Origin of the sequence: Microcoleus sp. AR_TQ3_B6, from assembly GCF_036702785.1 — a bacterium.
Classification (GTDB): Bacteria; Cyanobacteriota; Cyanobacteriia; order Cyanobacteriales; family Microcoleaceae; genus Microcoleus.
Window position 1 is genome coordinate 1 of sequence record NZ_JAUBVJ010000026.1, and the last position, 57671, is coordinate 57671.

Here is a 57671-nt window from a genome sequence, read left to right on the forward strand (position 1 = left end):
GGAATCATTATTTTTGGGATAGGCAAGCGTGTAACAATTCTGCTGCCTATCTTTTTTTACCACACATTGCCTCAATCCTTACTAGTTCTGGGTTTGGGGCTGGTTGTTACCCCCCCAGGAAATTATCAGCTACCTTTCTGCCAGTTTTATAACTGAAGTTCCCCCCGTAGAAGGGATGTTCAAATCTAGCAAACCCCTACGCTGCAAGTAAAATTCAGCTTTTTGCCCCCTTTCTTGTACCCATGTATCTTAAGATTGTCTTAAAATTGAATTCTCAGTAGGTGTGGCATAATAGTAGCCATGTATATCGAACGTGTTCCCAACAGAAACTCTCCGCCAGCCGTACTGCTTCGCGAGTCCTACCGCGAAGGTTCAAAAGTACGTAAACGTACCCTGGCAAACTTATCAAAACTACCAGACCATGCCGTAAATGGTCTGCAAGCCTTGTTGAAAGGTGGCGTGACGCTCGCTAGTTTACCTGACTCTTTTAAAATCACTCGTTCTCGCCCACACGGTCATGTAGCGGCAGTATTGGGCAGCCTCAAAAATACTGGCTTGCACAATCTCATTAGCTCCGAAAATAGTCGCAACCTTTGGTTGGTATTGGCGATGATAATTGCTAGAATAATTGACCCGCGATCGAAATTAGCCACCCCCAGAGGTTTCAACGAGGAAACTTGTTTCTCCAGTATTGGAAAAATTGTGGGAATCGATGGTGCCGATGAAGATGAGCTGTATCTGGCAATGGATTGGTTGTTAGCCAGACAAGAGTCGATCGAGAATAATTTTGCCCAAGCATTTAGCATCATCAACCTTGGTACTCTATGATGTATCGAGCAGTTATTTTGAAGGTAAAACTTGCCCCCTCGCCAGCTACGGTTACAATCGGGATGGCAAGAGAGGTAAATTGCAAATAGTATTTGGATTAATCTGCGATGCAGAAGGTTGCCCGATCGCGATTGAAGTATTTGAGGGCAATACGGCAGACCCGACAACCCTCACCAATCAGATTGCGAAACTCAAAGAAAGATTTGGCATTGCCAAAATAATTTGGCTGGGCGCGAGGGGTCTCATCTCTTCAACCACAATTCAAAAACACTTTCACAACAACGAAGAGCGCAGTTTTGATTGGATTAGTGCCCTGCGTGCGACCCAAATCTGCAGCCTGGTCGAGCAAGAGTCGATTCAACCTTCTTGATTCGACGAACATAACATTGCTGAAATCTCGTCAGATGACTATCCGGGAGAACGGTTAATTGCCTGCCGCAATCCGATGCTAGCAGCCGAGCGAGCCAAAACGAGAGAAGAATTGTTGCAAGCAACAGAAAAACAACTATCCAAAATCGTTGCTGCGACAACGAGACAGAAGAAGCGTTTAACAGGGGCATCAAATATTGCCCTGAAAGTGGGCAATGTGGTGAATCGTTACAAAGTTGCCAAGCATTTCACGCTGGATATTCAAGAGAACAGCTTCAGTTATGAAAGAAACACGCTCCTCATTAACAGCTTCGCTGCCCTGGATGGGTTATATGTGATTCGGACTTCAGTTGAATCGGCCGTTTTATCGCCAACAGAAACGGTGAGAGCTTATAAAAGTTTACCTCAGGTAGAGCAGGCTTTTCGGAGTTTTAAGACGGTGGATTTAAAGGTGCGACCGATTTACCACCGCAACAGCGCTCGAGTTAAGGCTCACGTATTTTTATGTATGCTAGCCTATTATGTAGAATACCAGATGCGTTCTCGATTAGCGCCGATGCTGTTCGATGAAGAAGATTGGGAATCGGCTCACCAAAAACAAACATCTGTGGTTAAAGCAACCAAAAGCGATCGGACAAAAGCGAAGGCTAGAACCAAGCGGACTGCTGATAATTTACCAGTGCACAGCTTCCAAACATTGTTAGCTGATTTAGGTACGATCGCCCATAATGAAATTGTGGGAAGCATTGAGGGTGCTAGTTGGGTTTTTGACAATATTACTCAACCGACAATCGTGCAACAAAAAGCTTGGGATTTGCTGGGTGTTTCCCTAATTTGTACCCAGTAAAATCGGAGTCAAAATCTTTCAAAAGCTTGCTACTCCATCTATACGCCTTTTGTCAATGGGGGAACTTCAGTTATAAACTTTATTAAGGATATTTACAGCTACAGATAGTCCCGTTTTAGTTTGAGTTTTTTCTACGAGAGCTTTGACTAATTCTAAGGTTGTAAAAATTACTCCTTGACAGGCCCTGGTAATATGAGGAAAAAGTCGATGTTCTATGGGATTATATTTAGATATATAAGGAGGGTAATGAGCAATTCCGATCTCAATTCCTATTTCATTAACTAATTTATGCAAATCTTATTTGAAAATATAATGATTAGCATTATTACTAGCTCCACCATCAAATTTAGCCAAGATAGAATTAGCGTTAGGGTAGCTAGCCTTTCCATAATTATTCCACCAGTGTTTTAAAGACTCACAGGCGAATTCACTGGTATCTTTACTGGTTCCTAATGTTATATATCCTCGGTTTGGTTGAGAATCATAAATCCCATGTGGGAGCACTTTCCCGTGACCTAAACTCCAAAAATCACGATCGAAAGTAGTGACAGGTTCTTTTGTATAGAGAGTTCCCGGACGATACAAATTACCTAAAACTTATTTTTTTTGGTATCAAAACTAATAATAGGATTGTTGGCTTCTTTATACTCTGTATCAAGTCTTGCAATATTTTTAAATTGAGCGTCCCTATTTTTGTTGCTTCCTATTGTTTGCTTTTTTTGGGCTTTCAGTTTCACATATCCATGCTTTTTTAAAAATTTTGCAACGGATGGGAGACTAATGGTAAAACCTGCTGCTCGTAGTCCAGAAGCTATTTCTTTATGCGTCAAATTAGTCCATGTGATTAACTCATTCATTGGGTCTCCAGCCCTGTGGTTTTTTAAAACTTCTAAAAAGGCTGCGTCAATGCCAATTTGAGTAGACAGAATACTTTTTCTTCCCCCGACTTTCTTTCTTATCCTGGAATTATTTAGTGTCTCTGAGTCCATTTTTTCTAAATCTTCCAATCCCTTGATGATGGTATTTCGGCGGCAGCCCAAAAGTTGCGTTACATAGCTAATTCCACCCCATCCTAATTTTTGAGCTTCTATAGCTGCATACCTTCTTTTATCCTTTTCTGATAAGTATTTATAAAATTTTTTCATTTCTGACTGAATTGAATTAGGATAAAACATGGATTTAAACGCCACTTAGAGTAGTTGAGGAGAAAAATCAGTTGTGAGCCGATCTCTGCAGGAACTAAAATTGCAATAAGCGCACTTTTTTCAGGATAACCGATAACTCATCAACTTATTTATTTTTCATTCCTTACTTGCTTCATAACATGAAATCTATCCGCAACAACTTCTGGCGGCATTAAAGCTTCTGAGACATTTTTATAGGGCTTCCACATATCTATACGACTTCTTCTATTTGTTCTAAAACCTCTTCTCCCCAGGCTTCTAGGTATTTTTTGAACTCCACTTGAGTTCGGTTAGCGAGCATTCCTACTATAATTTTTTTATCGATATCTACCTGGAGTTTAGACTAAGCACAAATTTACAAGGGCGTTAGCTGAGCATAAATTATGGTGAATTTAGAGAGAGATGCCCAGGTTAACTGATGGATTTTGGTGATTTTTGAAACCGACATTTACCCTTTTTGACCACAGGATAGCGACATCTTGGAGTGCGAGGTTTTCCTGTTTGCCATCCGTCTGAATTTCCTCGCCGTTTGGGAGCAACAGCCGGAGTTCCAATCTTGATTAAAAGTGGAAGCATTGATTGTACAACCCTTCCAGGCGTCAATTGAGGCAGAGACTTTTGCCAGGGCAAATGATTTTCCCTGACTAGCTCTTTAGCTAACCATAATTGCCAGGTTAGTAAAGGCATCAAATCACTCCATCGTTCGCATTGTTCTGGTGTGCTGAGCTTCGGCACAGTCCAATGTAAGGTTTGTTTAGCTAACCGATACCAATGTTCTAGGGCGAAGCGACGCAGATACAGTTGCCAAGTTTCATTAAGAGATGGCATTTGGATACCAACCCACACTAACCACAAAGGTTGACTATTTAACCGACCCGTTACAGTTTCTAAACGTTCGACTAAAATCAGAGTCATTGGATGTTTGGGACTACCTCGAAAATGCAAGTCATCCCATTTTCACGGGCCGGATTTTTCCGAGTTTCGGCTCCACAGATTCGAGGGTTTGCTCTGCTTCCCACCAACTTTGGGAATCATTGAGCCTAAACTGTTGACCGTGAATTTTGGGTCGTCCTCTACCACTATAGGCTGGGCGTGCTGACCATAAGCAACGATTGGAGCGAATACGCATTAGTTGATCGGCAGCGATCGCAGCGGGGGCTTTAACCAGAGAGGCACACCCATACTCGCTGTCAAATAAAGCGATCGGTCTATTCTGAAGATATTGGCACACTCGCTGCTCATTGTTGAGCACCAAAATCGATCGGGTTGTCCCAACTGGTAATACGTTCGTGTGTTAACGGCAGCGCCCAACTCCCGCTAATCGTTGGTATCAGTGCGATCGTACTATATCCCTGACCAATGCCGATAGGTATACCGTGGGGTAAGGCTGTGGGTTGATGTTCATAGGTACGTTCTTTGAGGGTACGTGCATGGGGTCTTAACCATGCCGTATGATCGATCGCTAATACTGGACGTTCTACATCTGACATATGCTGGATGTATAGTTGCATCCATTGTTCTCGGTCTGGTCTACAGTCTTGTAGTGCTTCATAGACACTCGACCACTGACGCCGAAATAAGGGATTGAGAGCTAAATCTCCTAAACACGAGATGTGGCGAGTTGTCATCACCGCATCTGCTAGTTCAAAGGTGGCATCTTTAGCTTGACCTAGACATTGATAAGCAAGTTGACGAAATTTCTGTAATTGTTCACACTTCATTGCAGGCAGATTTGAGAGTTTTTAGCTGAATTCTCAATTTTCTGCCCTAATGCTGTCTGTCGTTACAATCGCAGACAGTTTTTTTTGAGAGAGCACTGGCAACCTCCAAGAGAACGTCAACGGTACCTGACACCGATCTTATGGTTGAGCCTCCTAGCTGATCGCCAGCGACCGTTGCCCTTCTTGTATAGACGTTCGCCACTCTCGCAGTGATCGCACTTTTTGATGTACCTAGTCTAAACTCCAATATCTACTAAAACTACACAATAGTTTTTCTGTCATTTAACGAGAGCAATTTCATCAATTCCTAGTCTTTTTAATCCAGATGGTTTTTGTCCGCTTAATTCCTTGACCCATTCTTTTAACATGGTTTCTATTTCTTCTTCGCTGACTCCATTCCTTTGAGCCACATTTTTCAGATCGCTTTTTAATAATTGTGACAGATTTTTTTTTTACCTCTCTGTATAAGTTCTAGTTTTTTAACAAATTCTAAGTCTTCACTAAACTTTTTTGGACAAGCTTCACACCTCATTTGACGGCGATTTTCTTGTAAATATACTTTTTGCTCTCCACACGGCAAATTCCTCACTACATAATAATGATTTTGATGGAGTTTATCAGTTTTCTTCCCACAGTCGAAACCAATGGTTTTTTTGTTGTTATTATCTAAGTAAATCGTGATTCCTATATTTTCAATAATCTGATAACTTTTGACGGTTACTCCCTCAATATTAAGGAGTTTGGTCATTAGATGAAGTTGAGGATTGGAAACCATAAGTATAATTTTTTATTTTAATTGATGTAAAACTTAACTTTATTTAATCACAAAAATCCCTGTAAGTCAATATATACTTGCTTTCCCAGGACCTAATTTTTATAGTTTATAGTTAATTTTTAGAAAAGTTATTAACTTTTTTACATACTAGGTTCGGGAGAGGCGCAAAAAATTAAGCTAATGCAAGTGAAAACTGTGTGTCCGACCCTCAAAATAATGCCTGAATTAAAAGAAGATTTTCGACAAATTTTTGAAAAAACAACAAATTGGTTAAAGGCATTATTTAGGGCTTGCTGAATAATGAGCTAAAGGTTTACACAGCAAGCTCGATAGGATAGCGCGATCGAACCGCAAGTGCAAGAGAAACAGCTAAAATAGTACAGAACCCTTGCACCACCGTTGACTCTCGTGTATCGAAAAGTTGACCCCTGCGACACCGCACCAGAAAGTTTTGAATTCCCTCACGGGGGAAAATTAGCCTCAGACAACCGTTGGGTGATGATGGCTCAACTAATACCGTGGTCGGAGTTTGAAGCAGAATACGCTCAAAACTTTGCCCTGTCTCTGGCGCCACCAGCTAAATCATTTTGGATGGCATTAGGGGCATTAATTATCAAAGAAAAACTAGGAACCAGCTCCGCGTGAAACCGTAGAGCAAATCAAGGAAAACCCCTACCTGCAATACTCTAGAGGCCTCTCATCTTACAGCAATGAAATCCCGTTTGACGCATCGCTTTGGGTTCACTTTAGAAAAAGAATAAGTGTTAATCTTGTCAACAAAGTGAACCAACAAATGGTGAAGAAAATCAGAGAACCCACCACAGCTCAATCTGAATCAAAAAAAAAAGAACCAGAAGAACCAGGTGAGAGGTGCAATCAAGGCAAATTATTATTAGATGCAACCTGTGCTAACGCAGATATCACCTATCCAACTGAAATAGGAATTCTCGATCGCACAAGAATGCAAACAGAAAAAATTGTAGATATCCTCTAGGAGTCAATCAAAGACCAATGCCCGAAAAAACCCCGAACCTACCGCAAAAAAGCTCGGAAAGATTACCTAGCCATTGCCAAGCAGCGCCGACCGACGCAGAGCCAAAAAAGAACAGCAATTAAAAAACAACTGCAATACCTCAAAAGAAACCTAGCTCATATTGAGAAATTAATTGAGTTAGGAGCTACTTTGCAGAACTTGAGCAAGCAGCAATATAAGCTGCTACTCGTTTGTCATGAAGTTTACCGCCAACAATCCTGGATTTACCAACACAAAAAAAATAGAATTGACGATATAATTGTAAGTTTAACCCAACCCCCATGTTCGTCTAATAGTTAGAGGAAAAGCAGGAAAAACCACAGAGTTTGGAGCCAAAATTTCAGCGACCAGTTGTGACGGATATGTATTTTTAGAGCGAATTAGTTGGGATAACTTCAATGAATCAGGAGACTTAATAGCCCAAGTAGAAGCATTTAAAGAATTCACAGGACATTACCCAGAATCAGTTCACGTTGACCAAATTTACCGCACTCTATCGAATAGAGCATGGTGTAAAGAAAGAGGAATTAGGATGAGCGGTTTGCCCTTGGGAAGACGACCAGCCCATGTGAGTAAAGCAACAAAAAAGCAAGCTCAAGAAAATGACAAAGCCCGTCAAGCTATTGAAGGAAAATTTGGTCAAGCAAAAAGAAGATTTAATCTCGATAGAGTGATGGCTAAACTCGATAATACATCCAAAACAACGATTGCAATTGCTTTTTTATTCATGAACCTTATGCAGGGTTATTGCGGTTACTGTAACTTTTTTTGGTATCAATTATTATTAATAATAACTGGAAAAAAGGCAAAAATTACTAAAAATTTTGTTCTGGCCTTACAACCAAAACAAAAACTTAAGTTGAGCGTTGGCGAGCAAGAGCGCGATCGAACTTTTTTGAGTTTTTTGAACTTATTCAGCAAGCCCTATTTAAACTTGGACAATGGCCCAAAAAAGCCCAAAAATATTTTCCCAATAGCGGGAAGACTATTATCCGGTGGCTGGATGAAATAATTGCTTACTTTGATAATAGGACGACAAGTGGTGTTGTTGAGGGTATCAACAACAAGCTCAAGTTAATAAAACCTTCTGCCTATGGCTTTAGAAATTTCGAGAATTACAAAAATAGATGCTTGCTTACTTGGCTTTTTAATTGTTACTTTAGCATAGTAAGTAAGAAAGAACCCTCTTTCATTAGTAATTGGAATTTCAATTCTCCTATCTGATAGACCCCAAACGTAGCCTGTCAGGTCACCATGAAGTAGATGACCTTCATCTAAAAACAATACTATTATTTCCCCAGATTCTATGCCCCCCTTGTTTTTAGATTAAATATCGTTAATTTATTCCCGCTTTTTTTTTACAGTTCGTCATCGGATTTGGGATGGATTTTTTGAGTCTTTTTCCAACTAATATTGGGCCGAGCAAAAAGTTCATGCAGGGCTCTGTTTTGATTTATAGCTCACACCAAACTCTTGTTATACATAAGTCACTAAGTAAGTCGGCGCGAAAAAACCTAACTCTGTTAAAATAAGTAAACACAGAGAATACATCTACTAAGGTAATTCAATATATAAGCGCTATATCAAGGGTATTTCTTACTCAAAAGCCAGACAAAACCCTATTAGAACTGAGAGATACAAATGTCCCACAAAAAGTAAAAGAGCGAGCAGAAGTAATTAGATTAAATGCACATGGCTGGTACGTTGAAAAAATAGCGGCTCATTTTAATTGGACTTCACAAACAGTGAGAGAGGTTTTACATAAATGGCAAAAGCTAGGTATGGAAGGGCTTTGGGAATTAGCATGTCGAGGGGGAAAACCTTCGTTGAAAGAAGAAGACATAGAGTTTTTAACAGAATGTCTCAAAAATGAACTACGTACATACAACAGTGTTCAATTAGCTCAGAAATTAGAAAAAGAGCGTTCTATTAAATTAAGTCCCGACCGATTAAGACGAATACTAAAAAAAAGGGTTTATATGGAAACGAGCCAGAAAAAGTCATAAAGGAAAACAAGAAATTGCAGTACGCCAAATCAAACAAGCAGACCTAGATATGTTGGAATGGGCGGCGGCTGCGGGAGAAATCGACTTAAAATATTTGGATGAATCAGGGTTTTGTGCGTGGAGCGAACCTAGTTACACTTATTACAAACTTTCCTTAGCAAAAACGGCTCGAACAAACCAAGAGGCGTGGTCGTAGATTAAGTATTGTAGGGCTTTTTCAACATGAAATCAGCTTTGTTTACGGTTTGGTAATTGGGGGTGTTGATCGAAAAGCTTATATCAAAATCATGGAGTCAGAAGCCCAAGAAGCATCTCAGAGCAAGCGAATTAGAGTAATAGTACAGGATAATGGTCTCATACATCGATGTCATGAAGTCCAACAATTATGGTCGAAGTGGGAAAGCGAGGGTTTATATATCTTATTTTTACCGAAATATTGCTCAGAAATGAATCCCATAGAATTGGAGTGGCAACATCTCAAAAAAGATGAGCTAGCAGGACAAATGTTTGAGGATGAATTAGAGCTGGCTTATGCCGTAATTAATGGGGTAGAAGCTAGAGGAAAAAAAGGAAACTACGCTACAAAACGCTTTAAATTTAGCTCTGAGCTGGTTGCTTAATGTTTTGTTACATACTTGTGAATTTCCCCACGAACTTACTTAACTCCTCTAAGTTCCAATATTGTTTATTCTTTAACCAGTCGACTAATACATCCTTTTGTCGCTCTGTGAAATACCCTTGCGAGCCTTTATATCCTAGTTTTATTCCTTCGATTCCTTGGGTTTTAAAAATATTTTTCCAATAACCAACAAAGAAGTCACTTACACCTAACATTTTGCTAATTTCAGCGTACAGCTTACCTTCAAGCGCCATCCTGACAGCTATTGCTCGTTTTAGTTTTCTTGCATCAATATCGCTTTAAATGAAAGATTCTAATTGGGGTATTTCTTTTTCCATGTCTTTTTGTGGCAGTTGTAAGTTATTCATTTTTTTTGTCATAATCAAGTATTGCATATAATTGTATCATAATCAAGATTATGATTTAGGATTGCTATAGTTCCAAACATTGCTCGAATTCGTCGGGACGAATTCGAGCAAAAACACGACGAAAAGTATCAGGGCTAGGAATACCATTAGGTAGAGGCAGAAATGTTGACAACAATCGTATTTACTCAAACCATAGAGTGCCATATCCTCCCAGCCATTACCGCCAGCAATAACTGCTAAAACGGAGATTGTGAGGATATCAGAAAGTTGATGTAACAGAGTTCTGGTAGAACGATTATCTTGAATTAACGAAAAACAATCATGAAGGCCTTGAGCCAGACTGGTAACATCTGAATCTGAGGAATCAATAGTGGGCTCAGGAGAAGCAATATCTGTGGACATAAGCGAACACCCAAATATACTCAGATCTTGTTTGGCACAAATTATTCTAATATAGCGCTCCTCGCATTAGATGTGAACACCCATCTGGTAAAATATAAAAGACATAACTAACAAAATATTCTCAGAATGGATAGCTAGGTACTCGAACCCAAAAAGCAAGAACTAGAAGATTTTATTCAAGGAAATCCAGATGCGAGAGAAGTCAAACGAGCGTTAGCGGTTAAATGGAGTTTGTCAGGAATACCCTATCGTCAAATTAGAAAACTGTTAAGGGTCTCTTTAGGATTTATTAGTAAGTGGAATAAAATCTTTTCAACCAGGGGAGTAAACGGGCTAAAGATAGCTTACAAAGGGAAGCCTAGCTATTTAAGTCAATCAGACAAAGAAGAAATTATTCTCTGGTTAAGTCACAAGGAGATGTGGGAATTGGCAGAATTAGCTATCCATATAGAGTCAAAATACGACGTAATTTATCAGTCCCTACAAAGTTACTATTCTTTATTTGAATCAGCTCGAGTGACTTGGAAAAAGTCTCAAAAGAAGAATCCCAAAGGAGACCCCAAATTGGTAGAAGATAAAAAAAAAATTAACGAGTATTTAGAAACATGGCAGTCAGATATAAAACAAGGTAAGTTATGTGTGTTCATGTTAGATGAATGTCATTTATTGTGGGGAGATTTATGTGGATATTTTTGGGGGAAAAGCGCTGGGAGAGTAGAAGTATAAATGACTAATCAAAAACAGAGACAAACCTCTTATGGAGCATTAGATTATGGAAATAAAAAATTTTTAGTACAACCCTATGAAAAAGGAGATTCAGCAAATACAATTAGCTTTTTAAAATATTTGAAAAAACAACGCCCCAACTCAAGACTGACAATTATTTGGGAGGGAGCCACCTATCATAAGTCACAAGAATTAAGAAAATATTTAGAATTAGTAAATGACGGAAAATCTCCCGAATAATGGTAAATAAATTGTATCTTGTTTGCCCCGAATGCCCCCGAACAAAATCCAGTAGGAGATATTTGGTTACAAGGAAAGAATCTAAGAGATAAAATTTGCCTATCGCTGTAAATCTTTTACCATAGTAAAGAGGTTATTTATGTTTTTTTTGAATAGTCAAATATTTGGATTTCCCAAACTTTATATGTATGGTTAGTGTTCATAAATCAATTAGGATTGCTATATGAGCAGGTAATTCTGACAATTTGCGGATTAGTCAGGTTGCGAGTGGGAGCCTTAATACTGCCACAATTAAAACCAGAAGACAGTGGGGTCTAAATTGCAGTGCTACCCTATCTAGATTGGGGTTCTAAATTAACTGAAACTAGCTCAAAGCCTGATTAACCCGTGTTAGAAGCCAGAGATTTTTTATAAGAGTTATAATTCGCAAAGCCTTTGCCAGATAAGCTTTGCGAGTTTTGGGAGATGTCTAATACACTCCCAACCCAGAACATCGATCGGCACTTTTACAAATCCTCCTGTCTCGCCCAACCGACGATGCTTACTACCAAGTCACTTACCGAGTGACAGACTACTACCCGCGCTCGGTGGTTGCGAGCTTTAGGTTCAGAAGTCGAAATTCTGCTACCTTGGGACTTGCGACAGAAAATGGCCGTAGAAATCCAAAAAACTCGGAACTTGTACCGATAGTTTTTTGCTCGATAATTATCAAAGCTATTGTGGAAAACTTGCCTATTTCTGTGGAAAACCCCCCTTTTCCTGTGGAAAACTGCCACTAAATTAAGTGCCCTCGCTTTAATTCCCTTGATACCCACATTCCGCACCCCCAACTGGCACATACGCGGATTGAGTGGGCAAAAGTGAATCATCCGAGATAATAGTGAGTAGAAACACCCAAAAATCTGTGCAATAATCGCATCACCCAGTTAGGAATCCCTAAAAATTAACGTGAGGGCATGAATTAAATCTTCTTCACCCATAAAACGTCAAAAATTCGACCATTGACAACTATTAATTCCCAGCATATATCGCCCGCATTATGACAATAATACATCTCTGCTGCCTCTACAATTACTTAAATGTAAGTCTGTTTTGCCAATCAATAATCGGCTTTATTTCACAACAATAAATAATAAGACCTACAGGTTACAGGAAATAAATTTAATATAGCCAACCGTTCGGATGTCAAATTATAAACTTGTTGAAATCCTTGAATGCAAACGGCATGAATCGACTGAAAACTTTGGAGTATCCAGCGTAGAGTAGGTCGATTGGTTCCTTTGCCCAACTAATTTTTTACAGTTTTATTAGTGAGTTGCAAGTTTTGCCGGAGTAACCTTTGACCTAAAGTATAAACCAACAAACAGAAACCCATTACCAAAGTTAAAGCCTCGATTCTTTCCGGCGACTTGAGGAACACACTATCCGTAAAAAATAGAGGGTCTTTCAAAAACCTAAACCCTCTCTCTGCTGCCTGCTGTTCCTTATATTTCACAATCATTTCATCAGGATTTAATTGTGATGCCTCCCGCACATTAGTAGCTAAGATAAATCTGCCACTAGCTTTGGTTATGCGGGCTACCGCACTAGCATCTAATTCTAGTTGTGCTTGAACTTTAAAGATCAAACTAGAGCTAGAGCTATCCTGAGAACTGATAAAATTAGCATCGGATTTTCTGTCGATTGTAGGGTGTTAATTGGGGTTAAATTATGATATTTTAGTTGTTTGGATAAGCGATGATCTGCTGCTCCCGCATCGGTATCACAAGCCTATTCAATATTTGATAACTCTCGCAACTTTTTTTGGTCTTCAATTCCAGCTTTTTTGAGATTTTTTTCTAATTTACGTCGGTCAGAATCACGACGCAAACAGCTCTCTACTACTAACCATCTTTGTGTGACTCCACCATAATTACTTTTGTGTTCTGACCAACTATATCCCGTCACTGAACTTTCATGAAATTCTGATTCATTTAGCTGAGATACCAATTGTTGCACTTGTTTCAGGCTGGGTGGTACACGAGTCAACCATCTTAAATTGGTTAACATGGATAAGTTGGGAGCGGTATATAATGCACTATCCGCTACCATTAAACTGTCGAGATTTAACTGTTGTTTAAATTCCTGAAAAATTGAGGCTAAGACAGAATTATCTGATTCATTTCCCGAAGCTACTCGTAAAAATAGTGGCACATCTCCATCTCCACTACAAATTAGGTCTAAAATGAATTGTTTTCAGTCGGGACGGTGGTCGCGAGAATAGCCGTAGGTGGGCTGAATTGGTATTGGGGATGTTTGATGTTCTAGGGATGAATTATCCAACTGATTGCTATCCATCTCTTTGCAAAAAAAAAATACTGATGGCGACTCTTGCTCGTATTTACCATGTAGATGAAATGAACTTGAGTCTAAGTGAGATGTGTCGGTATTTATCTCGAATTTTTGAGCGGCTGACAGGGCAATGGTTGTGAATATTTCGGTAATTACGGCCATTTATAATTTATCTAATACTCGGCCTAAACGGTCATCATTCAGATGTGATGCTTGAATTCCTGACCCCAGTAAATGTTCTATTGCTTTCCTTTCAAAAAATTTAGAGAATAAGTAGAGTGGGGCAGACACCATCCCTAATCCATTGATAATCATGGCTTTAACTACCAGGCCGGGACTGACTATCTCGCCCGGTTGTTCGCCTACTAATTCATTAATTTTTTGGACGATTCCTATTTCATCAATTAGATCGGCTACCAAGCCCAGATGATCCTTGTTTTCTACTTTCATCTCAGATACTTTCTGCATGGGTTGCTGAATCCTGATTTGAGCGTTTATAGCGATCGCAAGTTTACACTATTTTTGCTGATGATTGGTTACGGGAGATCGTACGCAATTAACGCTTTTTCATCAGGCGAGCGGGTTACGGATACGTAATAAACTTGGTTTTTTACCGATCGCAATTTTAACTGGTATCAGATTTAACTCACGCCCTCACGTCTCTTGTCAGGAATTATTAACTAGGTGATGCCAGCGCGACCGAAATTGTTGAGTATTTTTACTCATTATTGTCTCGGACGATTCACTTTTACCCCCTCAATCCGCGTATGTGCCAGTTGGGGGTGCGGAATGTGGGTTGATAGCATTTAAAAAATTGGAGGAATTGCGATCGCAAAAACCGCCTTCCTCCTTCATCCCTCAACCTGCTGTTTGCTGGAAATACAGTCTAAATCTTTCTTCCTTCACATCGCTCCTCTTCCAGCTTCAGTCTATCCGTTACATCCTTTAAATCCGTTAGACTCATCCGTTACCTAACTTCACGCTTAACTTCTTCCTTCTCTTGAGAATCGTAGCTAATTTGGTCGGAATGGTAAGCGGGCGGCTCAACGTGAATTAAGATGCGTACAGGGCTGAAACGTTCTTCCAAACGGGCTTCTACTTCTTCTGTAATCCGGTGAGCTGTTTCTACATCGACAGCATCGACAATCATGTGCATATCAATAAATACTTGACGCCCTACCACACCGCGGGAGGCGATCGAGTGACAGTTGACAACCCCCGGTACATCGATCGCGATCGCGTGAATAACTTCCGGTGCGATCGCCATTTCATCCACCAACCAAGGCAGATTTTCTGTTAAAACCTTCCAACCGCTTCTAAATACCAAAACAGCCACAGGAAAAGACAAAAACACATCCAGGAATTGCAGTTGAGGTATATTCCAAACCTGCCCTTGCCAAACACCAATCAACCCGCCGATCACCATAATTGTCACCCAAACATCGCTCATCGTGTGCTGAGCGTCAGCCACTAAAATCGCGCTACCGAGACGTTTGCCAACTCTGCGCTCGTAAAAAGTTACAAAAATATTAATTCCCAGTACAATCAGCAAAATCCACAGTTCATTTGGGGATATTTTGACAACTTTACCCCCGTTAATCAGCCTTTCGACAGCACCGCTGAGAATTTCAAAACAGGCAATTCCCAGAAAAGCAGCAATTCCCAGAGCTCCGAGAGCATCAAATTTTTGGTGTCCGTAGGGATGATCGCGATCGGGCTGCGGATTGGCATAATGATTAGTTACCAATCCTAAAATATTATTAGCGCTGTCCGTGACGCTGTGCAAAGCATCTGCCAGCAAACTGAGGGAACCAGTCAGCCATCCCACGGCTGCTTTAATTGCCATCACCAGCAAATTTAGCAATAAGGTAATTATTAAAACCTTGCGCACTTCGGAACGGTTATCAGCCACCATAAACTATCCTCGATCTGCCGTCAATTTTTCTGGTTTCTAGTTTAAAGCTTATCAAGTCAGAAAAGGTTAAAACTCTTGCGGAATCTAGCTTGCAGCTAGATTTATATTCATTAATTTAGGCGAGCTTCTTGAGATTAATTTTAATTAATAGCATTCTCGCAGTCCAAGTGAGCAGGAATGTACTTCTTTTGGGTTACTATATCTTTTATCATTAACAATTGTATGTTAAATTTCATTGCCCATGTCTCTTTCTCCGCTGACACTGAATTTAGTCGAAGGTTCTGTCTCCTTTAGCTTTTCCCCGCAAGCCGCACGGGATTTGCAAAGCGCGATCGCCGCTTTGATGGAAAGCTTGAAAGCTGTAGCCGCCAAAACTGCTGGCGGCAAAGCTTCTCCCCAGAAACCGATGGAATATCGGTATGCAGGAGATGTATTTTTAGAAGTTTTCTGCAACCCGAATATCTGGCCAACTCCTTTTGCTGCGAAAGTGCTGATTACGGTTAGGGACGATCGCGTGCGCGTGACCACCGAAGCCGAACTCAGCCGCCTGCGCGACGATCTCGCTCAGTATATCGAACAAGTCGGTTGAAAGTCTCAACCTGAAACGCTCTTGTTTTAGATTCCCGATTTCTTGAAGAAGAACAGGCTTTCCGGCTTCACAAAGAGTTAATTTTATTGTGGGGAGTAGGGGTTGGGCTTCACACCGGCCCCTGAAAGGCTTATTGAAAGGGGATAACTATCGGCCGGCGAAGCCGACCATTCCCACATTGAACCTGCATAATTCTTAGCATTAAATCCCACATTTGTCAACACACAAGTCAACCATGCAGAGCGAATTCCCCCGGAGCAATAACTCACAATTTGAGTTGACTGCGAAACTCCTTTTTGCTGCAAAATAGCGACTATTTCCCCGCGATCCAGCAGTTTTCCCTGTTTGTCCATTAACTGTTTGTAATAGAGGTGAACCGCACCGGGAATGTGACCGCCGCGCTTTTCTCCGTAAGGCGTTTTACCTGCATATTCTCGCGGCTCTCTGGCGTCAATAACTGCTAAATTAGCATCTCCTAAAATTGCTTTCAATTGATCCCGCTGGATTTCCCAATTCGAGCGGCGAGATATTACAAAATCTCCTGTTGGCGGTGGATTGTTTGCAGCTTTTACTCGATTAATTCCAGCTTTGATTAAAGCCCGATATCCTCCATCGACAAAAACTGCTTTTTCGTGTCCCAAAGTCCGCAACATCCAAACAATTCGCCCGTCTTCGCCCCACCCTTTCACCGAATCGGCAACGACTATGACAGGTTTGTCTTGACAAATGCCCATTGCTTGCAGTTTTTGAGTTAAAACTGTGTTATTTTCGATAATTTTTCCCTTTTGGGGAAAGTCGGAACGCGAAAATTCCTGCCAAGTTACGGGAATAGCTGGTGGGAGATGGCAAAACCACTTTAAAACAGGTTGACGAGCATCTAGCACAGTAGCGCCCCCTGACAGTAATTGCTTAGCTAAATCGGCGCTTACTATCCAATTATCTGCAAAATTATACACTAAATTAGACCTAATTTATTGAGCAATTTTGCCTGTACCCGCAGCGCAGTATAAATCCCGACCGTCATACATTGGATTAGGTGGTTTAATCTTGCCAGGAGCAGCATTTAGACACAAGATTGTTTGGGCTTTGTTTCCTGCTAAAAAGACTCCACCAACCAAACTTTGGAGATTAGCTTGATTCGCTACTGCATAATTAAATACAACTTTGTTTTCCGTATTAATTGAATATTGGTAGTTGGCTGTGTCAGGTTCAATACCGAGACCTAGATTAGAAACAGAACTTGTAAAACCCTTATTCTGTATATAGTAGGCTTGTTGAGCTTTATTCATGGCTGCCACATATTGTTTGGCTGCTGATTCCTGAGCTTTCAAGGTTGGCGGCCATTGAGCCTGAGCCACTGTAGCGAAAAGAACTGGCAGAGTTAGAGTTGTTATAACAACTTTCCTCTGCCGATTGCGACAGCTATAAATCCCGCTTGTACCATTGCTTAAAAGTTGAGTTTCGGTAGGGACACGGCAGTGCCGTGTCCCTAAAGATGTCACGCTTTTTAAAAGCGGTATTATTTGGCGATATAACTGGTGTAAAGAGCGGTCGATCGACATACAATCAAACTAATTGTTTGGCATGAAACTGTTTCAACGCCCCAGGAGCAACCGTGCCGTGTTCTGTAATAATTCCTGAGATTAATTCCGCCGGAGTTACGTCAAAAGCGGGATTGTAAAATTCGACTCCCACAGGACAAATTCGCGTAGTTCCAACTTGATACATTTCAACTGGATCGCGTTCTTCAATGGGGATTTTGCTGCCGTCGGAAAGTTCAAAATCAATTGTTGACAGAGGCGCGGCGACAAAAAACGGAACGTTGTGAGCTTTGGCAACAATTGCTAAACTGTAAGTGCCAATTTTATTGGCGGCGTCGCCGTTAGCAGCGATTCTGTCTGCACCGACAACTACTGCGTGAATCATGCCGAGTTTCATGCAGTGAGCGGCCATATTGTCCGCTATTAATGTGACGGGAATTCCTTCTTGCACGCATTCCCAAGTGGTGAGTTTTGCACCTTGGAGACGGGGCCGAGTTTCGTCTGCAAAAACTCTTCCGAGTCTTCCTTCTCGCCAAGCAGAACGAAATACACCTAAGGCAGTACCGTAGCCTGCTGTTGCCAACGCACCTGCATTGCAGTGAGTTAGTAAGTTTAGTTTTTCGGGTGTAGCTGGCAGAACTTCTAAACCTTTGTCGCCGATATCTTTACAAGTTTGCAAGTCTTCTGCTTGAATGGTTTTAGCCATTTCTAACAAAGTTTTTTGCACTTGTTCGACAGAACCGCTAGTTCTCTCGGCTGTTTTGAGCATTCGCGATATTGCCCAAAACAAATTAACCGCCGTGGGACGGGTGGAACGCAATAACTCGCCAACTTGTTCTAATTTAGCGAGAAATTCGGTTCGATCGCCCGTTTCGATTTCTCGCGCCCCCAAATACATCCCGTAGGCTGCTGCTACCCCGATCGCCGGAGCACCTCGGACTATCATTGTTTTAATCGCCTCAGCCATATCTTCGCAGCGGCTAATTTCGACTACACCGTATTCTTTCGGCAGTCGGTTTTGGTCAATTAGCAGAACTCGGTCTTCTTGCCAAGTGACGGGGAAAACGGAGGAGTTTTGAGCGGTCATCGATTTCAATTATGTGAGGGACCAGTTTCTATGATGCCACGAAGGCGACTATTCCTCTAGGTTATGAGCGATACGCTGAATTTGCGAAAATCCCAGTCCTGCGGTTTGAGATTTGAGATTTGAGATTGGAGATTGAATATTTGCTGGATACCTACCACTCTCTGGGTTTGGAACTGGCGCAGAGTTGGATTCTTTTTCACAAAACTGTACTTAGTAAAAAACAAAATATTAAGTTGTGTAAATTATTTTGAGATTTTTTGAAAGATTTCCAGAGTCGGGAACAACTTAGCTCTACCTGGGGTCTGGTTTTTTTAAGTTGAGAATAAAAAAGTGCGAGCGAGCAATTTTCCAGCTCCCAGAAATTTACAATAATCACAAAAATAGATAAGTGTAAAGCTTTGTCTGTACAACTTTAACTGAGTTGAAGGCAGGTTTTGTGCTGGTCGTATTTGTGGCTGGAAGTTGGGGCGCTCATCGCACGGTAACAACATTTTTGAAACCTACCTAGGTGCATGGGGAAAGGTAATTATGAAAAACCAACAAATAGTCTTCGTAGATTCAGCAGTTGAAGATTGGCAGAGTCTGGCGGTCGGTGTTAAAGCGGGGATGGAGGTAATTTTAGTCGATCGCGCGCGGGACGGCATCGAACAAATTGCCGAAGCACTGCAGAGCCGCAAAGGTATAGAAAGCGTTCACATTATTTCTCACGGGGAACCGGGAAGTTTGCAGCTAGGGCAAAGTAGCCTGAATTCCGACAATTTAGAAACATATCGCGACTGTTTGAAACGGTGGTTTTCGTCATCTGTCAACTCACTTCAAAATCGATTTGAAATTCTGCTTTACGGTTGCAACGTAGCGGCAGGTAAAACAGGAGAAGCTTTTGTACAAAAGCTGAGCAAGTTAACAAAAGCTAATATTGCTGCTTCTTTCAATATTACGGGCAGCTCTCAAAAAGGCGGAAACTGGGTACTTGAATACGCTACTGGAGCGATTAAAACAGGATTGGCGATCGAGCCGGAGGTAATGGCAAGTTACGCGCATACCTTGGCGACGTTTACTGTTACTAATATCAACGATGCTGGGCCGGGTTCGCTGCGAGATGCGATTAATCAAGCCAATACCGTTGCTGGGGCGGATATTATTAACTTTGCCATTCCTGGTGCAGGCGTTCAGACGATCACGCCCCAGACTTCTTTGCCAGTAATTACCCAGGCCGTAACCATCGACGGTACTTCTCAGGGCATTGCAGCCACCCCACTGATCCAACTCGATGGAACCAATGCGGGGGCTACAAGCACCGCCATATTCATCACTGGCAGTGGTAGCACCATTCGGGGACTGGCAATCAATCGCTTTCGGGGTTCTGGAATCTTCATTGCAGGTAACGCCGCCACTGGTAACGCAGTGCTGGGCAACTACATCGGCACCGATGTCAACGGTACCGCAGACTTGGGCAACGGTGGCAACGGCGTAGTAGTTGACAATGCAGCGGGCAACAGGATCGGCGGGACTGCTGCGGGCGATCGGAATATCATTTCTGGCAACGATGCTTTCGGCGTGTTAATCAATGCCGCAGGTTCCACAGGCAACACTGTGCTCGGCAACATCATCGGCACCAACGCAGCTGGTACTGCTGCGTTACCAAATGCCTTGACGGGCGTGCAAATATCGGGTGGTTCTAACAATATCGTTGGCGGAACCACAGTAGCCGATCGCAACTTGATTTCTGGCAATGGCAGCGCTGGCGTGTTTATCGATGGTGCCACAGCCACAGGCAACACTGTGGTAGGCAACTTCATCGGCACCGACATCAACGGTACCGCAGACTTGGGCAACGTCGGCAACGGCGCGGCTATTCTGAATGCACCCAACAACACCATCGGCGGAAATACCGCAGGCGCGCGCAACATCATTTCCGGCAATAATGCTTTCGGTGTACTAATTCAAAACATCCCTGCTACCAGCAACGCTGCCACAGGCAACAAAGTATTAGGCAACTACATCGGCACCGATGTCAACGGCACCGCAGACTTGGGCAACACCTTGACTGGCGTGCTCGTACAGGATGCAGCAGGCAACACGATCGGCGGGACGGCAGCGGGCGATCGCAACATCATTTCCGGCAATGACGGTTTCGGCGTGCAAATTCTCAACGCCAATGCCACTCTCAACTCGGTACTCGGCAACTACATCGGGACGAACGCCGCAGGCACTGCTGCCTTGCCAAACACTATTGGTGTAGTTGTAGACAAGGCACCCAGCAATACGATCGGCGGTAGTGTCGCAGGCGCTGGCAATATCATTTCCGGCAACAGCAATCCCAGCGCGGGTTTAGGCGTGCAGATTACAGGCGCCTCTGCAACAGGCAACACTTTGCGCGGCAATTTCATCGGCGTCGCAGCCAACGGTACTAGCCCCTTAGGCAATAGCTCGATCGGAGTACAGATTACCGCTGCAGCAAGTAATAATGCGATCGGCGGTACAGCAGCAGGTGAAGGAAATATCATCGCCAACAACGGCAATATCGGCGTAGCTGTTGCATCCGGTACCGGCAACCGCATCCAAAACAACTCGATCTTCGCCAACCTTGGCTTAGGCATCGACCTCGGTGAAAACGGCCCCACCGCCAACGATATGGGCGACGCTGACATCGGTGCAAACAACCTCCAAAACACCCCCGTACTCACCATCGCTACCGCCAGTGGCGGCAGCGTCACCGTGGCGGGAACTTACAACAGCATTGCCAGTACCACATTCACCCTCCAAATTTTCGCCAACAATCCCCCCGGCACCCAAGGCCAAACCTTAATTGCTTCTATCCCGGTAACTACTGACGCCGCCGGCAACGCTACTTTCAATCAAACTTTCCCAGCAGCAGTCACTGCAGGCCAATTAATCACCGCGACAGCAACCGACCCCGCCGGCAACACTTCTGAATTTTCCGCACAGCCTGTTCCTGTTGTCGTACCGCAGAGTACCATCACGGGCATCAAATTCAACGACACTGACGGCAACGGCACTCAAGCAGCCGGAGAACTTGGTGTGGCCGGAGTGACTGTTTTCCTCGACACTAACAATGACGGCATCCTCGGTGCCGGCGAAACTTCCGTAACTACCGGGGCCAACGGCAGCTTTACTTTCCCCAACTTGCCCTCGGGTACTTACAACGTCCGGGAAGTTGTACCGGCCAACACCCAGCCAACTACTCCCAACCCGGTTGCAGTGACGCTGGCAGCAGGTCAAACTACTCCTGCTACAGTTAATTTTGGCAACCGAGCAATACCCGCTGTACTAGGCAGCATTACTGGTATAACATTCAACGACGCTGACGGCAACGGCACTCAAGCAGCCGGAGAATTTGGCGTGTCCGGAGTGACTGTTTTCCTCGACACTAACAACGACGGCATCCTCGGTGCCGGCGAAACTTCCGTAAATACCGGGGCCAACGGCAGCTTTACTTTCCCCAACTTGCCCTCGGGTACTTACAACGTCCGGGAAGTCGTACCGGCCAACACCCAGCCAACCACTCCCAATCCGGTTCCAGTGACTCTGACAGCAGGTCAAACTACTCCTGCTACAGTTAATTTTGGCAATCGCTTCCTGCCGGGCACCATAAGTGGCACTAAATTCAACGACACCAACGGTAACGGCACTCAAGATACCGGAGAAATTGGCATCCCTGGCGTCACGATTTTCCTTGACACTAACAACAACGGCACTCCAGACACCGGAGAAACCCAAGCTACTACCGGCACCGATGGCAGGTACAGCTTCCCCAACCTGCAAACAGGCACTTACAACGTCCGGGAAGTGGTGCCGACAGGTTTTACGGCAACCACCCCTAACCCCCGATCGGTTCCGTTAGATCCAGGTCAAACTTCCACTGCCAATTTCGGCAACCAACAAGTCCCGCCGACTCCGACTCCGACTCCGACTCCGACTCCGCCTACGACTCCGATTCCCGTCGAGCCAGGCACCATCAGCGGTCTTAAATTCAACGACGGCAACGGCAACGGTACTCAGGATGCGAATGAAATCGGTCTTTCGGGATGGCAAATTTTCCTCGACGCTAACGGGAACAACTCTTTAGATGCGGACGAAACTACTGTTACCACTGACGATTCTGGCAATTACAGTTTCAACAACCTCAATCCCGGCACCTACAACGTGCGGGAAGTGCAGCAGACTGGCTGGACGCAAACTACTACTAATCCCGCGCCGATTAATGTCGGTACTGGCGAAAGTGGTAGTGGAATTAATTTCGGCAATTTCCAAAATATTAGCATCTCCGGCCGCAAGTTTAATGACCTCAATAATAATGGGGTTTTGGAGGCTCAAGAACCTCTTTTGCCCAACTGGAAAATCTTCCTTGACGCTAACAGCAATAACTCTTTAGATGCTGGAGAACTTAACACTTCAACTGATAGTTTGGGCAGCTACAGTTTTGCTAATTTAGGGCCGGGAACTTATCAAGTTCGGGAAGTAAATCAACCTGGTTGGACGCAAACTACTGCAAACCCTGCTGATATTATTGCTGTAAGTGGCACTAATGTTAGCAATATTAACTTTGGCAATTCCTTCGCCCAAGTGCAACCGCCACCGCAAGAAGGACAAGATGCTGACTGTATTTGTGAACAAATAGTTTTGCCCAGCATTGGCAGTGTTCGCGGCCCGAGCTCTGTCACTAATACTCGCAACGGTACTAACGGCAACGACACTATTCTCGGCACTAATAACGGTGAGCAAATAAATGGTTTTGACGGCTCCGATGTGTTGGCCGGATTGCGGGGCAATGATAATATTTACGGGGGACTTAACAGTGCTTTACCGGTTGGCCCAGATATAGACCGCGACTTGCTGTTTGGCAATGAGGGTAATGATTACCTCAACGGGGTTGCTGGAAATGATGTAATCTTTGCGGGCAAGAACGAAGATGTTGTTTACGGCGGGAAAGATGACGACATTATTGTCGGCAACCAACAGAGCGATACTTTAATTGGCGACCAGGGTAACGATACTATCTACGGGGGAAATATTAGGCTCTTCGACCAGGATTTAACTGGGAACGATTTGCTGTTTGGTTTGGCGGGCGATGACTTACTCATCGGGGAGGAAAATCAAGATACGATCGCAGGCGGTGACGGTGATGATACAGTGCGGGCCGGCAAGGACGATGACTTAGTTTTCGGCGAATTGGGCAGCAACTTGCTATTTGGCGATGAAGGGAGTGATACTATCTGTGGCGGCGAGGGGTCCGATACTGTGTACGGGGATATTGGTAGCCCCCTCCCCATTGGTTCTACTGGCGGAAAAGACCAAATATGCGGCGGTTTGGGCAACGATTTGTTGTTTGGCAATGAAGGTCCCGATACCCTTAACGGCGAGACTGGGAACGATACTCTTTACGGCGGCAAGGATGAGGATAGTTTGCTCGGCGGTGCTGGGGATGATTGGCTGTTTGGAGATGGGGGGAATGATACTCTAATTGGAGGTACCGGGAACGATCGATTTATGTTGGGTATTGACCTCGGCAGCGAGACTATTTTAGACTTTCAAGACGGTCTCGATTCGATCGGCTTAATGGGTGGTCTGAATTTCTCGCAACTGAGCATTGTGGCGGAGAATAATTCTACTCTGATCCGAGTTACAGGTTCCGGTCAACTTTTGGCAACTCTCAGCAATGTGCCTGCAAGCGTGATTGCTGCAACAGATTTTGCTCTCCTGTAGTGCGAGCGAACTAATTAATTAGGTTAAAATGTTGTAGGGACGATTGATTAATTGTCCCTACAATTTTAGCATGGTATTTATATCAAGTCTGAGCGAGCGCCATACCTGGGAGTCGGGAGGGTTTACGAATATTTGCACGGGGAATTCGAGTTTTGGGTAAACTCGTCCTTAAATGATTTGGATGCTTTGGGAACTATCGGCCTATATTGCGCTTCATGCGATCGAGTTCTTCGTCTGCTTCCCAGCGTTGAAACTTTTCTTCTAAAGGGTCTGCCGCATTAAAACTGTTATAAGTTGAACTCTGATTCCAACCCTTTGTATCCCAATTCTGCTCTGTTTTAGTGGTAGTGCGAGTTGCAGCTTCTGCTGCTTTTGCTCGGACTTCTTTGCGGCGCAATTGAATTTGGCGGTACAGTTCTTTTGCTTTTTCAATCCGTTCTTTGCAGCCCTGCATTTGCCCCCAGCGCTGATTTCCCTGACGCAGCAGAGCTGCTTGCCGCTCTTGGGCTGCTTGAGCTAAATCGAGCCTTTGAGCTGCTTTGGCTTTGTTGATCCGATCGTTCCACCGCTGAATTTCTTGGGCAGCAGAGAGAATTTCTGCTTGGAGTTTTTTCTCTTGTTTCTGGATATCGAGAATCAGCCGCAGAGTGTCTTCTTCTTGTTCCTTCAGTTGTTCTTCTATTGCCTGCAATTCCAGATGGGGATTGCTGCGCAAAAACTCTTCTAATCTGGTTTCTAGAAAGCGGCTGAAATCATCAAATAAGCCCATTTTTTATAAGTCCTCAGTCATTAGTCATTGGTCATTGGTCATTGGTCATTAGTCATTGGTCATTAGTCATTGGTCATTAGTTGTCGATTATTATAACTGTCTTCAAAGCTCGTGAGGTACAGCCTTGTAATTGCCAATCACCAATTACCCACTACGTAACTAATGACTAATGACTGATAACTAATGACTAATGACTGATGACTGATGACTGAATTAGAACTTTTGTCCTACAAAAACCGATCGCACATCTCCTCCCTTGCGGATAACTGCTTCTTGATTTTTGATTTCTGCCAGGGTCCAACCGCTAGCGCCAATGCTTTCGCCGACATAAATTCTGCGGGCTACCCCGTCTACTTCAAACAAAGCGGCCGATCGGTCGCCCAACTCCAAAATCCCCACCAGCGTGTGGGCGGAAGTCGGGGCGCTGCTGGCGGCCGGTGCGGATTGCTCGGGCGCGGGCGCGGATTGCTGGGCGGAGGGGGCTGGTGCTGGTTCGGTTTCGCGAGCCAAAATCTTCGGCTGGGGAGAGTCCGAGGGGTTCGGGGAAGCGGCGAGGGGAGTTCGAGTGCCGGCGGCGGCGATCGCACGACCGGAGGCTGGGGCTGTCGGCGAGGGCGAAACTGCCGCGGTTTGAGGAGCAGCCCCAGCAGCCGGAGCACCAGCTACCGGAGCAGCCGGAGCCACAGTCACCTGAGCGGGGGGAGGGAGGACTACGACTTGGGGTGCAGGTGCTCCCGGCTGCGCGCCGGCTTGTTCTAGGGCATCAGCGATGCGGTTGACTGCTGTCGAAAGACCTGCGGTTGCCGGCGGCGCGCCGGAAATTGAAATGCTCGGCAACGTCCCAGGGGGGGCAACTCCGGGAACTCCTGCAAGTTGCGGGTTGGGCTGGGGTGGTTTTTTTTGTTCGATCGCTTCTAGCGAGCGCTGCACGTATTCGACAAACTGGGTGTCTGGTGCTGTGGGGGCGCTTGCTGCGGGTGTCTCTGGTGCGGGGGCGGCGGGCAAGCGCAGCAGTCCGGACCTGCTTGCGAGCCACAAACCCATGACTAGCAGCAGGGACCCACAGGCTGCTCCCAGCAGGATTCGGTCGAATGATTGTTTGGACTGCTGTTTTTTGGTTGTTTCTAGGGCGACTTGGCGGGCGATCGCTTCTACGTCTTTTTCGCCTCGCTGTGGCTCGGGTGCCAGGGGTGACAAAACTATTTTAGGTACCGAGATCGACTTGAGCGCCACGAATTCTGGCGCCACGGGTTCGGCTGGCTGTGGGCCACTGCCCTCGAATGCTCGATCGACTCCTTCAAACAGTTCGTCCATCAACCGATCGGCGTAAGACTCTACGGCGACTGCTTCGGCTGGCACTGTTTCCACCGTCGCCTTCACGGCGATCGGATCTGACGCTGATTCCAAAGACATCTGTTTGGCGATTACTTTTTGAGGCATAGTTTTCTGTTTGCTCCCGCTCCTCGACAACCCTGAGCTTCTCAACTTCAGACTTCTACAGGATACTTGTGATGTTGACCAATTCTTGGCTCAGAACAGGTCAATTGTATCTCACCTATCACCATATTTTTAGTCCTCGGCCAACTTACTGTGCCCGATCGACTTTTGTTTTACCTGTTTTGGGTCTTTTCGCCCCTGTTTTCGGCTGCCAGTCTTATTTGCTTACCTTGACTTTTACTGCACATTCTACTGCTTTTGTCAACCCCACCGTCCGGGGCTTTGCAGTTTTGGACACACAGCTTTACTTTCGGTCAATCGATTTTAGATTTTAGATTTGAGATTTTAGATTTTAGAATTGAAGAAAGCGACCCCACGAATGAATCCGGGGGCTTGTACCCTAGCTGCTTTCGGTCAATCGATTTTAGATTTTAGATTTTAGATTTTAGAATTGAATAAAGCGATCCCACTGATAACTCGGGGCGCAAGTGATGAGGATTCAGAGCTTTTTTCTCGCTCCATAAATGAATCCGGGGGCTTGTACCCTGGTTGCTTTCGGTCAGTGTGCTTGAGAGTAATAACAGGTTGCAGATTTTCTCATAACTCATGGCTGCAACCAGGGTAACAACCGCTGTAATTCCCCACAAGCTGCCTGAAGCGATCGCGGCGCATCTTCTGGTAAGCTCTGAGAATAACAGCGATCGGCTAAATCCTCAACAGCGGTTTTGCAAGCAGCTTCATTTTTCTCAAATTTTGCATAAGCATCCTCTTCATTCACAGTTTCTCCCTGCAAGTAGTGTATCCAAGTCTCAATATTGCGCTTGGGAACGAAAATCGCGATCGCTTCATTCGAGCCCCTCTTTTCCTGAGCATCTTCATCAAGGACCCTAGCTAACTCATTAAGTCTTGCTTCCAGCGTACCCGTATCTGCATCAATTAACACAACTAATCCAATCGACACCTGGTTTCTCTTCTGGCGATAAGCTTTCACTTCCTCCGGATAGTGAGTGCGTACATACTGTTCTCCTGCTTGGCTACCTTCCGGACAAATATTAGCTCGAAATCGACCTGTAAAACCTCGCTTTTTTAGGAAAGAACGCGCAAAAACCTCCTGCTGTCTGTCCTCGCAGAGAATGACAATCTGAACTCTACGCTGGCTCATTCAACCATCCCCGTGCAATCAGTTCAGAAACTGGCAATCCAGAATTGTCAGCTACTTTATCGCTAATTCGTTTGACTCGAACAGCAGCATTGCTTTGACGCTCAAACCAATAGCCAATCGGTGAAGCTAAAAGATAGTTAATTAACTCAGGATGGTGAGAAATTAGTAATGCTTGAAGTTTTCCCTCGCTACAAAGGTCATAAAGCTCAATCAGCCAGGGTTGAATTTCTGGTAATGCTAAAAAGTTTTGCGGTTCATCAATCCACAAGGTATAGTCTTCAGATTTTGTACCGTAAATCAGCGCGTATAAAGCAACTAATGTTTTTTGTCCGTCCGACAATTCTCTGAGACGATATTCAATAGGCTGGCTGTTATCTGTTTCTCCGGAAAACCGCAGCTTTAACACCGAATTATCTTCGCTTACTCGCTCAAACTTAAAACTTTTGAATCCCTCCAAAACATCTTTTAAAATATTTCCAATCTCAGCAACTTTACCTTGGTCTCCAGATAAGTAGCGATACCAAGAAACAAAATTTTCCATCTTAGGAGTCAAACGCATTTGTTCTTTGCTGCTTTCATCAACCATCAAGCTGGGAACAACTTGCACGATGATAAATCGCGCCATCCGTTCTTTAAACCAAGTTAACTTCGTGTTGTCGTTTTTTGGAATTAATGAAGGTAGCACAGATTGCGACCAGTCAAACGGGTATTTCGGGCCCTCTGAATTATCATCTCGATAGAGTTGAACTTCGCCCCAGTCAAATTTTAGTAAATGCTGATTATCAAAGAGCAGAATCTCCTTCCTAATACAACATTTATCTCCATAGTAATGGATTTGTAATTCATATGTGTAGGAGCCACCATTACCGAGAATTTCTAGCTCGAACTTCTGAATTTGTAAGTTTTGCCAGCGGGTGAAGTCCGCTGGTTTGAAAATTCCTTCTACCTTACTGTCGCCGCTGACAAATGCTTGAATTTTCTGCAAGACTTCAAAAACTGTTGATTTACCCGAGCCGTTAGAGCCCAGAAATAGATTAATTGCATCAAAATCTAGTTCAAAGTTTACCAGACAGCGAAAATTGTCAATATATATTCGTTTCAGCATGGGATTTTTTCACTGATAATTCCTCTATAGCAATTCTAAATCATTTGTGAATTTCTTACTCCCTCCCCAAGGCATCGGGGAGGGTTGGGGTGGGGTAAAAAATTTACGACTCCTGCAAGGATTCCTCTAGCTCCTGTCATTATTAACAGGAGCTAAACACAACACTCGGACAACCCAAATTAACCGACTCGTTCGGCCAATTCCAACCAGCGCTCAGTCGCCCGATCGATCTCCTGCGTCAACTGACCCAAACGCTCCGATAACTTCTTCATCTCTGCAAACCCGCTCGGAGCATTGTTGTACAAAATCTTCTCAATCTCTTCTTTCTCAGCTTCCATCTGCGGAATTTTAGTCTCTAACTGCTCGTATTCCCGCTTCTCATTGAAGGAAACTTTGGTAGATTTTGAGTTAGCAGCTTGAGGTTTTGAAGTGTTAGATTCAGGGGTGCGTGTAACTTTTTCTTTTTCTTTTTGCCCTTTGATTTCCTTGGCTTCTTCGGCTTTCTTGTAGTCTAAATACACGGAATAATTGCCGGGATACAAGCGCAAATTGCCGCCCGGTTCCAAGGCGAAAACCATGTCGATCGTGCGATCGAGAAAATAGCGATCGTGGGACACCACAATCACGCAGCCGTTAAAATCTTCGAGATAATCCTCCAAAACCGCCAAAGTCTGCACGTCCAGGTCGTTTGTCGGTTCGTCCAAAATCAGCACGTTCGGCGCGCTCATCAGCACTTTCAACAGAAATAACCGGCGCTTTTCCCCGCCCGAAAGTTTGCTAATCGGTGAATACTGTTGGTTGGGTGGAAACAGAAACTTTTCCAACATTTGAGAAGCGGTAATGATTTCCCCGTCCGCCGTTTGCACCAATTCCGCTACACTTTTCAAGTATTCAATAACTCGCTGGTCTTCGTTCGGCGTCAAATCCTCTGAATGCTGGTCAAAATAACCGATATGAATGGTTGTCCCAATTTCGACAGTACCCGAATCCGGCTGAATGCGTCCGGTGATGATATCCATCAGCGTCGATTTTCCCGCACCGTTGCTACCAATAATTCCTATCCGGTCTTCGGGTGTGAAATTGTAGGTAAAATCTTTAATTAAAGTGCGATCGCCGTAAGCTTTACAGATATTCAGTAACTCAATCACCTTCTTACCAATCCGGCGGCCGGCTGTGGCAATTTCGACTTTGCCGTTGGCTGTTTTGAACTCCTGGGCTCGCATATCTTTAATGCGATCGATCCGAGCTTTTTGCTTGGTACTCCGCGCTTTCGGCCCGCGTTTGAGCCATTCCAATTCGCGCCGCAATACACCCGCGTGTTTGCGAACACTGCTGGCGGCGGATTCTTCAGCTAGGGCTTTTTTCTCCAAGTAATAAGCGTAATTGCCAGCATAATTGTAAAGGTCGCCGCGATCGATCTCCAGGATGCGATTGGTAACGCGATCGAGAAAATAGCGATCGTGGGTAATCAGCAGCAAAGCACCGCGATAGCCGTTCAAATAGTTCTGCAACCACTCCACAGACAGCGCATCCAAGTGGTTTGTCGGTTCATCCATCAGCAGCACATCGGGCTCGGACAACAAAGCGGTTGCTAAGGCAATTCGCTTGCGGTAGCCGCCGGACAAATCGCCAATTTTCGCATGAAAATCCTCAATCCCCAGCTTGGTCAAAATCAATTTCGCCTTGGTTTCCAAATCCCACGCGCCTACCTCGTCTATGCGCGCAGACACGGCAGACAGACGCGCCATCAACTTGTCTGTATCGCCTTTGCCGTGGGACAGTTGATCGGAAATTTCCTCGTATTCGCGTACTAAAGCCATTTGTTCGCCACTGTCGGCAAATACTTGCTCTAAGACAGTGTGATTTTCGTCTAAATCCGGCTGTTGGGGGAGATAAACAATTTTAGAGCCTGGATTGACCCAGCGATCGCCAGAGTCGATCGACTCCATACCCGCAATCATTTTCAGCAGGGTTGATTTCCCGGAACCGTTGGTGCCGATGAGTCCGACTTTATCGCCTTCATCGAGGCTGAAGCTGGCATCTGTCAAGAGTTCCTTGATGCCGAAGTCTTTTTTGATCGATCGTAGAGTAAAAATAGTCATCTGTATAGAAAGTCATTTACCTGACTTAGTTTAACGCAAGTGCGATCGAGTCCGGTTGCATGGATAGGGTCTGTCGTTCCGATGAAACTTCTTCAAGACAAGGGCGAACTCGATTTTTCGGACTATCTAAATCTTGATAAATGTTAAGAATATGAGAGCCTGATGGCGAGTAAGAGGGAGTGGAGTTAGACCTAGAGAATTTGTCTGGGGTAGTTGACACTTAGACATATTATCCTACCGCATTTGTGGTATAATACACTTAATCTAATTTGGGATTTGTTTTGGGATATAAATCCCTATTTACCAAAAATCTAATTGCAGCTATGACAGTCAGCAGAAAACCACAATTTAGGATTACTGAGAAGTTTCATAAAAGAGACAGTATTTGTAATATCTGTCAGCAGGAAAAAGTTTTGTCAATCGATCATGTACCACCTCAAGCTTGTCCCCCAGCTAAAAGTAGGATGACTTCTAAACTTTTGTATCAAATGATTGGTGATAAGTCTTTTCGTCCTCGACAAGATCAAAATGGCGTGACGTTTAAAACGATATGCTCTGATTGCAACAATTTGCTAGGGTCAAGATACGATCCGGCTTTAGTAGATATTTCCCAAAGAATTGATAGTTTTGTTGAAAGCAATTTAAGTTTTCCAGATTCCTTTGAGATCGAGTGCCAACCCAATGCAGTGATGCGTTCGGTGCTGGGACATCTTCTTGCAGCTAAAACTGAGACGGATGAAGTACGTATAGATGAGCTAATTCGACCTTGCGTAATAGATCCTTCGATGCCAATTCATGATGACATTCATATTCTCTACTGGCTTCACCCTTACGAAAACACGGTGATTTTGAGAGATTTTGGTATGCCAGCGGTAAGAGGTAGATTGGGGGCTGCTGGGTTCTTTAATCTGCTCAAGTTTTATCCGCTTGCCTTTCTAGTTACACATCAACTTCCTAGCTATGAGGGCTTGTCTAGTCTGCACCAATTTAATAAGCTTGCACCAAGTGAAAAGACAAATGTTCAAATCAACCTGCGTTCTATTAAACAGTCCAGGTTCCCTGAAGAATGTTCAGGCAATAACTTCCTTGCGATTGGAAGAACTGAAAGAGATTCTGTCTATTCAGTTCCCAAGGCAAAAAAAGTTAAGCGAATCCGCATTTAAATTGCATGGTAAAATAAATTTTCACTCTTGTGGGGTGGGCAGGAGATCCCGCCCGCAACATACAATTTAAATGCACAACAGCTTAAGGTTCGGTAAACAGGAACAACGTTATTTGTAAAAATCAAGAATTATGAATGGAAGATCCAAACATCTCAAAAGATGTAAAGTAAGGAGGCTGAATGAAAACCGCGATCGCCCTGCCAATTGACCAAATCACCAAATTCTGCCAACAGTGGCAAATCATCGAACTCTCCCTCTTTGGTTCGATCCTTCGTGACGACTTTCATGCAGACAGCGACATCGATATCCTAGTTGCTTTTGCCCCCACAGCCAACTGGGGTCTACTCGATCACGCCCAAATGCAGGAAGAACTCGAAGCACTGCTAAGTAGACCAGTCGATCTAATCAGTAAACGAGCCATCGAGCGCAGTTCCAACTGGATTCGCCGTCAAGAAATTCTCTCTACCGCTCAAACTATCTATGTCAAATAGCCGCGATCGCGCTTCCTTGCTAGACATTGCCAGGGCTGCTCAAAAAGTCCTGCAATATAAAGGTAACATCGACAAAATAGCGTTTCTGGTCGATGATAAAACGCAGTCTGCGATCGTGTTTCAACTTCTGATTATCGGTGAAGCGGTGAAACGCCTTTCTCCAGAACTGCGATCGCAACATTCGGACATTCCTTGGTCACTCATTGCCAGAATGCGCGACAACTTGATTCATCGATATGATGACATCGACCTTGATGAAGTCTGGAAAACCTCAAATGAAGATATTCCAACACTGCTGATTGCCTTGGAACCTCTACTGCTAGAAGAATAAACGCTATACTGCGTACTTTACAAAAGCCAGGTTGTTCAATTCGCTCTATAAGCTTTCGGTGTTATGCCCGTAAATAAATAGCCGAAACTCTGTGCTGCGAATCGTTGCGGCTGTTGAATCTCATCAATACGGCAATGTCCGCAATCGAATCTGTCTGGGCTCGATTGCGCCTAAATAGCAATCACTCTTGTGTTAGCGTCTGAATCAGATTCAGGTTTTGCGATCGCCCGAATCTCCACATCACTACCAAGCGCGTTTAAGAACCGGAACAGGCGATCGATTGAAAACTCAGATAGTTTCCCACGCAGCAAATCAGTGATTTTAGGACGATCGATTCCCAGGCGTTTTGCTGCTTCGATCTATCGATATCCTAGTTGCTTTTGCCCCCACAGCCAACTGTGGTCTACTCGATCGCGCCCAAATCCAGGAAGAACTCGAAGGACTGCTAAGTAGACGAGTCGATATAATCAGTAAACGGGCGAACGATCGCAGTTCCAACCCGATTCGCCCTCCTGAAATTCTCTCTACCGCTCAAACTATCGGTATTCAAATAACCGCGATCGCCTTCCAATGTACTAGAATTCAAATACCAACCTGTGTTGGAGTATTTTTGTATGTCCTTGCAAGAGCTTAAAGAAAAAGCCAGCCAACTATCAGTCAGCGATCGCCTTGCCCTGCTAGGTGCGATCGTTCAATCCCTGCAAAGTACACCAGAAATCGAAAATTGGCAATATTTAATTGCACGTCCTCATGCTTGGCGCAAACAACTTTACATTAAGGGACGTAAATTATTGGCATCGACTATTTGGCGAGACATGACTGCTAATCAGATGTCACCCGAACAAGCTGCCGAAAATTGGGATTTACCTATGTCTGCTATCTATGAGGCGATTCATTACTGTCAAAATCATCAAGAAATTTTAAAATTAGAAGCAGACGAGGAACGCTATCGATTGGAAATAAAAGGAGTCCAAGTTGAGCCTGCGAATGCTGCTTGACGAATATCGACTTTTAACCACTGATCTAACCTATGCTAGAAACCGACGGCAAATTGAGAATCGCTCGCTGCAATACGCACAACGCAGAATTGATGCAGCTAGAACCGGCATCACAGTAATTCCTGTGGTTGTTCACATTGTTCATAACCTTAGCATTCCTGAACAAAACATTTCAGAAGCACAAATTCGCAGTCAGATTGATGTTTTAAATCGCGACTTTCCCAAGCAAAACCCAGATATTGTCTCACTCCCGGCTGCTTTTGAGTCATTGGCAGCAGATGCCGGAATCGAGTTTTTCCTAGCAACCACCGATCCCAATGGGAACCCCACTAATGGCATTACTCGAACAGAGATTGTGTTAGCTAAGCCGGATGTTTGCCAGTCTGGCTTAGTTTGATTATTCTGATGGAAGTCCCTGACACAGGAAAGATAGCTTCAGGCATTGCATCGAAACAAAAATATGGCAACTTTTGTTAAATTACTGGATAAGCCTCTTCAAAAACTAATGGAAAGCAATAGCAATGTTTAGCAAAATCATGGACATCTGGAGATTCATAGCAAAATTGACTCGTTTAATGAATAAACGACGGTTGCGATCCCTATCGTCTTTAATTGGCTTATATATTTTGAGCATCATAATTTCATTACTCCACCCTATGTCTGCTTCTTCACAAGTTGAACATAATGCCAGCATTACTCCACCCACTATGGTTCAGGTAGCCCCCAAGACTTTACCAAGCCAAATTTTTAGACGATGGACACATTCTCGCGAAGAAGATCGGGCAGACATCCTTGTGTATCGTCCCAAGAACTACCCGTTTCCACCCGCGCGCGGTCGGGAAGGACTGGAATTCCGCAAGAACGGAGAATTTATTCGCTACCAGATTAGTCCCACGGATAGAAGCTTAGCAGTTCCTGGTCGATGGAGTATTCAGAACCAAAATAAGGTAAAAGTTCAATTTCTAAATAAATCCGTTTCATCGTATACATTGACTATCCTGGAATGCGATGATCGGATTCTCAAGGTCAGACAAACACCAGGGGGTAAAAGTCAGTGAGTACCCTGATAGAATTATGAGAATGAAATGCAATCCGGAACGGATGAGATAGTGGATATAGGTGTTTAGAAAATGCTATATCTGAGCCTTTCGTCTAACAAACGGATGCACCGGACGGATTGACAGCCTTTGGCTTAGTTGCACGTAGGTAGGAAGATCAGGAAAAAAGCTATGAAAAAGCTCAGAGATGAAATTAACGCGGTGCCTAACGTGGATATTTTAATTGAGTCAACAAGGGGCTTTGAGAAAGATATTGCTAAGTTGAGTGAAGGTGAAAAAGCAGCAGGGATTAAAAAAATTAACGATGGCGCCAGCCTCTTCCCAACTCAAAAAGCTGATGTCTATCGTAAGCTGCGCCGTCTTCGCCTACCGTCAAATATTAATGCTTATGAATCTTCACTGTACACACTAACGCTTTCTCGAACCATAAGGGTAATTTGGACAGTTGACGAAGATCCAATTTTTGGGCGAGTTATTTTTACTCTTTTTCGAGTAGTCAAACACCACGATCTCGATCGAGCATATCAGGGTGTAGCAGAGTCTTTATATCGAGATATGCTTCATCACAATCTAGAAGATGCCAAAATCTTGTAAGCTTATTTATGGCACAGACTATTTACGCTCTGCGATGAATATGGGATTATTTACGAAGCGATAAAGATTTTGCTAAAAGCCTGAGGAGGCTGAATGAAAACCGATCTCGCCCTGCCAATTGAGCAAATCACCAAATTCTGCCAACAGTGGCAAATCATCGAACTCTCCCTCTTTGGTTCGATCCTTCGTGACGACTTTCATGCAGACAGCGACATCGATATCCTAGTTGCTTTTGCCCCCACGGCCAACTGGGGTCTACTCGATCGCGCCCAAATGCAGGAAGAACTCGAAGCAGTGCTAAGCAGACGAGTCGATCTAATCAGTAAACGGGCGATCGAGCGCAGTTCCAACTGGATTCGCCGCCTTTGAAATTCTCTCTACAGCTCAAACTATCTATGTCAAATAACTGCGATCGCGCTTCCTTAATCGATCGCTCTTTTTATTTCAACAACTGCTTCTCCCGTTTTACCCGTTGCGCGATCGGGTATATATAAGAAGTCGTACGGATCGACTGCTTAAACATATCGGCGAAAAGTCCGTTAAGGTTATCTGTTTTCAGCCGAGATTAGGCAAGCAAAATCGTTAGCTTTGTGGGTAAGTGCCAGCGATCGCCGATCGGTATCACACATCACTGCCACCGACCTTATGCTAAGTTATTTTGGGAATTAGGAGCGATCGCCCGCGCCAGCAAAAAAGGAGGACGTACAAAAATGAGTAAAGGCAGGTTAGAAGCATTCAGCGATGGTGTAATCGCCATTCTCATCACCATTATGGTGCTGGAATTGAAAGTGCCCCATGAAGCTGATTTAGCTGCGCTGCGTCCGCTAGTTCCAGTATTTCTGAGCTATGTACTCAGTTTTATTTATCTTGGTATCTACTGGAACAACCACCATCACTTGTTACAAGCGACTCGGCAGGTCAATGGTAATGTGTTGTGGGCTAATTTGCATCTGCTGTTCTGGTTGTCACTCATTCCCTTTGTCACTGGCTGGACAGGCGAGAACCACTTCGCGGCCTGGCCAGTTGCGCTTTATGGTACAGTGCTGTTGTTGGCTGCGATCGCTTACTTCATTCTTACTCGTGTTCTTATTTCTCACCACGGTAAAGATTCCACTCTGGCAATTGCACTTGGGCGAGACTTGAAGGGTAAAGTATCAGTAGTGATTTATGCCGTAGCAATCCTGCTTTCCTTTGTCAACTCATGGTTGGCTTTCATGCTGTATGTTTTAGTTGCAATCATGTGGCTGATCCCCGATCGGCGAATTGAGAAGGTTCTGACTTCGTGAACAATGTTCCACAAAAAGCCATCGCCAGCCAGCTAACACTTCGCTTTAGGAATTAACAAATGACAATTCATCAAAACGGACTTTTTATTGAACCCGGTCAAGGTCGTTCTTACTACTTTGGTCAAGACCTCTATACCTTCAAAGCAATTGGTGAAGAAACAGGGGAAGCCTATGCGCTTTGTGAGGTAATTGTTGCACCTGGTGGCGGCGCGCCCACCCATCGGCACACCCGAGAAAATGAATCATTTTATGTTCAAGACGGAGAGATTGAATTTCAGCTTGACGATCGTACTTTCGTTGCGACGGCTGGAACCTTCCTTCATTCACCGAAAGGCCAGCTTCACCGATTTACGAATACCACCGCTACACCCGCTAAACTTCTGGTTTGGGTGACTCCTGCTGGCTTTGAGAAATTTATTGCCGAAGTTGGAAAGGCCGTGAATGGTGAGATTACCCTGGCAGCATCCTTGAGTCCTGAAGACCTTGACAAAATTCTTACTACTGCTCCCAAGTACGGTATCGAAATCGTACCTCCACCATCCGAGTAGCGATCGTCCGCTATTTTACCGTAAAACAATTGCTGGTAACTTCATAAATACACTCCTGCACGCATCAAGACCTTCATCAGCGAATTTTTTTACCGAATCAGGGGGCTGCACGAACTATTGCCGTAAAAAACCCGGTTTCTGACCAAGAATTTCAAAGGTGGTACCCGCCACGTGATTTATCCGTGGAATCAATCCCTTTTCGAAAATCCTCAAGAAAGAGCATTTATCTCGCGCAAGTCAATCTAAAATCTAAAATCTAAAATCTAAAATCGATTGACCACCAGTGCGTCAGCCCTAAAATAGTTACGATATTTATAAATAAATAAGAATAATTTGCATTAATATAGTAGAGCAATGACTAGAGATGGCTGTGGATGCACCATCGTGTCAATTACCAGATGAAAAAATCTATCATTATAGAACAATGAGCATTTCTCGGCGTATTTTTCTTGCCAGCGGTACAGCAATGGCTGTCGTCGCAGTGGGGGAACTCAGCAAAAAAGCCCCAGTCCTAGCCCAAACGGGCACCCTCAACCTTTATTCAGCACGTCACTACGACACTGATAATCAGTTGTACCAAAGCTTCACCAAAAAAACTGGCATCAAGGTTAATCTTGTTGAAGCGGATGCTGACCAACTAATTGAACGGATCAAAAGTGAAGGTGCAAATAGCCCCGCTGATGTTTTCGTCACCGTTGATGGCGGGCGTTTGTGGCGGGCGAAACAAGCAGGTATCCTACAACCTGTGTCTTCAAAAGTTCTGACATCGGCAATTCCAGCAAGTTTGCGAGATCCTCAAGGTTTCTGGTTTGGCTTATCGCGCAGGGCACGGGTGATTGTTTATAACAAAAGCAAGGTGAACCCTGCCCAATTGTCAACCTATGAAGCGCTGACAGAACCTCGGTGGAAAGGCAAACTTTTAGTGCGATCGTCCACTAATGTCTACAATCAGTCTCTTGTTGGGGCTATGCTAGCGGTTCATGGAGCTCAAAAAACAGAAGCTTGGGCGCGAGGATTGGTGGCTAATTTTGCACGTCCTCCAGAGGGAAATGATACGGCGCAAATCAAGGCTGTTGCTGATGGGGTAGGCGATATTGCCCTTGTTAATACCTATTATGTAGCTCGCTTAATGAAATCGAAAGATCCAAAAGAACAGGCGATCGCGGCGAAAGTAGGTGTATTTTTCCCCAACCAGCGCGATCGCGGTACCCACGTCAATATTAGTGGTGCCGGTGTAGTCAAAACCTCCCGTAACAAAGCAGCGGCGATCAAATTCTTAGAACACCTAGCCACTAAGGAATCTCAACAAATTTTTGCTAGGAGTAATTACGAATACCCTGTGATGTCAGGTGTGGCGATCGATCCTGCAGTTGCCAGTTTTGGTACATTCAAATCTGACCCTCTTAACCCTGATGTGTTTGGGAAAAATAACGCCGAAGCTTTAAAAATTGCCGATCGCGCCGGATGGAAATAGAGACGTTTTGAACAAGAATTCAGGAGTCCGAACTTAAATTTTAGAATAATTCATACTGAATTATTCTGAATTCTGACTCCTGATATCATTTCTCTGTAATCATCAACTGAATCAAGTACCCCTTCTCTAGTCGCCCTTACTAAGGGGGACTAGAGAAGGAGGTTTAATTAGTGTGTAATATCATGTCCGATCGATTGACCATAATATCCCGGCCGGGCGGGTTTTTGAGATTGGAGATTGTTGGCAGATATTGTTGGCTCACGGGCCCCTACCTGAGGTCGGGTAATCGACTGGACATGATATAACTTCACATTAAATTGGTATAACTTCTTTAATTTTTCATTGTACCATCCGGCATTATTGCCCCTTTCAGGTTTGCCCCTTTCAGGTTTGCCCCTGTCAAATCAGCACTATTTAAGTCAGTTTCACTTAAATCCGCATTACTAAGATTGGCATTATTCAGTTTTGCCCCTCGCAAAAAAGCCCCCTTGAGATTTGCATTACTCAAATCAGCATTTGTGAGATCGGCGGCAGATAAACCTGCTTTTTCCAGAGAAGCACCTTTTAAATTTGCACCTTTGAGATTGACGCTATCGAGTAAGGCTTCATTAAGTTTGACATTTTCTAACACAGAACCTTCCAACTTAGCACCATTGAGATTAGCGCTGGTTAAATCCATGTCACTTAACTTGGTATTAGTCAGATCGCATTCTGGACATTGCTTAGTTTTTTGTAATGTTTCGAGGGGACTAGCCGCCTGTTTTTGGCATCCAAAGGTGACAAAAATAGTAAGTAGTAAGAAAGAAATTGTGCCCGTAGTGCGGGTAAACATTGCTAAGTTTTTATTAATCATCTAGATTTATGAAGGAAAAAGGAAGAGGGAAGAAGGGTTGATACATTCTCCTGAAACCCGCCAGGGAATAAATTCCCTGTCTAATAGCTAAAGTCGGTTGAAACCGACTGAAATCCTAGCTGTATAGTCGTCTTCAGACGACTTTCGCTATGAGACAGGGGTTTCAACCCCTGTCGGACTATAGCTTTAAAAGAATCAATCAGCTCTGCAAGCAGGAAAGAGCTTTGGGGGTTATAGTATTGAAACCTGGCGCGATCGCGCAATTTTCCAACTTAATAAAATAACTGGTAACATCCCCACTAAAACAATTGCGAGTGCTGGGCCAGAAGCTTCAGCCAATCGCTCATCTGAGGCAAGTTGATAAGTTCGCACAGCCAAGGTATCAAAGTTAAAAGGTCTAATAATTATAGTAGCTGGTAACTCTTTCATCACATCAACAAATACTAACATCATAGCAGTTAATAAACCTCCGGTCATCATTGGTGTATGAACTGTAACTAAAGTTTGCATCGGACTATAACCCAAACTTCTCGCCGCATCATCTAAATTAGGCTTAATTTTGCTCAAACTGGACTCCACGGCATTTAAAGAAACAGCTAGGAAGCGAACTATATAAGCAAATACCAAAGCTGCGATCGTACCGCTTAACAACAAGCCCGTAGAAATTCCCAACTTTTCACGCATCCAACTATCCAATAGATTGTCAAATTTTCCAATGGGAACCATAATCCCCACTGCAATGACAGAACCAGGTACAGCATAGCCCATTGCCGCAACTCTAGTTCCTAACTGCACTCCTAAATTAGGATATAACCGTAAGCCATAAGCCATGATCGAGGCAATAACTACGGCTAAAATTGCAGTCAGTGTTGCCAAAATTAAACTGTGACGGGCAAATATCCAAAAGCGTTCATCTAAGGTTTGTTGCCAATTCGCTAATGTCAACTTGAATAAAAGACCTGCTGGCAATAAAAAGCCCAAAAATAGCGGCAGGAAACAAGCCATTACCGCTAAAATCTCCCGAATTCCTTTAAGCTGATAAGTTTGCAGTTGGCGATAGCGACTGCTAGCTTGATAATATTTAGTGCGACTGCGCGACCAGCGTTCTACTAAAATTAAACCCAGAACAAATAATAATAGCATGGCAGCTAATTGATTTGCTGCAATTCGTTCCCCCATGCCAAACCAAGTCCGATAAATACCTGTGGTGAATGTATCAACTCCAAAATACTGAACAGTGCCATAATCGTTGAGAGTTTCCATCAAAGCCAGTGCTAAACCTGCAACAATTGCGGGTCTTGCCATTGGTAAGGCAACTGTAATAAAACTTTGCCAAGGACTACAGCCCAGTATTCTACTAGCTTCTAGGGTACAAGTGGATTGCTCCAAAAATGCAACTCTTGTTAATAGGTAGACGTAGGGATATAAAACTAAGATTAGCATTAAGATTGCTCCCGGGAGCGATCGCACGTTAGGAAACCAATAGTCTCCATAACTCCAGCCAAAAATATCACGCAAAGCAGTTTGAACTGGACCGGAAAATTCTAAAAAGTCTGTATAAGTATAAGCTAGCACATAAGCTGGGGCCGCTAAGGGTAAAAGTAATGCCCATTCAAATACGCGGCTGGCCCGAAAGCGACACATTGTTACTAGCCACGCACATCCTACGCCAATCAGGACAACACCACAGCCGACACCGATCGTTAACCATAAAGAGTTGAGAATATAACGGATTAAAACGGTATCAGTTAAATGTTGCCATGTATCTTTAGCTTCAACAAAGATACTGGATAAGACACTGAGAACTGGTAGGGCGATCGGCAATGCTAAAGCGATAATTGCTACAGTCCACCCACTGGCGAATAGACCGCGTAAGGTCGATCGCCATTGGATGGTCCTGATGCCTGTTGCCTGTAGTGATTGTTGGGAATTTTTCATCGCTAGTAAAATGTCTAGCCTGCTAGCTTATCAGTAGGTGTAAACATTTGTCAAGTCTTTTTGATAAATTATCTCATTAAACTGGTTTATTGTAGAATAGTAAGTTGTTGATTATTGATAGCAATAATGGTTCGACCTATAATTCTGCATTTGGATGGTGTAACAAAACAGTATTCCCAAGCAGCATCACCTGCGGTGGCATCTGTCACCCTGACTTTACATCAAGGAGATATACTGGGGTTGTTGGGGCCATCGGGTTGTGGGAAAACAACATTGCTGCGGTTAATTGCGGGTTTTGAACAGCTACAAGCAGGGACGATCGCATTAGCAGGAAAAACTGTAGCGAGTGTTAATATGTCAGTGCCGCCGGAACAGCGAGACATTGGTATGGTGTTTCAAGACTATGCACTATTCCCCCATTTGACTGTCGCGAAAAATGTAGCTTTTGGCTTGACGCATCAAGGAAAAGAGTCAAAGCATAATATTCAGAAAGGTGTCGCAGAAGCATTAGCGTTGGTGGGATTAGAAGGATTAGAAAAACGTTATCCCCATGAATTATCGGGGGGTCAGCAACAGCGAGTGGCCCTGGCCCGTGCGTTAGCCCCTAGACCTGCGATTATTTTACTAGATGAACCGTTGAGTAATTTAGATGTACAAGTACGGTTAAGATTGCGTCAGGAAGTCCGCGAGATTCTCAAAGCAACGGGAACCTCTGGTGTATTTGTCACCCACGATCGCGAAGAAGCACTTTCGATTTCAGATTGGGTAGCGGTGATGCGTCAAGGTCAAGTAGAACAGTTTGGCACTCCAGAGGAAGTTTATCAAGAACCAGCATCTCGATTTGTGGCTGAGTTTGTGACGCAAGCTAATTTTGTGTCTGCATCGCTGAAGCAGGATTTTTGGGAAACAGAAGTAGGTTGTTTTGCTGTTAAACGAGATTCATCTTCACAAGTTCCCTGTGATGGTTCGACTCAAGGAGAATTGATGATCCGGCAGGAAGACTTGAGTTTATACTTAGATGAAGATTCGCCTGTTGTGATTTGCGATCGGCAATTTTTAGGCAGAGAAAATCGTTATTGTTTAAAAACACCTTCTGGCGAAAAGTTATATGCACTCACAACTACAGGAAATGTTTTTCCGATTGGTTCTAAAGTTCGGTTATCTTGTGGTGAGAATTCTCCCTTAGCTTTCTTTGTCGGTAAGCCTAAGCCATAGCTAATGGCTAATGGCTAATTGCTAATTGCTAATTGGGAAAAAAATCCTCCCCCTCTTCCCATCTCCCAGTCTCCCCCTCTTCCTTATACTGTCTGATAGGTTTTCTGTCTATCGCTGTTGTCAGGGAAGGGGCTAGTCACGATATCCTCTGCTTTTATACCCGCTGCAATCAGCGCTTGGCTTAGACCTTCCTCGAAGTTATCTTCTTCAATTACAACTTGATAATCAATTAAACGAGCAAGTATTCTACCGCATCTGTGATACAATTCTAAGTTAGACGTACATCTACAGAGAATACTGCATTCAAAAGTTATGAGGAGCAAAGACCAAGACTCAATAAGAGAAATAATAGCGGCTTGTAAAATAACGCCAAGTGAGAGTATTGAGAGCGAAGAAATTGAATTTAAACAATATAGGGATATTCAGGCACTGAATAATGCTAAAGATTTAGCTGAAGAAGTTTCAGCATTATCCAATTTTCGGGGTGGAATTATCATTATTGGAATTAAAGACAGTTCTAATGTAACTAATCAAAATTGGCTCAGTCAACTTGTTGGTTTTGAACAGGGAGACGTTATTGAAATTGAGCAGCGTCTAAAAGGTAAGCTAAAACCATCTCTGGAGATATGTGCTGAGTATGTAGATTTTGAAAGTAAGTTTTATTTAATTATTCATGTTCCACATCGACGAGATTCTTTGATAACTACATCAAGTGGTAAGGTTTGCATTAGAGACGGTAGATCAAGCCGTCCTATGGAACCTGATGAAATTGAGCAAGCAGCAAAAAATTTACAAAATTATGATTGGAGTGCAGATTTATTAGAGTTAGATGTGAATACTTGCTTAGAGCCTGTTGCGTTGGAGGAAGCTTATGAAGATTATTGTAGTAGGAAAAAATATCCTGTAGAATCTCGGCCCGATAAATGTGCTTTTTTAGAGGCAATTGGGGCTACAAATAACGGTTTTCTCACAAAAGCTGGTCTGTTGTTTCTGGGTAAATGGAATTTTATTAGACAATGGCTAGGTGCTCATGAATATAGATTTAGTTGCAAAACCCGCTCAGAAAAACTTTTGATAAATGAGGTATGGGAAGAATGTATCTGGAGGTCTATAAAGTTCGCTAAGGACTACTTTAACCTCTGCAATATAAATCAAGAAATTAAATTTAAAGATAAAAAATATAATGCACCAATTCTTGATGATCAGGCATTTCATGAAGCTTTTATTAATGCTATTGTCCATAGAGATTATTCTATCGCTGGAATGATATCTGTTGATTTTGATACTGCCAAAATGACTATTATTAATCCAGGTAGCTTCTATGGTGGAGTTACATCAGAAAACATTGTAATCCATCCGCCGAGGCATCGAAATAAAGCTTTGGCTAAGCTCATGATGCAGTTTCAGCTTGTTGACAGGGCTGGAATGGGTATTAAGAGAATGGGTCTAGGTTCTTTAATATATGGAAGAGAATTTCCGAAATTTGCAGCATCCTTTAATTGCGTAGAAGTTGCTATGCAAGCTGAATCAGTTTTGCCAGGAATATTTGTGTTAGTCCAAAATAATCCTGATGCTTATGGGTTAATCGATTTAATTTTAATCAATAGTCTGTATAGGAAAGGATCAATCTCTGTTAATGAAGCTCAGAAAAGAATTCGCTCCATTTCAACAGATTCTTGGAGAGCTTTAAAGGAGTCAGTTGATAAAATAGAACAAATTGAATTTTGTGGAAGTAAAGAGGGAATTTATATAAGAGTAAAGCCTACATGGAATGAATTTTTCGATATAAGAAAAACTTTTTCTGTGACACCAACTTCAACAAAACACGTTCAATTATACGATTATCTAATGGAAGTTGAAGAGGCATCAAATGATGAGATAACAACTCTCCTGGAACACAAGAACAGTAGTCACACAAGTAAGTTTCTAAAAGAGGCAAAATATGTTTATCGTATTGGTAATTCAAGAAACTCACGTTGGTTAATCAGAAAAGATTCAGGTGAAAAATAAAATTTGTAATGGTTGCTGCTGTTATTTCGGTATGTATCAATAACAGTACTTTGTGAAATTATAGAGTTATATAGGAAAGGTCTAACAACGCCCATGCACACCGCCGAAAAGTGATCGGTGATGATGCAGAGGTTATCTGCGCCGGGTGATGGGGAACGTTACATTTTTTCCCGATAGATGAAACCCGATCGCCAGCAACTCCTTCCCATCCCTCGCGCTGTTTCCCTCCCCTCAAAAAATACAGCCACCACCAAGCCTGAAATCTGAATCGATCGCCTGCAATCGCCAATATGCCGCCCCTCGCTGTTTCTGTTGCTGTTGTCGATCGGCAAAAGCCTTTCATCCCCGGGCTCAAGTCACCGGGATGAAAGGCTTTTGCACGTTTTAACCAGCCTTCAATCTTGTTGGTTTAACACATTTAAGCTAATTTAATTCTGATGAAAGTATGTTAAATCTCGGACTTCTGTCCTTGCGATTCCGGCACGGCCACTTCTGAATCCGCCTGATTGAGAGCATTTTCTAGAGATTTTGCCATCTCGACTGGCTCCGGAGTGCGCTTAGAAAATCCCCACACAAACATCAACACGATACTGGAAACTAGCAGCCATTGCGGAGGAACTAAATCCGGATTAATTACTTTCACCAACAACCGCAATCCCACGAAGCCAACTGTGATGTAACCAGCACTTTCTAGGTGAACGAACTCATCCAGCCAGCGGATGAACAATCCGGCCATGAATCGCAGCGCAATAATTCCAATAGAAGCGCCGGTTACGACGATAAAAGTGTTGTCAGAAACGGCGATCGCAGTAGTAACGCTATCCAAGGAAAATGCTAAATCCGTAAAAGCAATCATGGGAATTGCTTGCCACACCGAGGCAAATCTGGGCCCCTGATCTTCTCCTTCGGAGTCTGTATTTGAAGTAAAATGTTGGAAAACAAGCCACAGCAGGTAGAGAGCACCAAGCAGTTCAAACTGCCAGTATTGGATCACCCAAGTAGCCGTTAAAATTAGTGAAATCCGCAGTACAAAAGCAATTATCAAACCCAAGTTGAGAGCCTTTTGCTGTGCATTGGCATCTTCTAAACCTTTAGAAATAGACGCCAGGGCGATCGCGTTATCAGCCGAAAGTACAGCCTCCAAAGCCACCAAAACCAACAATAATAAAAAGCCGTCAAGTCCCACATTGGGCGAAGCTTCGAGAAATTTATCTACCATTAACTATTTTGTGCACCTAAGATTGGCAAGGGTCGAGCGCAGCGCAAATTACCCGCTCTGTCTCAAATTAGTGTCACCTTCAGTTAAATCTTAACCTAATGCGGTAATTCTGCACTACTCCGATGGTCTGAACGAAGAAAGTTCGGCAACGGATTCGCTTCCTTCGCTTGGTTGGGATGTAACGGATATAACCGATGGATGTTGAGGTAAGAGGGTACAAAGAAGAGGGAAGAACCAGGATTTTTCCCACTCGGACACTCGGACACTCTCCCCATCTCCGACTCGCCCACACCCCCACTCGCACAGTCGGACACTCCTCCCCGGACCCACCAAATTTATTTCAAGTTGTAACAAATGATTCCCAAAAGCGCCAATTTGTCTGAAATTGGTGAAAGCTCGTGCCCGCGAAAAGGAGTTTTCCCAATATGTCTTTAACAGATACCCAAGTCTACGTAGCGCTCGTAATTGCTTTGATTCCCGGAATCATGGCTTACCGGCTGGCAACTGAACTGTACAAGTAGTTTCCAGGCACCAGCCGCAAACCGCTCGCCTGCCCGAGTAGTTAACTCTCTCGCATTACAGACAATTGCTGCCGAGCGTGGAGTAAATTGTCTGTACTCAGCAAGACGAGACTGCAAGGGCAGGCATTTTTATTGGGAAATTCTGTCCTCAGCCCTCACCTAGCCCCCCCCCAGAATGCCCCCGCCACAGCCCAAGCTTGTTGCTAATAGAGGAATGGGGACGAAGGAGTTAAACAGTTGGCTACCCATTCCTGTGGTCTGGTCAGTCGATTTTAGATTTTAGATTTTAGATTTTAGATTGACCCCACGGATAAATGCGGGGGCTTGAGGATTTTCGAAAATCGATTTGGGGTTGATTCCACGGATAAATCACGTGGCGGGTACCACCTTTGAAATTCAAGGTCATGGCCGAACCCAAAGCTTTGAGGTTCGCGCATCAGCAACGCCGCACCAAGGTCGCGTCAGGCGGCGCCATCCGAGTAGTAACCGATATCACCGACGAAAGTTGAGGTTAGCTTCAGCTTATCAACGAGGATGTCACTCAATCTCAAAAATTTTGGCTCTCGGCACCCTGACAAACCGGGGCGGGTGTGCGTTAAGCTCAGAATTTGCTCTTTTGAGCTCTAAAACCTCAGTCTCAGGTATTTGAAAAAAAATTATGCAAGCGATTCAACCCACCCTTACTCCACTGCGACGTGTAAAAAACTCTCCTCGGGTTGCTCCAGGCAGCAGCCGCCGCCAGCGTTCCTACCCTCACAAAACCCTCGGCGCCGAAACAGGAGTCAAGTTAGCAGTCAACATCGTACTTTCAGTCTGTGCCACTTCTGCTTTGATTCAGCTTTGGCCTCACTACCGGGCCGTGCAAGAAAAATTGCACGAAATCCAAGCTGAAGTCAATCTAACCCAAGGGCGAGTAAATCAGTCGCGATCGAACTTTAACCGCTACTTTGACCCCAGCCTTGCTAAAACTGTGATGCAAGAGCAAAGCAATCGCTCTGACCCCCAGCAGCGTCCGGTGATTTTGCAGGAACCCGAGGTACCCGAAGCCGAGGAATCAACCCCGCAACCTTAAGGGAATGGCAGTTTTGGGTTTTGATATCGCGTCCGATAGCATCATTCTTGTATGTCATTGCTTCGCACAGCGAACAATTACAGATGAATCTGTCGGACGCCATCGGACTTTTGAGTTAAAGAGTTTTTAGCTAAACAGACGGGAATCCCCACACTATATCGCTTCGATTAGTGTGGGATCAAATGCGCGTTTCGCTGCGGATTCCACCCGTTCATAACCTCACAAGCATAGCTTTGAGCAGTGAGCGGGTGGATGACGACATCAAAGCACAATAAGTCTCTTTATTCGGCAGGTCTATCTTGCTCGTCGATGTATTTTTTCAATTGTTCAACAGTCACGCCACCACAAGAAGCGATGAAATAGCCATTTGTCCAAAACACTTCTTTCCCATAAACTTGGTTAATTTCAGTAGCGAACTCTTTTCTCAAGTACCGACTAGAAACAGTTTTTAAGTTGTCGATCAATTTACTTGGTTCCGTCTGCGGGTTGTACTGCAACAGCAGATGAACGTGGTCGCTCTCCCCGTTGAATTCTACCAGCCTTCCCTCCCATTTTTCCATTAAATCCCTAAATATCGACTCAAGTCTTGTCAGCATTGGGTCTGTCAATACCTGGCGCCGATACTTGGTGGTCAACACCAAGTGACATTTGAGACTTGAAACTCCCCTTGCCTTATGGATAAAATCTTTGCTCACGGCATTGACACTGAATATTTACCGATGCTATGACAACACTAAGTAAAGCTAAAACCCCACAACAATCGTGCCAACGACGTATCAGTACCAATTCTATCCCGACACTAATCAGAAGCTCGCGCTAAATGAGTGGCTGAGGATTTGCCGTTATTGGTATAATCGCTAGTTGGGAGAGAGGTTTGACTGGTGGTCGATGAACAGAGCAAGCGTAAATGCTTGCCCGCTAGTTAGCAGCATTGCCCCTGTCCGAGAAAAGCCCAACTATTATACTCAGAAGAAACAACTACCAATTATCAAAAAAGATTTGGTGAAAGTATTTCATAGTGGTGAATTGCTTGACTTTTCAGGGGTTGACTCGACAATTCTGCAAGACGTATCAAAGCGTGTTGACAAGGCATTTGAGCGATTCATTGTTGGCGACAGCAATGGTGGTAAATCGGGCAAGCCACGGTTTAAGTCTGAAGCTAGCTTGAGAACTGTGACTTTTGCTACAGCCAACGATAGCTGGATCAAGCTAATTCGCAATAACTGGCTATATTTGCGACTTCCCAAATTGGGAGTTGTCAAGGTCAGAATGCACCGTCCTATCCCAAGTGGATTTGCTGTCAAGCAAGTCAGTGTCACCAAAAAGGCTGATGGTTGGTTCATTCAATTTGTCCTAGAAGACGTGAATCTGCCAACTCAAAGTCAGGACACAATTGTTCCAACTTGGGATAATTCGTTGGGCATGGATGCCGTTTTACATGAAGACGTGTACTTGGCAACATCAGAGGGTGAAAAACTGTCCTCCCTCAAGCCACTGCGCAAAAATCAAGCCAAACTAAATCGGATCTCAGCTAAGCGGAACAAACGGAAACGCGGCTCTAAGTCTCGTCGCAAACTAGCAAAACGTGAAGCAAGGCAGGACCAACGAATCGCTAGGTCTCGGAAAGATTTTCAGTACAAAACGGCGCACAAGCTAGTGAGGACTGGGAAAAAAGTCTTGTTTCATGAAGACTTAAATCTGAAAGGGTTGACTCGACGCAACAAAGCAAAACAGTCTGATGATGGGACTTTTCTCCCGAATGGTCAATCAGCAAAATCAGGACTGAATAAGTCTTGGTCTGATGCTGCGTTTGGCAACTTTTTCAAGACACTGGACTACATAGCCTCAAAAGCTGGAGCAGTTGTCATTTCTAAAAATCCTGCTTATACCTCAATGGTTCTCAGTTATCGAGATGAAATAATTTTCACCGATTGCACTATCAGAGACTATTGGGACGAGTGGGAATCTTTGACGGTTGACCGCGATATTAATGCTGCGATTAACCTAAAAAGACTGGGGTTGGACATTTTCCCCAGTATAAAACGCGCCCGGCGGGAAGCTTTCTGTAGTAGGAACTATGGATGAAAGTACCGCGAAGGAAATTTTGTATACCCTTCATCGGGCTACAAAGAAGCCTACATTATAGCTGTACTCAGCTTAATGTAGGAGTATGTCACGATCGTTCTGGTCTGTGATTGCCAGCGAAACCCAGAGACAGACAAAGACCTGTGTATTGACGCCTGGAAGCCAGCTCAAAACTTCAAACTCCGGCTTATACTGACTTTGCCAGCACGGTTTTTTCTTTGAGTAGTTGCAGTGCAGCTTGATATTGCAAGTCTGCTCCGGTGCCGATTCGATCGCGCCCTATCGGTTCCAAAGGCACTACCAGATCGGGCGCAATGCCCAGCTTGTTAATATCTTTATGGTTCGGTGTCTCGTACTTAGCAACAGTCACGGCTAACCCGGAACCGTCAGACAAATCAAACAGCGACTGAATCAGCCCTTTGCCAAAAGTCTTTTCTCCTACCAGTTGAGCTCTGCCGTTATCTTGCAGCGCACCCGCCAAAATTTCGCTAGCGCTGGCCGTTCCCTTGTTCACCAAAACAATCAGCGGATCGCGTGTCAAGGCTTCTCCCGAGGCTTCAAAACTGCCGAGAATGCCTTGTCGGTTCACCGTGTAGACGATCGTCCCGGAATCGAGCCAGAGGCGGGCAATTTCAATCCCTGCTTGCAACAGTCCCCCCGGATTGTTCCGCAAATCGAGAATGTAGGCGGCGGCTCCAAGTTGTTCCAAGCGGTCGATCGCGCGGGCGACTTCCTCAGTGGCGTTAGCGCTGAATTGACTCAGACGAATGTAGCCCACCGATAAATTCTCCGGCGACTGCAATTCGGCGTAAACCGGATTCAGAGCAATGCGATCGCGCACTAGCTCAATTTCCTCAGCAGCGTCCCTTCCCTCGCGCCCCAAGGTCAAGGTAACGGGAGTGCCGAGGCGACCGCGCATTCGAGTTGCTGCTTCGTCTAGGGTCAATTCTGAGGTAGGAGTGCCATCAATTTTCAGGATGCGATCGAGGGGTTGGATGCCAGCTTTATCCGCCGGTGAGCCGGCAATCGGAGCCACCACTGTCAGGGTATTTGTCTGGGGGTCGATCGCAATTTGCAGCCCCACTCCCGTCAATTCTCCCGAAGTGTTGACCTGCAAACTGCGGTACTGTTCCGGTTTCAGCAGTCGAGTGAAGGGGTCGTCGAGATTCGCCAGCATCCCCTGGATCGCGGTGTAAGTCTGCTCTCTGTCTTTGAGCGGTTGCTTGACAGCTTTTTCGCGAATCGACCACCAATTGTGATTGTTGAATTTGTCGTCCACATAAGAGCGATTGACAATTCGCCAAGCTTCACTCAAAAGCTGCTGTTCTGGAGTTAGGGCCGCCGCAGGCCCGGCCCACGGGCCTAGAACCAGGGCGACTTGGAGAAAAAGTAAAATAGCAATCTGGAAAACTCGTCTGTGCATGATTTTTCTGTAAAAGATAGGCAAGTATTGCATCTCCTGTATTTTAAGTTTGTAGGTTTTTCAGCTTTTGGGCATTTAACTCTTCCCTAGGCCTTCGGCCTTCGTAAAACGTCCGCCGCGAACAAAAAAGTAGTTAAATTTAACACTCGATCGCCAAATAAGTGAAGTTTTATCATAAATATTAAAATTTACGCCCCAGGGACCCGGTGGCAGGCTCGGACTTTGGTCTTGGGATCAGGTCTTGGCTGTATGCCAGCTTGGGGCGGATGTTGAGCTTGCAGAAAAGGGTATTTGAGACTCGGCAAAAGCATCGCTCCCGTGAAATTTGCACAGCAATTATGTTACATTTTTTATCACAGTCTGGAATTCGATCGGGCAACGCCAGCGAGTAGGGACAAGCGACCGCTTAGTTTCCCAGTGCTTTCCGGCGATCGCACCATAGATTTCCTTTCGTCAGCTCCAAATTTAAAAAATAGCCTCAGGCATTTGCTAGTAAAAGCAAGCTGCTCGGCGCGGGGCGACAAAAAACCTTGTGGCTGCTGCCCTGAACCTCAACCACAGCAATATTCTTTTAGGAATTCTGGCTCCATGTTTTCTAAACAAATCACCGACTCAAAAACCTACCAGTGGTTTGAGGAACGCCTGGAAATCCAGGCGCTAGCCGATGACATCACTACTAAGTACGTACCCCCGCACGTCAATATTTTCTACTGCTTGGGCGGAATTACTTTAGTTTGCTTTCTGATCCAGTTTGCCACCGGCTTCGCCATGACTTTCTATTACCGCCCGACGGTAGCAGAAGCTTTTTCTTCAGTGCAATACCTGATGAATGAAGTCAACTTCGGCTGGCTGATCCGCTCCATCCACCGCTGGTCTGCCAGCATGATGGTACTGATGATGATTTTGCACACCTTCCGGGTGTACCTGACCGGCGGCTTCAAAAAGCCCCGCGAGTTAACCTGGGTGACAGGAGTAATCTTGGCAGTCATCACTGTTTCTTTCGGCGTGACCGGCTATTCGCTGCCTTGGGATCAAATCGGTTACTGGGCGGTTAAAATCGTTTCCGGTGTCCCCGAAGCCATCCCGTTTGTAGGATCTTTGATGGTTGAACTGCTGCGCGGCGGTGTCAGCGTCGGTCAAGGCACTTTGACTCGCTACTACAGCTTGCACACATTTGTGTTGCCTTGGCTGATTGTAGTGTTCATGCTGGCTCACTTCTTGATGATTCGCAAGCAAGGTATCTCTGGCCCGTTGTAAGTTTGGAGTTGTGGGGGCGGTATTTTTTTTGCCCCCCCGCTGAATTGTGAGTTGAAAATTCAGAATTCATCACTCATCAAAAAATTGGGCACGAAACCCCGTCCTTCTAGGACCGCTTTGTATTAGTATCTAGATGGTCACTGACCCACTGTCCGTCGATGGATTCAGACAGCTCGGGCGGGCGAAGTCCAGTTTGACTGGCGGCGCAGACAAATCGGTAGACCGGGAAAAGAGGATAGGGCAATGGCAAACATCCCTAGAATCAAAACAATACATAAGAATTCCTTTTGGGGTTTTCGACACATAAGAACCGCAGGGCTTGCGGGGATAGTCTGTGGAGCGAACGTAAGACCAATACTCCTTGAGGGTGGAGGCAGTTGCCTTCGAAGCAGAAACCTAAATTGTGAGGTTTAGGAATCACCGCACCTGATAGTCGGTGAGGATGTCAAGATATTTATTTACGGCCAATACTTCCTGCGATCGCACCGCTGATTCAGACTGACGAATACAGCGGAATCCCAGGCCCGGCTAAAACTAAAAGGAGAACACTCTTACTATGTCTATTCTCAAAAAACCAGATTTGAGCGATCCAGACCTCCGCGCTAAGCTCGCTAAGGGCATGGGTCACAACTATTACGGCGAACCAGCTTGGCCTAATGACTTGCTCTATGTTTTCCCTATAGTCATCATGGGAACGATTTCTCTGTGCGTGGGTTTGGCGGTACTAGACCCGGCTTTGGTTGGGGAACCTGCTAATCCTTTTGCTACTCCGCTGGAAATTCTGCCGGAATGGTATTTGTGGCCTGTTTTCCAACTCCTGCGCGTTTTGCCTAACAAATTGTTGGGTATTGCTTGCATGGCTGCTGTTCCCCTTGGCTTGATTTTGATTCCGTTCATCGAGAGCGTTAACAAGTTTCAAAATCCGTTCCGCCGCCCTGTTGCTACTACTGTTTTCCTCTTGGGAACTGCAGTAACTCTCTGGTTGGGTATTGGTGCTATTTTCCCCATCGACAAATCTTTCACGCTTGGTCTTTTCTAAGATTTAAGCTTGCTTGATTTTGACGCCTGCGGGTTTCCTGTAAAGTGCTTTCGTACTGGTGGGAAACTTTAGCGGGCGTCAATTGATTTTAGATTTTAGATTTTAGATTTTAGATTGGGGATTTTTGATTTTTGATTTTTGATTGGTGATTGGTGATTTTTGATTTTTGATATAGCAATCCTAAATGATTATACTCGTTACCAGGAAGAGCCTGGTAACGCATATCCGGAGGAAGAGCCTCCATTTTCTGGGCCGAGGCTCTTCCTCGCTTACATCGGTTAAGAGGCTCTGCCTGGAAGTTAACCAGTTATTGAAACTGATGCGAGGATTGCTATATCATGTCCGGTCGATTACCCGACCTCAGGTAGGGGCGCGTTCACCAACAATATCTGCCAACAATCTCCCATCTCAAAAACCCGCCCGGCCGGGATATTATGGTCAATCGATCGGACATGATATGATTTTAGATTTTAGATTTTAGATTTTGGATTTTGGATTTTGGATTTTGGATTTTGGATTTTGGATTTTAGATTTATCGCTTTAAAAGTTAAGAATTATCAGTAATTAATTGTAGGCACAACGGCTGGTATCAAAGTGCCGACGATCGATCGACTCTACACCGCCCTCGGGTCAAATTCCATTAATTTTTATTGCGAAAGCTTGACAAACAGACAGGCAATATGTAGCCTAAGCCCTAGGTATCTTTTGTATAACTGCGGGAACTTCTGACCTATAGAATAATAGCAACTGTCCCAGGTGCAAGCTATGTGCCTAGAGAAAGCATTAATTCTTGATTTTGCCCAGACAGACGCTATGAAATCGATTCTCCCCCATCCCGCAATCCTGTCAAGTCACGGGGCAAACTGGGAGGGAATTCAGGTCGAATATCACCATCAGCCGCCAAACGAATGTCCCGAACACTCTCTGCAACCGCACAGCATTGGCATGATACTCTCTTCAACTATCCCAGGAGCAATACTGAACGGGAAACACTACGGTAGCGAACGGTGGCAAACAAAATGGACAGATTTTCATTGCTGCTGGTACTGATTACCACCCCTATGCAGTCGAAGACCATGAATTTATTGCGATCGCTCTTGAACCTACCGACTTCGACAATACAGTGTACGAATCGACAAATTCAAATCAGATTGAAATTATACCGCACGGGCAAACCCAGGATCCGTTGATTATCGGAATTGCTTGGGCCCTCAAAACCGAACTCGAATCAGGTGGATTAAACGGTACTCTGTATGTCGATGCACTGAAAAACGCGCTTTCAGTTCATATACGGCACCGCTATTGTGTACAGAAACTGAATTTAGTAAATTTTGAAAAAGGTCTGGATCCTCGGAAATTAGAGATAGTTGTTAACTACATTAATGACTACATACAGCGAGATTTGTACTTAGCTGAACTTGCTAATTTAGTGCAGATGAGCCCTTATTATTTCAGTCGTTTGTTCAAACAATCAATTGGAGTCACGGCCCATCAGTACGTGATCCAATGCCGGATAGAAAAAGCCAAACAGTTGTTGAAAACCCAAGATTTATCACTAACTTATATCTCGCAGCAAGTCGGGTTTCACGACCAAAGTCACTTTAGTAAGACCTTCTGCAAAATCGTCGGTTTGACTCCTAAGAAGTATCGCGCTCAGCTTTAACAGTCCTGGATGTACGCAGGGGTCAATCGATTTTAGATTTTAGATTTTAGATTTTAGATTGACCCCACGGATAAATGCTCTTTCTTGAGGATTTTAGATTTTAGATTTTAGATTGACCCCACGGATAAATGCTCTTTCTTGAGGATTTTAGATTTTAGATTTGGGATTGATTCCACGGATAAATCACGTGGCGGGTACCACCTTTGAAATTCTTGGTCAAAAACCCTGGATATCTCAGACGGGATATCCAGGATTTTTCGGAGAAACCGGGTTTTTTTGCCTTATAGAGACGATTGATTTTAGCCAATTATGGTTAGTAAAACCCGCCTCGCAAGAGAACTACGCGCGGTGTGGCGTTAATGGAGATACCTAGTCAGTATGCGGTGTTACACTTTTTCATCAAAACCCGAGAAAATTCGCAAGAAAATTGTATTTTTACCAAGTTTTCCGCAAGAATTTACAATACAGCAGAGTTCGTGATTTTGTAGACTTGCTGGCATAACAGCCACCAGGGGTATCAGCCATGAATTCTCAAAATCAACAGGCATCTTACGGTCAAATTCCCTTAAGTTTTATTGCAAATACTGGACAAACTGACCCTAATGTGAAATTCCAGGTTAAAGGTGCCGGTCACAGCATCTTTTTTACTCCAAACGAAATTGCTTTCGTCGCTTTCCCCACACCCAATGAACCGGGAAACCAAGCAACAACTTCTTCAGTTGTACGCAGCAGCTTAGCCAACAGCAACCCCAATCCGACAATTTCCGGGCTGGAAAAATTGCCGGGAGTTGCTAACTTTCTTTTAGGCGAGGATTCCAGTCAATGGCAGACTAATGTGCCTACTTTTAACGGCGTTGTTTATCAAAACGTCTATCAAGGAATTGACCGCGTTTTCAAAGGTACAGAAGGACAACTTAAGAGCGAATTTCTGGTCGCACCTTTTGCAGATCCGAGTCAAATTAAGATGAATTATAGTGGTGTTAACGACATCCGGTTGCGTGACGACGGCGCACTGATATTAGAAACACCTTTAGGCGAATTAATTGATAACGCACCGATAGTTTATCAAGACATCAACGGACAGCGAGTAAATGTTCCCGCAGCTTACAATTTATTAGGAAACGGTCAAGTTAATTTTAGTTTGGGATATTTTGACCCCACTCAACCCCTAGTGATTGACCCGGTTTTAGCTTACTCGACTTACTTAGGCGGCAGCGGCTTGGACTCTGCCAACCGCATGACTGTAGATAGCACAGGTGCGGCTTACATTATTGGCACTACTGTTAACAATTTTACGACTACTCCTGGTGCCTTCCAAACTACACCAGGAGGTCAAGCTGATTTCTTAGTTACTAAAATCAACCCCCAAGGAACTGCCTTAGTTTACTCTACTTATATCGGCGGTATTGGCAATGAATACGGTTTTGATATTGCGGTAGACAGTCAAGGCAATGCTTATTTAACCGGACAAGTCGATCCGGGTTATCCAACTACACCGGGTTCTTTTCAACCTACAATAACTGGTTACAGTGCTGCGGCAACTAAGCTCAATCCTGCCGGGAATGCGTTAGTTTATTCTACTTTTTTAAGCGGTAGCCAGGGGGATCTCGGTAACGGCATTGCTGTAGACAGTAACGGCAATGCTTATGTTACCGGGTTAACAGGTGGCAATTTCCCCACCACTGCCAATGCCTCCCAACCTATATACGGAGGCGGAGTAGATGCGTTTATTACTAAAGTTAATCCAACTGGCACTGGTTTAGTTTACTCTACATACTTGGGCGGTTCTAGCCGCGAGGATGCTCAAGCCATTGCCCTAGACAATAATGGTAATGCCTACATTACCGGCCTTACTTATTCGACTAACTTACCCTTGACTAATGCCTTTCAAAGTACACTGGGAGGCGGCCTATATGATGCTTTTTTGAGTAAATTTGACGCGAATGGTGTCCGTAATTATTCTACTTATTTAGGTGGCAGCGGCGATGAAAAAGGTGGTGATATCGATGTAGACAGTTCGGGAAATGCCTATGTTGTCGGAATTACTAGTTCAACTAATTTTCCTACAGCTAGTCCGATTCAAGCCGCTAATGCAGGTGGTGCCAATGATGCTTTTGTCAGCAAGCTGAGTCCTGTAGGTAATTCTTTGATTTATTCAACTTATTTGGGGGGTAGCGGAGATGACAATGGCCATCGCATTACTGTAGACAGTGCGAATAATGTTTATGTTACTGGGGATACGACTTCGACTAATTTTCCGACTAAGAATGCTATTCAAAGTGCCAGCGGCGGCGGGAAAGATGCTTTTGTCACAAGTATAAATTCGTCGGGTTCTGCCTTAGTTGATTCTACTTATCTCGGCGGCAGCGCTGACGACTACGGTAACGGTATTGCGGTGGATGCTTCTGGTGCAGTTTATGTAGCGGGAAGTAGTGCTTCTACTAACTTCCCAACAGCCACTCCTTTGCAAGCGGCGAATGGGGGAGGTGACTTTGATGTTTTTATTACTAAAATAATTGTGCCGCAGGTCAAGATTGTTGAGTCGGGCGG

General features: G+C 44.2%; 51 protein-coding genes and 6 pseudogenes (1 of these 57 running past the window's edge). 30 read left to right on the forward strand and 27 right to left on the reverse strand.

The features are described 5' to 3' along the window. Positions 1-300: 300 nt before the first annotated feature. Together QUB56_RS37230 and QUB56_RS14750 are read left to right on the forward strand one after the other, a co-directional pair. Positions 301-828: a hypothetical protein gene (locus QUB56_RS37230; protein WP_445243349.1), complete on the forward strand. Its 528-nt coding sequence runs from the start codon at positions 301-303 to the stop codon at positions 826-828. Then, positions 815-2044: pseudogene (locus QUB56_RS14750) on the forward strand (IS1634 family transposase). Before QUB56_RS37230 ends, QUB56_RS14750 begins: the two are co-directional and overlap by 14 nt. Positions 2045-2110: 66 nt before the next feature. On the opposite strand, the pseudogene QUB56_RS14755 reads toward QUB56_RS14750, so the two are convergent. The 8 genes and pseudogenes from QUB56_RS14755 to QUB56_RS14790 all read right to left on the reverse strand — a co-directional run bounded on the left by QUB56_RS14755 (position 2111) and on the right by QUB56_RS14790 (position 5724). Next, a pseudogene (locus QUB56_RS14755) lies at positions 2111-2629 on the reverse strand (ISAzo13 family transposase). A gap of 5 nt (positions 2630-2634) precedes the next feature. Continuing rightward, positions 2635-3189: an ISAzo13-like element transposase-related protein gene (locus QUB56_RS14760; protein WP_332956046.1), complete on the reverse strand. Its 555-nt coding sequence runs from the start codon at positions 3187-3189 to the stop codon at positions 2635-2637. A 149-nt stretch (positions 3190-3338) separates the two neighbouring features. Further along, positions 3339-3437, reverse strand: a complete 99-nt coding sequence (locus QUB56_RS14765; protein ID WP_445243350.1) for a transposase — start codon at positions 3435-3437, stop codon at positions 3339-3341. Between the two features lie 202 nt (positions 3438-3639). Then, positions 3640-4143: a hypothetical protein gene (locus QUB56_RS14770; protein WP_332956047.1), complete on the reverse strand. Its 504-nt coding sequence runs from the start codon at positions 4141-4143 to the stop codon at positions 3640-3642. Between the two features lie 31 nt (positions 4144-4174). After that, a complete protein-coding gene (locus QUB56_RS14775) occupies positions 4175-4459 on the reverse strand; it encodes a transposase (protein ID WP_332956048.1) in 285 nt (94 codons plus the stop codon). Positions 4460-4466: 7 nt separating this feature from the next. Continuing rightward, positions 4467-4949, reverse strand: coding sequence for a transposase (locus QUB56_RS14780; protein ID WP_332956049.1), 483 nt, complete (start codon positions 4947-4949; stop codon positions 4467-4469). Positions 4950-5227: 278 nt separating this feature from the next. Continuing rightward, positions 5228-5359 carry a hypothetical protein gene (locus QUB56_RS14785; protein ID WP_332956052.1) on the reverse strand — a complete coding sequence of 44 codons (132 nt, stop codon included), beginning with the start codon at positions 5357-5359 and terminating at the stop codon, positions 5228-5230. Between the two features lie 17 nt (positions 5360-5376). Further along, a complete protein-coding gene (locus QUB56_RS14790) occupies positions 5377-5724 on the reverse strand; it encodes a transposase family protein (protein WP_332956053.1) in 348 nt (115 codons plus the stop codon). Between the two features lie 408 nt (positions 5725-6132). Between QUB56_RS14790 and QUB56_RS14795 the strand changes: the two are divergent. The 3 genes and pseudogenes from QUB56_RS14795 to QUB56_RS14805 form a co-directional block, all read left to right on the forward strand. Then, a pseudogene (locus tag QUB56_RS14795) lies at positions 6133-7493 on the forward strand (IS5 family transposase); the annotation flags it as partial. Positions 7494-7669: 176 nt separating this feature from the next. Further along, positions 7670-7981, forward strand: coding sequence for an ISL3 family transposase (locus QUB56_RS14800; protein ID WP_445243353.1), 312 nt, complete (start codon positions 7670-7672; stop codon positions 7979-7981). Positions 7982-8328: 347 nt separating this feature from the next. Then, a pseudogene (locus QUB56_RS14805) lies at positions 8329-9383 on the forward strand (IS630 family transposase). Positions 9384-9390: 7 nt separating this feature from the next. On the opposite strand, the gene QUB56_RS14810 reads toward QUB56_RS14805, so the two are convergent. Both QUB56_RS14810 and QUB56_RS37235 read right to left on the reverse strand, forming a co-directional pair. Then, positions 9391-9675, reverse strand: a complete 285-nt coding sequence (locus QUB56_RS14810; RefSeq protein ID WP_332956154.1) for a helix-turn-helix domain-containing protein — start codon at positions 9673-9675, stop codon at positions 9391-9393. Between the two features lie 123 nt (positions 9676-9798). Beyond that, positions 9799-10152, reverse strand: a complete 354-nt coding sequence (locus QUB56_RS37235) for a transposase family protein (RefSeq protein WP_445243351.1) — start codon at positions 10150-10152, stop codon at positions 9799-9801. A 174-nt stretch (positions 10153-10326) separates the two neighbouring features. On the opposite strand from QUB56_RS37235, the pseudogene QUB56_RS14825 reads away from it, so the two are divergent. Next, positions 10327-11314 (forward strand): annotated as a pseudogene (locus QUB56_RS14825) (IS630 family transposase). Positions 11315-12235: 921 nt separating this feature from the next. Here the strand turns inward: QUB56_RS14825 and QUB56_RS14830 are convergent. Both QUB56_RS14830 and QUB56_RS14835 read right to left on the reverse strand, forming a co-directional pair. After that, positions 12236-13917 (reverse strand): annotated as a pseudogene (locus tag QUB56_RS14830) (IS1634 family transposase). Positions 13918-14416: 499 nt separating this feature from the next. Next, the gene (locus tag QUB56_RS14835) at positions 14417-15364 is read right to left on the reverse strand and encodes a cation diffusion facilitator family transporter (protein WP_332956054.1); all 948 of its coding nucleotides are present in this window, start codon (positions 15362-15364) and stop codon (positions 14417-14419) included. Between the two features lie 241 nt (positions 15365-15605). On the opposite strand from QUB56_RS14835, the gene QUB56_RS14840 reads away from it, so the two are divergent. Beyond that, positions 15606-15953: a hypothetical protein gene (locus QUB56_RS14840; protein ID WP_332956056.1), complete on the forward strand. Its 348-nt coding sequence runs from the start codon at positions 15606-15608 to the stop codon at positions 15951-15953. A gap of 83 nt (positions 15954-16036) precedes the next feature. Here the strand turns inward: QUB56_RS14840 and QUB56_RS14845 are convergent, their stop codons facing one another. From QUB56_RS14845 to mtnA, 3 genes are all read right to left on the reverse strand, one after another. Continuing rightward, positions 16037-16909 (reverse strand): rhodanese-like domain-containing protein, encoded by an 873-nt coding sequence (locus QUB56_RS14845; protein WP_332956057.1) that lies wholly within the window; start codon positions 16907-16909, stop codon positions 16037-16039. Between the two features lie 15 nt (positions 16910-16924). Beyond that, positions 16925-17284 carry a type IV pilin-like G/H family protein gene (locus QUB56_RS14850; RefSeq protein WP_332956058.1) on the reverse strand — a complete coding sequence of 120 codons (360 nt, stop codon included), beginning with the start codon at positions 17282-17284 and terminating at the stop codon, positions 16925-16927. Positions 17285-17519: 235 nt separating this feature from the next. Next, complete coding sequence (mtnA, locus tag QUB56_RS14855; RefSeq protein ID WP_332956061.1) at positions 17520-18581, reverse strand: S-methyl-5-thioribose-1-phosphate isomerase; 1062 nt, start codon at positions 18579-18581, stop codon at positions 17520-17522. A gap of 528 nt (positions 18582-19109) precedes the next feature. Here mtnA and QUB56_RS14860 point away from each other — a divergent pair. Beyond that, positions 19110-24308, forward strand: a complete 5199-nt coding sequence (locus QUB56_RS14860; RefSeq protein WP_332956063.1) for an SdrD B-like domain-containing protein — start codon at positions 19110-19112, stop codon at positions 24306-24308. Positions 24309-24501: 193 nt separating this feature from the next. Here the strand turns inward: QUB56_RS14860 and QUB56_RS14865 are convergent, their stop codons facing one another. From QUB56_RS14865 to QUB56_RS14885, 5 genes are all read right to left on the reverse strand, one after another. Further along, positions 24502-25077: a TIGR04376 family protein gene (locus tag QUB56_RS14865; protein WP_332956064.1), complete on the reverse strand. Its 576-nt coding sequence runs from the start codon at positions 25075-25077 to the stop codon at positions 24502-24504. A gap of 213 nt (positions 25078-25290) precedes the next feature. Next, a complete protein-coding gene (locus QUB56_RS14870; protein WP_332956066.1) occupies positions 25291-26517 on the reverse strand; it encodes a hypothetical protein in 1227 nt (408 codons plus the stop codon). Positions 26518-27118: 601 nt separating this feature from the next. Continuing rightward, entirely contained in the window at positions 27119-27676 is a 558-nt protein-coding gene (locus QUB56_RS14875; protein ID WP_332956067.1) for a hypothetical protein, read from the reverse strand. Beyond that, a complete protein-coding gene (locus QUB56_RS14880; protein ID WP_332956069.1) occupies positions 27663-28781 on the reverse strand; it encodes an AAA family ATPase in 1119 nt (372 codons plus the stop codon). Before QUB56_RS14880 ends, QUB56_RS14875 begins: the two co-directional genes overlap by 14 nt. 179 nt (positions 28782-28960) lie before the next feature. After that, positions 28961-30883 (reverse strand): ABC-F family ATP-binding cassette domain-containing protein, encoded by a 1923-nt coding sequence (locus QUB56_RS14885; protein ID WP_332956070.1) that lies wholly within the window; start codon positions 30881-30883, stop codon positions 28961-28963. Positions 30884-31206: 323 nt separating this feature from the next. Here QUB56_RS14885 and QUB56_RS14890 point away from each other — a divergent pair, with 323 nt between their 5' ends. The 3 genes from QUB56_RS14890 (at position 31207) to QUB56_RS14900 (ending at position 32868) form a co-directional block, all read left to right on the forward strand. Further along, positions 31207-32046, forward strand: coding sequence for a hypothetical protein (locus QUB56_RS14890; protein ID WP_332956072.1), 840 nt, complete (start codon positions 31207-31209; stop codon positions 32044-32046). A 179-nt stretch (positions 32047-32225) separates the two neighbouring features. Continuing rightward, positions 32226-32537: a nucleotidyltransferase family protein gene (locus QUB56_RS14895; RefSeq protein ID WP_332956073.1), complete on the forward strand. Its 312-nt coding sequence runs from the start codon at positions 32226-32228 to the stop codon at positions 32535-32537. Continuing rightward, positions 32527-32868, forward strand: coding sequence for a DUF86 domain-containing protein (locus QUB56_RS14900; protein WP_332956074.1), 342 nt, complete (start codon positions 32527-32529; stop codon positions 32866-32868). Before QUB56_RS14895 ends, QUB56_RS14900 begins: the two co-directional genes overlap by 11 nt. 170 nt (positions 32869-33038) lie before the next feature. On the opposite strand, the gene QUB56_RS14905 is transcribed toward QUB56_RS14900, so the two are convergent. Next, positions 33039-33179 (reverse strand): XRE family transcriptional regulator, encoded by a 141-nt coding sequence (locus QUB56_RS14905; protein ID WP_332956076.1) that lies wholly within the window; start codon positions 33177-33179, stop codon positions 33039-33041. A gap of 35 nt (positions 33180-33214) precedes the next feature. Between QUB56_RS14905 and QUB56_RS14910 the strand changes: the two genes are divergently transcribed. From QUB56_RS14910 to QUB56_RS14945, 8 genes are all read left to right on the forward strand, one after another. Next, positions 33215-33502: a hypothetical protein gene (locus QUB56_RS14910; protein ID WP_332956078.1), complete on the forward strand. Its 288-nt coding sequence runs from the start codon at positions 33215-33217 to the stop codon at positions 33500-33502. Then, positions 33483-33866 (forward strand): hypothetical protein, encoded by a 384-nt coding sequence (locus tag QUB56_RS14915; RefSeq protein WP_332956080.1) that lies wholly within the window; start codon positions 33483-33485, stop codon positions 33864-33866. Before QUB56_RS14910 ends, QUB56_RS14915 begins: the two co-directional genes overlap by 20 nt. Then, positions 33844-34263 carry a hypothetical protein gene (locus QUB56_RS14920; RefSeq protein ID WP_332956082.1) on the forward strand — a complete coding sequence of 140 codons (420 nt, stop codon included), beginning with the start codon at positions 33844-33846 and terminating at the stop codon, positions 34261-34263. The genes QUB56_RS14915 and QUB56_RS14920 overlap by 23 nt, the downstream gene beginning before the upstream one ends. An 832-nt stretch (positions 34264-35095) precedes the next feature. Beyond that, a complete protein-coding gene (locus QUB56_RS14925; RefSeq protein ID WP_332956083.1) occupies positions 35096-35518 on the forward strand; it encodes a hypothetical protein in 423 nt (140 codons plus the stop codon). Positions 35519-35611: 93 nt separating this feature from the next. Next, positions 35612-35887 carry a nucleotidyltransferase family protein gene (locus QUB56_RS14930; RefSeq protein WP_332956084.1) on the forward strand — a complete coding sequence of 92 codons (276 nt, stop codon included), beginning with the start codon at positions 35612-35614 and terminating at the stop codon, positions 35885-35887. A 221-nt stretch (positions 35888-36108) separates the two neighbouring features. Beyond that, a complete protein-coding gene (locus tag QUB56_RS14935) occupies positions 36109-36804 on the forward strand; it encodes a TMEM175 family protein (protein ID WP_332956085.1) in 696 nt (231 codons plus the stop codon). Between the two features lie 59 nt (positions 36805-36863). Continuing rightward, on the forward strand, positions 36864-37352 hold the full coding sequence (locus QUB56_RS14940) for a cupin domain-containing protein (protein WP_332956086.1): 489 nt from the start codon (positions 36864-36866) through the stop codon (positions 37350-37352). 424 nt (positions 37353-37776) lie between these two features. Further along, positions 37777-38826, forward strand: coding sequence for a Fe(3+) ABC transporter substrate-binding protein (locus QUB56_RS14945; RefSeq protein WP_332956088.1), 1050 nt, complete (start codon positions 37777-37779; stop codon positions 38824-38826). Positions 38827-39157: 331 nt separating this feature from the next. Here the strand turns inward: QUB56_RS14945 and QUB56_RS14950 are convergent, their stop codons facing one another. Together QUB56_RS14950 and QUB56_RS14955 are read right to left on the reverse strand one after the other, a co-directional pair. After that, positions 39158-39679 carry a pentapeptide repeat-containing protein gene (locus tag QUB56_RS14950; protein WP_332956089.1) on the reverse strand — a complete coding sequence of 174 codons (522 nt, stop codon included), beginning with the start codon at positions 39677-39679 and terminating at the stop codon, positions 39158-39160. A 231-nt stretch (positions 39680-39910) separates the two neighbouring features. After that, positions 39911-41617, reverse strand: coding sequence for an iron ABC transporter permease (locus tag QUB56_RS14955; RefSeq protein WP_332956091.1), 1707 nt, complete (start codon positions 41615-41617; stop codon positions 39911-39913). A 126-nt stretch (positions 41618-41743) separates the two neighbouring features. On the opposite strand from QUB56_RS14955, the gene QUB56_RS14960 reads away from it, so the two are divergent. Next, entirely contained in the window at positions 41744-42832 is a 1089-nt protein-coding gene (locus QUB56_RS14960; protein WP_332956092.1) for an ABC transporter ATP-binding protein, read from the forward strand. A 312-nt stretch (positions 42833-43144) separates the two neighbouring features. Next, on the forward strand, positions 43145-44842 hold the full coding sequence (locus QUB56_RS14965) for an RNA-binding domain-containing protein (RefSeq protein WP_332956093.1): 1698 nt from the start codon (positions 43145-43147) through the stop codon (positions 44840-44842). 158 nt (positions 44843-45000) lie between these two features. On the opposite strand, the gene QUB56_RS14970 is transcribed toward QUB56_RS14965, so the two are convergent. Continuing rightward, positions 45001-45174 carry a hypothetical protein gene (locus tag QUB56_RS14970; protein ID WP_332956095.1) on the reverse strand — a complete coding sequence of 58 codons (174 nt, stop codon included), beginning with the start codon at positions 45172-45174 and terminating at the stop codon, positions 45001-45003. 116 nt (positions 45175-45290) lie between these two features. After that, the gene (locus tag QUB56_RS14975; RefSeq protein ID WP_332956096.1) at positions 45291-46061 is read right to left on the reverse strand and encodes a TerC family protein; all 771 of its coding nucleotides are present in this window, start codon (positions 46059-46061) and stop codon (positions 45291-45293) included. 425 nt (positions 46062-46486) lie between these two features. Between QUB56_RS14975 and psaM the strand changes: the two genes are divergently transcribed. Further along, positions 46487-46582, forward strand: a complete 96-nt coding sequence (psaM, locus tag QUB56_RS14980) for a photosystem I reaction center subunit XII (RefSeq protein WP_332956097.1) — start codon at positions 46487-46489, stop codon at positions 46580-46582. A gap of 658 nt (positions 46583-47240) precedes the next feature. Then, a complete protein-coding gene (locus tag QUB56_RS14985; RefSeq protein ID WP_332956099.1) occupies positions 47241-47654 on the forward strand; it encodes a slr1601 family putative cell division protein in 414 nt (137 codons plus the stop codon). Between the two features lie 281 nt (positions 47655-47935). Here QUB56_RS14985 and tnpA read toward each other — a convergent pair whose 3' ends face one another. Further along, the gene (tnpA, locus tag QUB56_RS14990; RefSeq protein WP_332956100.1) at positions 47936-48349 is read right to left on the reverse strand and encodes an IS200/IS605 family transposase; all 414 of its coding nucleotides are present in this window, start codon (positions 48347-48349) and stop codon (positions 47936-47938) included. Between the two features lie 67 nt (positions 48350-48416). Here tnpA and QUB56_RS14995 point away from each other — a divergent pair, with 67 nt between their 5' ends. Beyond that, positions 48417-48515 (forward strand): helix-turn-helix domain-containing protein, encoded by a 99-nt coding sequence (locus tag QUB56_RS14995; protein ID WP_332956101.1) that lies wholly within the window; start codon positions 48417-48419, stop codon positions 48513-48515. A gap of 27 nt (positions 48516-48542) precedes the next feature. Next, positions 48543-49739 (forward strand): transposase, encoded by a 1197-nt coding sequence (locus tag QUB56_RS15000; RefSeq protein WP_332956102.1) that lies wholly within the window; start codon positions 48543-48545, stop codon positions 49737-49739. A 187-nt stretch (positions 49740-49926) separates the two neighbouring features. Here QUB56_RS15000 and ctpA read toward each other — a convergent pair whose 3' ends face one another. Next, entirely contained in the window at positions 49927-51162 is a 1236-nt protein-coding gene (gene ctpA / locus QUB56_RS15005) for a carboxyl-terminal processing protease CtpA (protein WP_332956104.1), read from the reverse strand. A 588-nt stretch (positions 51163-51750) separates the two neighbouring features. Here ctpA and petB point away from each other — a divergent pair. From petB to QUB56_RS15030, 5 genes are all read left to right on the forward strand, one after another. After that, entirely contained in the window at positions 51751-52419 is a 669-nt protein-coding gene (gene petB / locus QUB56_RS15010) for a cytochrome b6 (RefSeq protein ID WP_172190423.1), read from the forward strand. A 556-nt stretch (positions 52420-52975) separates the two neighbouring features. Then, positions 52976-53458 carry a cytochrome b6-f complex subunit IV gene (petD, locus tag QUB56_RS15015; protein ID WP_332956107.1) on the forward strand — a complete coding sequence of 161 codons (483 nt, stop codon included), beginning with the start codon at positions 52976-52978 and terminating at the stop codon, positions 53456-53458. 765 nt (positions 53459-54223) lie between these two features. Then, the gene (locus QUB56_RS15020; RefSeq protein ID WP_332956108.1) at positions 54224-54508 is read left to right on the forward strand and encodes a hypothetical protein; all 285 of its coding nucleotides are present in this window, start codon (positions 54224-54226) and stop codon (positions 54506-54508) included. A gap of 73 nt (positions 54509-54581) precedes the next feature. Beyond that, positions 54582-55121 (forward strand): AraC family transcriptional regulator, encoded by a 540-nt coding sequence (locus tag QUB56_RS15025; RefSeq protein ID WP_332956110.1) that lies wholly within the window; start codon positions 54582-54584, stop codon positions 55119-55121. Positions 55122-55644: 523 nt separating this feature from the next. Further along, positions 55645-57671 carry the 5' portion of a DUF7948 domain-containing protein gene (locus QUB56_RS15030; RefSeq protein WP_332956113.1) on the forward strand. 5956 nt of this gene lie beyond the right edge of the window, so 2027 of the gene's 7983 nt are visible here — the first part of the coding sequence; the start codon lies at positions 55645-55647; the stop codon falls past the right edge of the window.

What these genes read in the sequence shown, in the direction of transcription:
- QUB56_RS37230 (WP_445243349.1), top strand. Translation starts at nt 301, where the DNA reads ATGTATATCGAACGTGTTCCCAACAGAAACTCTCCGCCAGCCGTACTG.
- QUB56_RS14760 (WP_332956046.1), bottom strand. Translation starts at nt 3,189, where the DNA reads ATGAAAAAATTTTATAAATACTTATCAGAAAAGGATAAAAGAAGGTAT.
- QUB56_RS14765 (WP_445243350.1), bottom strand. Translation starts at nt 3,437, where the DNA reads ATGTGGAAGCCCTATAAAAATGTCTCAGAAGCTTTAATGCCGCCAGAA.
- QUB56_RS14770 (WP_332956047.1), bottom strand. Translation starts at nt 4,143, where the DNA reads ATGACTCTGATTTTAGTCGAACGTTTAGAAACTGTAACGGGTCGGTTA.
- QUB56_RS14780 (WP_332956049.1), bottom strand. Translation starts at nt 4,949, where the DNA reads ATGAAGTGTGAACAATTACAGAAATTTCGTCAACTTGCTTATCAATGT.
- QUB56_RS14790 (WP_332956053.1), bottom strand. Translation starts at nt 5,724, where the DNA reads ATGGTTTCCAATCCTCAACTTCATCTAATGACCAAACTCCTTAATATT.
- QUB56_RS37235 (WP_445243351.1), bottom strand. Translation starts at nt 10,152, where the DNA reads ATGTCCACAGATATTGCTTCTCCTGAGCCCACTATTGATTCCTCAGAT.
- QUB56_RS14835 (WP_332956054.1), bottom strand. Translation starts at nt 15,364, where the DNA reads ATGGTGGCTGATAACCGTTCCGAAGTGCGCAAGGTTTTAATAATTACC.
- QUB56_RS14840 (WP_332956056.1), top strand. Translation starts at nt 15,606, where the DNA reads ATGTCTCTTTCTCCGCTGACACTGAATTTAGTCGAAGGTTCTGTCTCC.
- mtnA (WP_332956061.1), bottom strand. Translation starts at nt 18,581, where the DNA reads ATGACCGCTCAAAACTCCTCCGTTTTCCCCGTCACTTGGCAAGAAGAC.
- QUB56_RS14860 (WP_332956063.1), top strand. Translation starts at nt 19,110, where the DNA reads ATGAAAAACCAACAAATAGTCTTCGTAGATTCAGCAGTTGAAGATTGG.
- QUB56_RS14865 (WP_332956064.1), bottom strand. Translation starts at nt 25,077, where the DNA reads ATGGGCTTATTTGATGATTTCAGCCGCTTTCTAGAAACCAGATTAGAA.
- QUB56_RS14870 (WP_332956066.1), bottom strand. Translation starts at nt 26,517, where the DNA reads ATGCCTCAAAAAGTAATCGCCAAACAGATGTCTTTGGAATCAGCGTCA.
- QUB56_RS14875 (WP_332956067.1), bottom strand. Translation starts at nt 27,676, where the DNA reads ATGAGCCAGCGTAGAGTTCAGATTGTCATTCTCTGCGAGGACAGACAG.
- QUB56_RS14880 (WP_332956069.1), bottom strand. Translation starts at nt 28,781, where the DNA reads ATGCTGAAACGAATATATATTGACAATTTTCGCTGTCTGGTAAACTTT.
- QUB56_RS14885 (WP_332956070.1), bottom strand. Translation starts at nt 30,883, where the DNA reads ATGACTATTTTTACTCTACGATCGATCAAAAAAGACTTCGGCATCAAG.
- QUB56_RS14890 (WP_332956072.1), top strand. Translation starts at nt 31,207, where the DNA reads ATGACAGTCAGCAGAAAACCACAATTTAGGATTACTGAGAAGTTTCAT.
- QUB56_RS14895 (WP_332956073.1), top strand. Translation starts at nt 32,226, where the DNA reads ATGAAAACCGCGATCGCCCTGCCAATTGACCAAATCACCAAATTCTGC.
- QUB56_RS14900 (WP_332956074.1), top strand. Translation starts at nt 32,527, where the DNA reads ATGTCAAATAGCCGCGATCGCGCTTCCTTGCTAGACATTGCCAGGGCT.
- QUB56_RS14915 (WP_332956080.1), top strand. Translation starts at nt 33,483, where the DNA reads ATGTCCTTGCAAGAGCTTAAAGAAAAAGCCAGCCAACTATCAGTCAGC.
- QUB56_RS14925 (WP_332956083.1), top strand. Translation starts at nt 35,096, where the DNA reads ATGAAAAAGCTCAGAGATGAAATTAACGCGGTGCCTAACGTGGATATT.
- QUB56_RS14930 (WP_332956084.1), top strand. Translation starts at nt 35,612, where the DNA reads ATGAAAACCGATCTCGCCCTGCCAATTGAGCAAATCACCAAATTCTGC.
- QUB56_RS14940 (WP_332956086.1), top strand. Translation starts at nt 36,864, where the DNA reads ATGACAATTCATCAAAACGGACTTTTTATTGAACCCGGTCAAGGTCGT.
- QUB56_RS14945 (WP_332956088.1), top strand. Translation starts at nt 37,777, where the DNA reads ATGAGCATTTCTCGGCGTATTTTTCTTGCCAGCGGTACAGCAATGGCT.
- QUB56_RS14950 (WP_332956089.1), bottom strand. Translation starts at nt 39,679, where the DNA reads ATGATTAATAAAAACTTAGCAATGTTTACCCGCACTACGGGCACAATT.
- QUB56_RS14955 (WP_332956091.1), bottom strand. Translation starts at nt 41,617, where the DNA reads ATGAAAAATTCCCAACAATCACTACAGGCAACAGGCATCAGGACCATC.
- QUB56_RS14960 (WP_332956092.1), top strand. Translation starts at nt 41,744, where the DNA reads ATGGTTCGACCTATAATTCTGCATTTGGATGGTGTAACAAAACAGTAT.
- QUB56_RS14965 (WP_332956093.1), top strand. Translation starts at nt 43,145, where the DNA reads ATGAGGAGCAAAGACCAAGACTCAATAAGAGAAATAATAGCGGCTTGT.
- QUB56_RS14975 (WP_332956096.1), bottom strand. Translation starts at nt 46,061, where the DNA reads ATGGTAGATAAATTTCTCGAAGCTTCGCCCAATGTGGGACTTGACGGC.
- psaM (WP_332956097.1), top strand. Translation starts at nt 46,487, where the DNA reads ATGTCTTTAACAGATACCCAAGTCTACGTAGCGCTCGTAATTGCTTTG.
- QUB56_RS14985 (WP_332956099.1), top strand. Translation starts at nt 47,241, where the DNA reads ATGCAAGCGATTCAACCCACCCTTACTCCACTGCGACGTGTAAAAAAC.
- QUB56_RS15000 (WP_332956102.1), top strand. Translation starts at nt 48,543, where the DNA reads ATGAACAGAGCAAGCGTAAATGCTTGCCCGCTAGTTAGCAGCATTGCC.
- ctpA (WP_332956104.1), bottom strand. Translation starts at nt 51,162, where the DNA reads ATGCACAGACGAGTTTTCCAGATTGCTATTTTACTTTTTCTCCAAGTC.
- petB (WP_172190423.1), top strand. Translation starts at nt 51,751, where the DNA reads ATGTTTTCTAAACAAATCACCGACTCAAAAACCTACCAGTGGTTTGAG.
- petD (WP_332956107.1), top strand. Translation starts at nt 52,976, where the DNA reads ATGTCTATTCTCAAAAAACCAGATTTGAGCGATCCAGACCTCCGCGCT.
- QUB56_RS15020 (WP_332956108.1), top strand. Translation starts at nt 54,224, where the DNA reads ATGTGCCTAGAGAAAGCATTAATTCTTGATTTTGCCCAGACAGACGCT.